General features: G+C 71.1%; 43 protein-coding genes, 1 pseudogene and 1 riboswitch (2 of these 45 cut by a window edge). Of the genes and pseudogenes, 22 read left to right on the top strand and 22 right to left on the bottom strand.

Annotated elements, in window-relative coordinates:
• The 8 genes from QSK32_RS29555 to cobF all read left to right on the top strand — a co-directional run.
• Window positions 1-782: the 3' portion of a putative bifunctional diguanylate cyclase/phosphodiesterase gene (locus tag QSK32_RS29555; protein ID WP_285473780.1), read on the top strand. Its footprint begins 1,972 nt before the window's first position; 782 of the gene's 2,754 nt are visible here — the last part of the coding sequence; its start codon lies beyond the left edge, outside the window; it ends in the stop codon at window positions 780-782.
• Window positions 783-1,261: 479 nt separating this feature from the next.
• Window positions 1,262-2,281 carry an ABC transporter permease gene (locus tag QSK32_RS29550; protein ID WP_245673968.1) on the top strand — a complete coding sequence of 340 codons (1,020 nt, stop codon included), beginning with the start codon at window positions 1,262-1,264 and terminating at the stop codon, window positions 2,279-2,281.
• Window positions 2,282-2,313: 32 nt separating this feature from the next.
• Window positions 2,314-4,056, top strand: coding sequence for an ABC transporter substrate-binding protein (locus QSK32_RS29545; protein ID WP_285473779.1), 1,743 nt, complete (start codon window positions 2,314-2,316; stop codon window positions 4,054-4,056).
• A 75-nt stretch (window positions 4,057-4,131) separates the two neighbouring features.
• On the top strand, window positions 4,132-5,112 hold the full coding sequence (locus tag QSK32_RS29540) for an ABC transporter permease (RefSeq protein ID WP_045742853.1): 981 nt from the start codon (window positions 4,132-4,134) through the stop codon (window positions 5,110-5,112).
• Window positions 5,113-5,143: 31 nt separating this feature from the next.
• Window positions 5,144-6,166, top strand: a complete 1,023-nt coding sequence (locus tag QSK32_RS29535; RefSeq protein WP_045742852.1) for an ABC transporter ATP-binding protein — start codon at window positions 5,144-5,146, stop codon at window positions 6,164-6,166.
• A gap of 10 nt (window positions 6,167-6,176) precedes the next feature.
• Entirely contained in the window at window positions 6,177-7,283 is a 1,107-nt protein-coding gene (locus tag QSK32_RS29530) for an ABC transporter ATP-binding protein (RefSeq protein ID WP_285473778.1), read from the top strand.
• A gap of 13 nt (window positions 7,284-7,296) precedes the next feature.
• Window positions 7,297-7,932 carry a carbohydrate-binding protein gene (locus QSK32_RS29525; RefSeq protein ID WP_285473777.1) on the top strand — a complete coding sequence of 212 codons (636 nt, stop codon included), beginning with the start codon at window positions 7,297-7,299 and terminating at the stop codon, window positions 7,930-7,932.
• A 150-nt stretch (window positions 7,933-8,082) separates the two neighbouring features.
• The gene (gene cobF / locus QSK32_RS29520) at window positions 8,083-8,838 is read left to right on the top strand and encodes a precorrin-6A synthase (deacetylating) (RefSeq protein WP_285473776.1); all 756 of its coding nucleotides are present in this window, start codon (window positions 8,083-8,085) and stop codon (window positions 8,836-8,838) included.
• Between the two features lie 266 nt (window positions 8,839-9,104).
• Here cobF and QSK32_RS29515 read toward each other — a convergent pair whose 3' ends face one another.
• Window positions 9,105-10,064, bottom strand: a complete 960-nt coding sequence (locus tag QSK32_RS29515; protein WP_045742848.1) for an alpha/beta hydrolase — start codon at window positions 10,062-10,064, stop codon at window positions 9,105-9,107.
• Window positions 10,065-10,156: 92 nt separating this feature from the next.
• On the opposite strand from QSK32_RS29515, the gene QSK32_RS29510 reads away from it, so the two are divergent.
• Window positions 10,157-10,603: a MarR family winged helix-turn-helix transcriptional regulator gene (locus tag QSK32_RS29510; protein WP_045742847.1), complete on the top strand. Its 447-nt coding sequence runs from the start codon at window positions 10,157-10,159 to the stop codon at window positions 10,601-10,603.
• A gap of 261 nt (window positions 10,604-10,864) precedes the next feature.
• Here QSK32_RS29510 and QSK32_RS29505 read toward each other — a convergent pair whose 3' ends face one another.
• Both QSK32_RS29505 and cobN read right to left on the bottom strand, forming a co-directional pair.
• Window positions 10,865-11,380, bottom strand: a complete 516-nt coding sequence (locus tag QSK32_RS29505) for a GNAT family N-acetyltransferase (RefSeq protein WP_285473775.1) — start codon at window positions 11,378-11,380, stop codon at window positions 10,865-10,867.
• A 40-nt stretch (window positions 11,381-11,420) separates the two neighbouring features.
• Entirely contained in the window at window positions 11,421-14,960 is a 3,540-nt protein-coding gene (gene cobN / locus QSK32_RS29500; protein WP_285473774.1) for a cobaltochelatase subunit CobN, read from the bottom strand.
• A 52-nt stretch (window positions 14,961-15,012) separates the two neighbouring features.
• Window positions 15,013-15,084: riboswitch (cobalamin riboswitch) on the bottom strand.
• 129 nt (window positions 15,085-15,213) lie between these two features.
• On the opposite strand from cobN, the gene QSK32_RS29495 reads away from it, so the two are divergent.
• From QSK32_RS29495 to QSK32_RS29480, 4 genes are all read left to right on the top strand, one after another.
• Window positions 15,214-16,398, top strand: coding sequence for a ferredoxin-like domain-containing protein (locus tag QSK32_RS29495; RefSeq protein WP_285473773.1), 1,185 nt, complete (start codon window positions 15,214-15,216; stop codon window positions 16,396-16,398).
• On the top strand, window positions 16,398-17,015 hold the full coding sequence (locus QSK32_RS29490; protein ID WP_285473772.1) for a precorrin-8X methylmutase: 618 nt from the start codon (window positions 16,398-16,400) through the stop codon (window positions 17,013-17,015). Before QSK32_RS29495 ends, QSK32_RS29490 begins: the two co-directional genes overlap by 1 nt.
• 4 nt (window positions 17,016-17,019) lie before the next feature.
• Complete coding sequence (locus tag QSK32_RS29485) at window positions 17,020-18,549, top strand: precorrin-2 C(20)-methyltransferase (RefSeq protein WP_045742877.1); 1,530 nt, start codon at window positions 17,020-17,022, stop codon at window positions 18,547-18,549.
• 130 nt (window positions 18,550-18,679) lie between these two features.
• A complete protein-coding gene (locus tag QSK32_RS29480) occupies window positions 18,680-20,263 on the top strand; it encodes a cellulase family glycosylhydrolase (protein ID WP_285473771.1) in 1,584 nt (527 codons plus the stop codon).
• On the opposite strand, the gene QSK32_RS29475 is transcribed toward QSK32_RS29480, so the two are convergent.
• From QSK32_RS29475 to QSK32_RS29405, 15 genes are all read right to left on the bottom strand, one after another.
• The gene (locus QSK32_RS29475; protein ID WP_045742842.1) at window positions 20,203-21,405 is read right to left on the bottom strand and encodes a glycosyltransferase; all 1,203 of its coding nucleotides are present in this window, start codon (window positions 21,403-21,405) and stop codon (window positions 20,203-20,205) included. The two genes, QSK32_RS29480 and QSK32_RS29475, sit on opposite strands and share 61 nt — an antisense overlap.
• Window positions 21,383-22,609, bottom strand: a complete 1,227-nt coding sequence (locus tag QSK32_RS29470; RefSeq protein WP_285473770.1) for a glycosyltransferase family 4 protein — start codon at window positions 22,607-22,609, stop codon at window positions 21,383-21,385. Before QSK32_RS29470 ends, QSK32_RS29475 begins: the two co-directional genes overlap by 23 nt.
• Window positions 22,606-23,904 (bottom strand): lipopolysaccharide biosynthesis protein, encoded by a 1,299-nt coding sequence (locus QSK32_RS29465; RefSeq protein WP_285473769.1) that lies wholly within the window; start codon window positions 23,902-23,904, stop codon window positions 22,606-22,608. Before QSK32_RS29465 ends, QSK32_RS29470 begins: the two co-directional genes overlap by 4 nt.
• Window positions 23,898-24,776, bottom strand: coding sequence for a hypothetical protein (locus tag QSK32_RS29460; protein WP_285473768.1), 879 nt, complete (start codon window positions 24,774-24,776; stop codon window positions 23,898-23,900). Before QSK32_RS29460 ends, QSK32_RS29465 begins: the two co-directional genes overlap by 7 nt.
• The gene (locus QSK32_RS29455) at window positions 24,773-26,695 is read right to left on the bottom strand and encodes a hypothetical protein (RefSeq protein WP_285473767.1); all 1,923 of its coding nucleotides are present in this window, start codon (window positions 26,693-26,695) and stop codon (window positions 24,773-24,775) included. The genes QSK32_RS29460 and QSK32_RS29455 overlap by 4 nt, the downstream gene beginning before the upstream one ends.
• Window positions 26,692-27,804 (bottom strand): glycosyltransferase family 4 protein, encoded by a 1,113-nt coding sequence (locus QSK32_RS29450; RefSeq protein WP_285473766.1) that lies wholly within the window; start codon window positions 27,802-27,804, stop codon window positions 26,692-26,694. Before QSK32_RS29450 ends, QSK32_RS29455 begins: the two co-directional genes overlap by 4 nt.
• Window positions 27,801-28,655: a glycosyltransferase family 2 protein gene (locus QSK32_RS29445; protein ID WP_052720501.1), complete on the bottom strand. Its 855-nt coding sequence runs from the start codon at window positions 28,653-28,655 to the stop codon at window positions 27,801-27,803. The genes QSK32_RS29450 and QSK32_RS29445 overlap by 4 nt, the downstream gene beginning before the upstream one ends.
• A 120-nt stretch (window positions 28,656-28,775) precedes the next feature.
• Complete coding sequence (locus tag QSK32_RS29440) at window positions 28,776-29,552, bottom strand: L-type lectin-domain containing protein (protein WP_045742836.1); 777 nt, start codon at window positions 29,550-29,552, stop codon at window positions 28,776-28,778.
• 82 nt (window positions 29,553-29,634) lie between these two features.
• Window positions 29,635-30,747, bottom strand: a complete 1,113-nt coding sequence (locus tag QSK32_RS29435) for an aromatic ring-hydroxylating oxygenase subunit alpha (protein ID WP_045742835.1) — start codon at window positions 30,745-30,747, stop codon at window positions 29,635-29,637.
• Window positions 30,748-30,749: 2 nt separating this feature from the next.
• Window positions 30,750-31,892, bottom strand: a complete 1,143-nt coding sequence (gene solA, locus QSK32_RS29430; RefSeq protein WP_285473765.1) for an N-methyl-L-tryptophan oxidase — start codon at window positions 31,890-31,892, stop codon at window positions 30,750-30,752.
• A gap of 18 nt (window positions 31,893-31,910) precedes the next feature.
• Window positions 31,911-34,250, bottom strand: a complete 2,340-nt coding sequence (locus QSK32_RS29425; protein ID WP_285473764.1) for a GcvT family protein — start codon at window positions 34,248-34,250, stop codon at window positions 31,911-31,913.
• Window positions 34,251-34,253: 3 nt separating this feature from the next.
• On the bottom strand, window positions 34,254-35,186 hold the full coding sequence (locus QSK32_RS29420; RefSeq protein ID WP_245673967.1) for an ABC transporter substrate-binding protein: 933 nt from the start codon (window positions 35,184-35,186) through the stop codon (window positions 34,254-34,256).
• A gap of 17 nt (window positions 35,187-35,203) precedes the next feature.
• Complete coding sequence (locus QSK32_RS29415; protein ID WP_285473763.1) at window positions 35,204-37,126, bottom strand: ABC transporter permease; 1,923 nt, start codon at window positions 37,124-37,126, stop codon at window positions 35,204-35,206.
• Window positions 37,123-38,148, bottom strand: coding sequence for a quaternary amine ABC transporter ATP-binding protein (locus QSK32_RS29410; RefSeq protein WP_045742831.1), 1,026 nt, complete (start codon window positions 38,146-38,148; stop codon window positions 37,123-37,125). Before QSK32_RS29410 ends, QSK32_RS29415 begins: the two co-directional genes overlap by 4 nt.
• Complete coding sequence (locus QSK32_RS29405; RefSeq protein WP_285473762.1) at window positions 38,145-39,641, bottom strand: GMC family oxidoreductase; 1,497 nt, start codon at window positions 39,639-39,641, stop codon at window positions 38,145-38,147. Before QSK32_RS29405 ends, QSK32_RS29410 begins: the two co-directional genes overlap by 4 nt.
• Window positions 39,642-40,401: 760 nt before the next feature.
• On the opposite strand from QSK32_RS29405, the pseudogene QSK32_RS29400 reads away from it, so the two are divergent.
• The 3 genes and pseudogenes from QSK32_RS29400 to QSK32_RS29390 form a co-directional block, all read left to right on the top strand.
• Window positions 40,402-40,944 (top strand): annotated as a pseudogene (locus QSK32_RS29400) (Pecanex-like protein 1); the annotation flags it as partial.
• Window positions 40,945-41,934: 990 nt separating this feature from the next.
• Window positions 41,935-42,774: a siderophore-interacting protein gene (locus QSK32_RS29395; protein ID WP_285473761.1), complete on the top strand. Its 840-nt coding sequence runs from the start codon at window positions 41,935-41,937 to the stop codon at window positions 42,772-42,774.
• 84 nt (window positions 42,775-42,858) lie between these two features.
• The gene (locus QSK32_RS29390) at window positions 42,859-44,067 is read left to right on the top strand and encodes a CynX/NimT family MFS transporter (protein ID WP_285473760.1); all 1,209 of its coding nucleotides are present in this window, start codon (window positions 42,859-42,861) and stop codon (window positions 44,065-44,067) included.
• A 662-nt stretch (window positions 44,068-44,729) separates the two neighbouring features.
• On the opposite strand, the gene QSK32_RS29385 is transcribed toward QSK32_RS29390, so the two are convergent.
• Complete coding sequence (locus QSK32_RS29385) at window positions 44,730-48,845, bottom strand: AAA family ATPase (protein ID WP_285473759.1); 4,116 nt, start codon at window positions 48,843-48,845, stop codon at window positions 44,730-44,732.
• 150 nt (window positions 48,846-48,995) lie between these two features.
• On the opposite strand from QSK32_RS29385, the gene QSK32_RS29380 reads away from it, so the two are divergent.
• Window positions 48,996-50,468, top strand: a complete 1,473-nt coding sequence (locus tag QSK32_RS29380; protein WP_285473758.1) for a glycosyltransferase family 39 protein — start codon at window positions 48,996-48,998, stop codon at window positions 50,466-50,468.
• Here the strand turns inward: QSK32_RS29380 and QSK32_RS29375 are convergent.
• Window positions 50,452-51,108 (bottom strand): 4'-phosphopantetheinyl transferase family protein, encoded by a 657-nt coding sequence (locus QSK32_RS29375; protein ID WP_285473757.1) that lies wholly within the window; start codon window positions 51,106-51,108, stop codon window positions 50,452-50,454. The two genes, QSK32_RS29380 and QSK32_RS29375, sit on opposite strands and share 17 nt — an antisense overlap.
• A gap of 53 nt (window positions 51,109-51,161) precedes the next feature.
• On the opposite strand from QSK32_RS29375, the gene QSK32_RS29370 reads away from it, so the two are divergent.
• From QSK32_RS29370 to QSK32_RS29355, 4 genes are all read left to right on the top strand, one after another.
• Window positions 51,162-53,597, top strand: coding sequence for a glycogen/starch/alpha-glucan phosphorylase (locus QSK32_RS29370; protein ID WP_045742824.1), 2,436 nt, complete (start codon window positions 51,162-51,164; stop codon window positions 53,595-53,597).
• Between the two features lie 158 nt (window positions 53,598-53,755).
• Window positions 53,756-54,256, top strand: coding sequence for a SigE family RNA polymerase sigma factor (locus QSK32_RS29365; protein ID WP_285473756.1), 501 nt, complete (start codon window positions 53,756-53,758; stop codon window positions 54,254-54,256).
• Window positions 54,253-55,062 carry a hypothetical protein gene (locus QSK32_RS29360; protein ID WP_157411051.1) on the top strand — a complete coding sequence of 270 codons (810 nt, stop codon included), beginning with the start codon at window positions 54,253-54,255 and terminating at the stop codon, window positions 55,060-55,062. Before QSK32_RS29365 ends, QSK32_RS29360 begins: the two co-directional genes overlap by 4 nt.
• A 46-nt stretch (window positions 55,063-55,108) precedes the next feature.
• Window positions 55,109-55,468, top strand: coding sequence for a hypothetical protein (locus QSK32_RS29355; RefSeq protein ID WP_285473755.1), 360 nt, complete (start codon window positions 55,109-55,111; stop codon window positions 55,466-55,468).
• Window positions 55,469-55,494: 26 nt separating this feature from the next.
• On the opposite strand, the gene QSK32_RS29350 is transcribed toward QSK32_RS29355, so the two are convergent.
• Window positions 55,495-56,382 (bottom strand): LacI family DNA-binding transcriptional regulator, encoded by an 888-nt coding sequence (locus tag QSK32_RS29350; RefSeq protein WP_285473754.1) that lies wholly within the window; start codon window positions 56,380-56,382, stop codon window positions 55,495-55,497.
• 70 nt (window positions 56,383-56,452) lie between these two features.
• On the opposite strand from QSK32_RS29350, the gene QSK32_RS29345 reads away from it, so the two are divergent.
• Window positions 56,453-57,463, top strand: a complete 1,011-nt coding sequence (locus QSK32_RS29345) for a zinc-dependent alcohol dehydrogenase (protein ID WP_045742873.1) — start codon at window positions 56,453-56,455, stop codon at window positions 57,461-57,463.
• Window positions 57,464-57,469: 6 nt separating this feature from the next.
• Here QSK32_RS29345 and QSK32_RS29340 read toward each other — a convergent pair whose 3' ends face one another.
• On the bottom strand, window positions 57,470-57,671 hold the end of the coding sequence (locus QSK32_RS29340; RefSeq protein WP_045742820.1) for an RICIN domain-containing protein. The gene runs 1,328 nt beyond the window's last position; the window shows 202 of its 1,530 coding nt (coding positions 1,329-1,530); its start codon lies off the right edge, out of view — the gene reads right to left on this strand; its stop codon occupies window positions 57,470-57,472.

Raw genomic sequence — 57,671 nt, 5'->3', positions numbered from 1 at the left:
AGCTGGAGAACGATCTGCGGGGTGCGCTGGAGCGCAGTGAGCTGAAGCTGCACTACCAGCCCACCATCGACCTGGACACCAACGAGGTGATCGGCTTCGAGGCGCTGGTCCGCTGGCCGCACCCGGTCCGCGGCATGATCAACCCGCTGGACTTCATCCCGATCGCGGAGGCGACCGGCCTGATCGTGCCGCTCGGAAACTGGGTGTTGCGTGAGGCGTGCCGGCAGGCCGTCGAGTGGAGCGACGCGGCCGGCGGCCGTCCGCTGAAGATGTCGGTGAACGTGTCGGTCCGTCAGTTCGACCAGCCGGACTACGCGGAGAGCGTCGCCGCGGTGCTGGCGGAGACGGGGATGCCCGCCGCGCTGCTCTGCCTGGAGATGACCGAGAGCGTGCTGATGAGCGACACCGAGGCGAACCTGGAGACCCTGGTCCAGCTGAAGGCGCTGGGGCTGACGCTGGCGATCGACGACTTCGGCACCGGGTACTCGTCGCTGGCGTACCTGCGGCGCTTCCCGGTGGACACGTTGAAGATCGACCGGTCGTTCGTGGAGCGGCTCGGCGTGATCGCCGACGACACCGCGCTGACCGACACGATCGTCCGGCTGGGCAAGAGCCTCGGCATGGCGACCGTGGCCGAGGGCATCGAGGAGTTCGGCCAGCTGGCGGCGCTGCGGCAGATGGGCTGCGGGTTCGCGCAGGGGTACTACTTCTCCCGGCCGGTGCCGGCGACCGAGGCCGGCCGGCTCTTCCTGGAGGGTGCGGACATCACGCAGACCGCCTGACCCTTCCGGTCCGGTACCGATCACGAACCGTCCCGCCCCGCAACCGCCGGGGCAGGGCGGTTCGTGTGCTTTCCGCGTACCCGGAAAAGGGGTCGGTTTTGGTGTCCGGGAAACCCGACTCAACTGTTAACAAACTCGAATCGTCCAGTTAAAAATTGCCTGCCGACCATTCCGACACAATTTTGAAAGAATGTTGTTACGTCGCGGTAGCCTGCGATGCCTAGAGCGACTTACCGGACAGATGCTTACATAAGCTACACCTAGATAGGCGTTTTGCCGGAATTTCATGCCCTTTGCGCAAGATTTTTCCGGGAGAGCTATGACCCGAACGGTATGCCCGCAGGCAGTCTCCGTTATTAATTCGATGCGTCAAGTCATTTCCCGCGACTCGGTTCGCGACTACCTTTCCGAATCGCGAGATCGAAAAGCCTCACAGCCACGGCGCGTGCGAGGTATGTCGTGACGGAGGTACTTGGCGCGTGGACACTTCAACTGAGGGGCTGGCCCCACCGGCCCCACCGGCATCGAACGCCGTGGCCGTCGCGCCGGGCGCCCCGAAACCGGCCGGGCAGCGGGGCAAGTCGCCGACCGCGATCGCCTTCGCCCGGCTGCGCCGCGACCGGGTGGCGATGGTCAGCCTCGGGATCTTCCTGTTCTTCGTGCTGATCGCGATCTTCGCGCCACTGCTCGCCAAGCTGGAGGGCCAGTCCCCCACCGAGCTGCACATCGACCTGATCGACCGGAACGGGTACCCGATCATCGGCGTCACCGGTGACCACTGGTTCGGCATCGAGCCACGGCTCGGCCGTGACCTGTTCGCCCGCTGGGTCTACGGCGCCCGGCCCTCGCTGATCGTGGCCGGCCTGGTCACCCTGCTCACCACGATCATCGGCGTCACCATCGGCCTGATCGCCGGGTTCGTCGGCGGCTGGACCGACCGGATCCTGTCCTGGGTCATCGACTTCGTGCTCAGCCTGCCCTACCTGCTGTTCGCCATCGCGGTGCCGGCCGTGCTGCTGACCGTCTTCGTCGGCAACGCCGAGGGCGCCGACGCCACCCAGGTCGCCGAGATCCGGTTCGTCTCGCTGATCCTGGTGCTCTCCTTCTTCGGCTGGGCCGGCCTGGCCCGCCTGATCCGCGGCGAGGTGCTCTCGCTGCGGGAACGCGAGTTCATCCAGGCCGCCCGGGTGCTCGGCGTGCCGACCCGTCAGGTGCTCTTCAAGGAGCTGCTGCCCAACCTGGTCGGCCCGATCATCGTCTCGGCGTCGATCGCCCTGCCCAGCTACATCGTCACCGAGGCCGGTCTGACCTTCCTCGGCGTCGGCCTGGTCGAACCCACACCGTCGTGGGGTTACACCATCTCCACCGCCGTGACGTTCTACCGGGCCCACCCCATCTTCCTGTGGGTCCCGGTCATCGGCATCACCGTCCTGGTCCTGGCCCTCAGCCTGCTCGGCGATGCCATCCGGGACGCGTTCGACCCCCGAACCAGGCGCTGAACCGCTTTTCAGAAAGCACAGAAAGAGGAGAAATGGCGAGCCGTTTGACAATGGCCGCGGCGGTGGCCGCTGCCCTGACGCTGGGGGTCGCGGGCTGCAGCAGCCCGTCGTCCAACAACAGCGCCGACAAGAACGAGGACACCGGCACGATCAGCACGCAGACCGCGGCGATCGACGCCACCGCCAAGGGCCCGGCGCCCGAGGTGGCCGGTGCCAAGAAGGGCGGTGTGCTGACGGTCTACTCCCAGTCGACGCCGAACACGATCGACCCGACCGACATCTACTACACCGACTCGAACGAGATCAGCAAGCTGCTGTTCCGCACCGCGACCCAGTTCGCGATCCGCGACGGCAAGCCGGTGCTGGTCCCGGACCTGACCGACGTCGGCACGGTCTCCGCCGACAAGCTGACCTGGACCTTCAAGTTCGTCACCGGGCAGAAGTACGAGGACGGCTCCGAGATCAAGATCGAGGATCTCTCGTACGCGATCAAGCGCTCGTTCGCGAAGGACCTCTACGCCAACGGCCCGGCGTACCAGCTCGCCTACTTCAAGGACGGCGACACCTACAAGGGACCGTACGCCGGTGGTGACACCTACGCCGGCGTCGAGACCCAGGGCGCCGACACCCTGGTCATCCACCTGGCCAAGGCGTTCCCCGACCTGCCGTTCTACATGTCGTTCCCGATGTTCACGCCGATCCCCAAGGCGAAGGACACCAAGGCCGACTACAAGAACAAGCCCATCTCCACCGGTCCGTACAAGATCGAGTCGTACACCCCGGGCACCCAGCTCAAGCTGGTCAAGAACGAGAACTGGGACGCCGCCACCGACCCGGTGCGCCACCAGTACGTCGACGGCTGGGACTTCAAGTGGGCCGGCGACGACGTCAAGACCCAGCAGCAGGTCCTCAACAGCAACGGGCCGGACGCCAACGCGATCAACTACGCCGACGTGGACGCGTCGCTGATCCCGCAGCTCACCGGCGAGAAGAGCAGCCAGTTCGTCCAGGGTGAGTCGCCCTGCACGTACACCTGGCAGCTGGACTCCACCCAGATCCCGCTCGAGGTCCGCAAGGCCATCGCCAAGGCCTGGCCGTACGACCAGACCTGGAAGGCGGCCGGCGTCAACGACTACATCGGTGAGGCGGCCAGCACCTTCATGCCGCCGAGCGTCCCCGGCTACCAGAAGTACACCCCGGTCGAGGACCTGACCGGTCTCGGCAACGGCGACCCGGCCGCGGCCAAGAAGCTGCTCGAGGCGGCCGGCAAGGTCGGCTTCGAGGTCAGCTGGTACTACGACAACACCAAGCCGATCCCGCAGCAGGTCTCCCAGGTCCGCGCGGACGCGCTGACCGCGGCCGGCTTCACCGTCAAGGCGATCGGCGTCCCCACCGCCGAGCTGCGCACCAAGATCTCCGACTACGACGCCCCGGTCAACATCGCCCAGGGCCCGCGCGGCTGGTGCTCCGACTGGCCGTCCGGCGGCAGCTGGATCCCCGTCCTCTTCAAGTCCAGCGCCGTCGCCGACGGCACCAGCATGGGCGAGCTGAAGGACCCGGCGCTGGACGCGAAGATCGACGCGGTCGCCAACCTGGCCGTCGAGGAGTCCACGTCGAAGTGGGCCGCCCTCGACGAGGAGATCATGAAGCAGTACGTCGCGATCCCGTTCTACTACACCAAGTTCGGCATCGTGATCGGCACCAACGTCGGCGGCACCCAGGCCGACCCCACCATGGGCATGCCGCTCTTCACCGACATGTTCCTCAAGGGCTGACGCTCTGATCCACGGCGGCCCGGCCCTGCCCCGGGCCGGGCCGCCGCTCTTGATTTCATCCTCGGAGGATCTGCGGTGCTGCTCTACATCCTGCGCCGGCTGGCCAGTGCGATCTCGGTCGTGATCGTGACCCTCGTCGCCAGCTTCGCGCTCTTCTTCCTCGCGCCGACCGACCCGGCCGGTGTGATCTGCGGCAACCGCTGCACCGCGGAACGCCTGGAAGCGATCAACGAAAGCCTCGATCTGGACCAGCCCGCGCTCACCCAGATCGGCCTCTACATGAAGGGCATCGTCGTCGGACGGGACTACGTCACCGCCGGCGGCGTGGTCACCGAATGTTCGGCGCCGTGCCTCGGCTACTCGTACACGCTCGGCCAGCCGGTCACCAAGATGCTGGCCCAGGCCCTGCCGGTGACCATGTCGATCGTCTTCGGCGGTGCGATCGTCTACTTCTTCGTCGGCGTGATCACCGGGACGCTGGCCGCCAAACACCGCGGCAGCCCCCTCGACAAGATCACCGTCGGCGGCAGCCTGCTGATCAACTCGGTGCCGTACTTCGTGGTGGCGCTGCTCGTCGCCCTCTACGCGACCGTGCTGCCGACCTCGGCCTACCACCCGTTCCTGGACAACCCGGTGCTCTGGGCGAGCGGACTCCTCGCCGCCTGGCTCACCCTCGGGCTCACCAACGCCGCCAGCTACACCCGGTACTCGCGAGCCTCGATGATCGAGACCCTCGGGCAGGACTACATCCGGACCGCCCGCTCCAAAGGCATCAGCGAGCGCCGGATCGTCTACCGGCACGGCGTCCGCGCCGCCCTCACCCCGGTGATCACCATCCTCGGCCTGGACATCGCGTTCCAGCTGACCAACGCCCTGTTCACCGAGAGCATCTTCGGGCTGCCCGGCATCGGGCTGCTCACCCTGCGGGCCTTCGCCCAGTACGACCTGCCGGTCCTGATGGGCGGCGTGCTGCTCGGCTCGGTCGTGCTGGTCCTGATGAACCTCGTGGTGGACGTCGTCTACACGTTCCTCGACCCGCGGGTCCGGCTCGGATGACCTTCCCTTCGCTCAGGAAAGCGGCACGATCATGACGCCCTATCTCGAGATCACCGACCTGCAGGTGGAGTTCCCCACCCAGGACGGCACGGTCCGCGCCGTCCAGGGACTCAGCTACGCCCTGCCGCTGGGCCGCACCCTGGCGATCGTCGGCGAATCCGGCTCCGGCAAGAGCGTCTCCAGCATGGCCGTGATGGGCCTGCACGACCCGCGGTCGACCCGGATCACCGGCTCGATCAAGGTCGGCGGCAAGGAGATCGTCGGCATGTCCGAGCGGAACCTGATGGCGTTCCGCGGCGCCGACGCCTCGATGATCTTCCAGGACCCGCAGTCGTCGCTGCACCCGTACTTCACCATCGGCGACCAGATCATGGAGTCGTACCGGGCGCACCACCGCGTCTCCCGCAAGACCGCCAAGGCGCGGGCGATCGAGATGCTCGACCGGGTCGGCATTCCCAACCCGGGACGCCGCGTCGACCAGTACCCGCACGAGTTCTCCGGCGGCATGCGGCAACGCGCGATGATCGCGATGGCCCTGGTGAACGACCCGAAACTGCTGATCGCGGACGAGCCGACCACCGCCCTGGACGTGACCGTGCAGGCGCAGATCCTGGACCTGATCGCCGACCTGCAACGCGACTTCGGATCGGCGGTCGTCTTCATCACCCACGACCTCGGGGTGGTCGCCGAGATCGCCGACGACGTGCTGGTCATGTACGCGGGCAACGCGGTCGAACACGGACCGGTCAAACAGATCCTGGGGACGCCGCTGCACCCGTACACCTGGGGGCTGCTCGAAAGCATCCCGGCGGTGTCCGGCACACCGGGGCCGCTGCACCCGATCCCCGGATCGCCGCCGAGCCTGCTCGCGGTGCCGAACGGATGCGCCTTCCACCCGAGATGCGAATTCCGGGACCGGGTGGCCGACGGCCTGTGCGGGGAGAAGCTGCCCGACCTGGTCGCGCGGACCGCGGACCCGGACCGGCTGTCCCGCTGCCACCTCACCGGACCCGACCGGATCTTCGAAACCGACATCCTGCCCCGGCTCCCTTAGGACCAGTGCCATGAGTACACCGCTGCTTGAACTCGACGACGTCACGATGCACTTCCGGATCAAGGGCGACGGGCTGTTCTCCCGGGGCACCAACAAGGTGCGGGCCGTCGACGGGGTCAGCCTGACCCTCCAGCCGGGCGAGACGCTGGGCCTGGTCGGCGAGTCCGGCTGCGGCAAATCCACCACCGCCCGCCTGATCACCCGGCTCCTCGAACCCACCTCCGGGAAGATCAATTTCGACGGTACGGACATCGCTCACCTGTCCGAACGGCAGCTCCGCCCGTTCCGCCGCCAGATCCAGCTGATCTTCCAGGATCCGTACTCGTCGCTGAACCCGCGGCACACGGTGGGCACGATCGTGGGCACCGCCCTGCGCACCCACGACATGGTCCCGAAGAGCGGCGAACTCAAACGGGTCCAGGAACTCCTCGAGATGGTGGGGTTGAACCCGGAGCACTACAACAGGTATCCGCACGAGTTCTCCGGCGGCCAGCGCCAGCGCATCGGCATCGCCCGCGCCCTGGCGGCCCGGCCGAAGGTGATCGTGGCGGACGAGCCGGTGTCCGCCCTGGACGTGTCGATCCAGGCCCAGGTGATGAACCTGCTGGAGAACCTGCGCTCGGAACTGGGCATCGCCTTCGTGTTCATCGCCCACGACCTGGGTGTGGTCCGGCACTTCTGCGACCGGGTGGCAGTGATGTACCTCGGTCGCGTCGTGGAGGAAGGCCCCCGCGACGCGCTGTACGAGCAGCCGCACCACCCGTACACGCAGGCACTCCTCTCGGCGGTCCCGGACATCGGCGTGGTCCGGGGCGTACCGCCGCGTGAACGGATCCGCCTGGTGGGCGACGTGCCGAGCCCGGTGAACCCGCCGTCGGGGTGCCGCTTCCGGACCCGCTGCTGGAAGGTGCAGGACATCTGCGCCACCGCAGAGCCCGAACTCGCCATCCCCGCACTGGTACGGCCCCCTGCCGTTCCGGAGTCCCCGGCGACCGCGGTCACGCCTGATGCGGTCTCCGCTTCCGTGCCGGAGCCCGTGGCAGCGATGTCGGGACAGCTCACGGCCTGTCATTTCGCCGCACCGCCGGTCGCGCCGGTGGTCGCCCAGCCGGCCTGATTACCCTTGGCGGGTGGACCCTCGTACTCCGACCGTCTACCGCACCCAGTCGTGGCGGACCCGGCGCCGGGCACTCATCGTGCTCGGCGTCGCCGTTGTCCTGCTGCTCGGATACCTGATCGGCCGCTGGCAGGACAGCGCGGCCGAGCCGGCGGCGGCGGTCCTTCCCCCAGCTCCCACCGCATCGTCTCCGGCCCCCGACCCCTCACCCACCGTCTCCCCCTCAGCGTCCCCGTCACCCGTCGCGGTCGAATATCCGCTGCTCCAGGCAGAGTCGGCCACCGAACTCAACGGCGTCGAGACCGAGGACACCCAGGACGAGGGCGGTGGCCGGAACGTCGGCTGGATCACCCGCAACGACTTCATGCGGTTCGACGACTTCGCCTTCGGCGAGGTCCCCGCCACGAAGGCCCGCATCCGGGTCGCCTCCGACACCGGCATCAGCGGCCGCATCGAGATCCGCCTCGACAGCCGCGACAACGCCCCGGTCGGCGAGATCTCGGTCAGCAACACCGGCGGCTGGCAGAACTGGCGAACCGACACCGCCGCCCTCACCGACGTGACCGGCACCCACACCGTCTTCATCACCTTCACCGCCCCCGACGACAGCGAATTCCTCAACGTCAACTGGATCCGGTTCGACCACTGACCTTCCCCTCGGCGGCACTGCCGCGAACGCGAGGGACTCCGGGGAGAGACAGCGAGGTGGGGCGGCCGCCTGCCGGGTCCGGGGCAAGAGGCAGTGGGGGTTGACAGGCTGGGTCGGGGCAGGGGGAAGACGTGAGGCAGACTGCTAGGCGTGCGGAAGATCTATGTAGTCGGCATCGGCGCGGGCGACCCGGACCATCTGACCCTGCAGGCGGCGAAGGCGATCGGGCGGACCGATGTGTTCTTCCTGCTCGACAAGGGCGAGACCAAGGCGAGCCTGGTGGAGCTGCGCGAGCGCCTGATCAAGGGGTATTCGCAGCCCCGGAAGCGGATCGTCGAGGGACGCGATCCGGATCGGGATCGGACGCCCGCCGACTACACCGGCACGGTTGCCGACTGGCGGCATCGGCGGTCGCTGGTGCTCGAGGAGCTCATCGCCGCGCACCTGAAGGACGGCGAGACCGGGTCGATCCTGGTGTGGGGGGATCCTTCGCTGTTCGACTCCACGATCGCGATCCTCGAGGAGATTCTGGAGCGCGGCGAGACCGTGTTCGAGTTCGAGGTGATTCCCGGCATCAGCAGTGTGTCCGCGCTCGCCGCCAAGCACCGGATCGGGCTGAACCGGGTGGGGCAGCCGTTCCAGGTGACCACCGGGCGGCGTCTCGCCGAGGGCTGGCCCGAGGGGGTGGACGACGTCGTCGTGATGCTGGACGCGCAGCATGCGTTCACCGGGCATCCGGAGGCCGACATCTACTGGGGCGCCTACGTGGGCACCTCCGACGAACTGCTGGCGTCGGGCCGGGTCGGCGACGTCGCGGACGAGATCGTCGAACGGCGTACGGCGGCCCGCGAGGAGCACGGTTGGATCATGGATACCTACCTGCTCCGTCGGCGTCCGACCCGGTAGACGATGTCTGCCGGGCCGGAAACCGCCAACGGAGAACAGCGGCGCGTGCCAGGACAGGACCTGTGGGCGCCCTGGGTGTGCTGGGACTGGCGGGACGGGAGACAGGCGGCCTGCGCGGGCTCCCACGGTGGACGGGGGTGCGGTCCGAGTGCTCCGGGCGTACACCCGGCAGGAGCGCGGGAAGCGCGCCTGCCCTGACCCCCAGCGGTCGACTCGGACCCTGGCCCCCAGCGGTCAGCTCGGAGAAGACCCCTCGGAACGAGGCGTCAGCTCTGCAGGGCCTTGCGCAGGGCCGTGACCGCCTGGGTGATCGCGGCCTCGGCGGCGTTGGTGCCCCGCAGGGCGTTGAGCATCACGAAGTCGTGGATGATGCCCTGGTAGCGGGTGGCGGTCACCGGGACACCGGCCTCGCGCAGGTTCGCGGCGTAGGCCTCGCCCTCGTCGCGGAGCACGTCGGCCTCGCCCGTGATGATCAGGGCGGGCGGCAGGTTCTCCAGCTGGGCGGTGGTGGCACGCAGCGGGGATGCGGTGATCTGGGCGCGTTCGGCCGGGTCGGTCGTGTACTGGTCCCAGAACCACTGCATGCCGTCGCGGCGCAGGAAGTATCCCTCCGCGAACTCGTGGTAGCTCGGGGTGTCGAACGCGGCGTCGGTGACCGGGTAGAACAGCAGCTGGAACGTGACCGGGACGTCGCCTCGTTCCTTCGCCATCAGGGTGAGGGCCGCGGCCATGTTGCCGCCGACCGAGTCGCCGGCCACGGCCAGGCGGGTGGCGTCGAGGCCTTTCGACGCGCCGTCGGTGACCACCCAGCGGGCGACCGCGTAGTTCTGTTCGATCGCGACCGGGTAGCGGTGCTCGGGTGACAGGTCGTACTCGGGGAAGACCACCGCGGCGTTCGCGCCGACGGCCAGTTCGCGGACCAGGCGGTCGTGGGTGTGGGCGTTGCCGAACACCCAGCCGGCGCCATGGATGTAGACGATCACGGGCAGCGTGCCGGTCGCGCCGGCGGGCTTGACGATGCGCGCCTTCACCGAGCCGGTCGGGCCGCCCTCCACGGTGATCCACTCTTCGTCGACAGCCGGCTTGTCGATCTCGCCGGACTGCACCTCGTCGACCGTCTTGCGACCCTCGGCCGGGCCCAGGTCGAACAGGTAGGGCGGGTTGGCGGTGGCGGCGGCGAACTCGGCGGCCGCGGTTTCCAGTACCACTCGCGGGGTAGTGCTCATGACGAACCTCCTGGTCAGACGGCTTACCCGGATAAAACTAGCTCACGATTAGATCGTGCACAAGTTAATCGACCAAGTGGTATGGTGCGGTCATGGAGGACCTGATCTGCTTCGCGCTGTACGCGGCCTCACGTTCGGTGACCGCGGTGTACCGGCCCCTGCTGGAACGGCTCCACCTGACGTACCCGCAATACCTGGTGATGACGGTGCTGTGGCAGCGCGGCGCCAGCCCGATCAAGGAGATCAGCGGGGCGCTGCAACTCGACTACGGCACGCTGACGCCGCTGCTCAAACGGCTGGAGACGCTCGGTTACGTGCGGCGCGAACGACGGCCGGACGACGAGCGCAGCGTCATCGTCACCCTGACCGCCGAGGGCGAGGCGCTGCGGGAGCAGGCCCGGGACGTGCCGATCGAGATCACGCAGGCGATGGGGCTGACCCCGGAGGCGACCGCCGTGCTGCGGGACACCCTGCGGCAGATCACCGAGAACACGGCCGCTTACACCGCGTCGCAGACCCGGTCGAACGGCTCCGCGTAGGCGAAACCGGCCGGTGAGTCCCGGCGAGACGTGTCACCCGGGCGATCTCCGCACCGCACACCACCCCACACAGCTGACGAGCAGTCCGCTCACGTCGGCGAACTGCTCGTCAGCAGACGAAAGGCGACAGGTCGCCGGGAGAACCGGAACCCGCTCAGGAAGCGGGGTAGAAGTTCTCGCAGGCTGACCGCCTTGGTGTAGAAGCTGTAGTCGGCCAGATCGTATACGGCGTCACGGGTGGGATCGGCACGGATCGAACCGTTACACGCGGCTGAACGGCTCCGCGTACGCGAAAGGTCCCCGCATCGAGGGTGACCAGGCCGCCAAGGTCCGGATCTGGAAATACGGCGCCCACTCGGCGACCGGCGGCGTCACCGCGACATCGGCGGCCGGGCGGAACCCGAACCGGCCGTAGTAGGCCGGATCGCCGAGCAGGATCACGGCGGGCTCGCCCAACGCGTCCGCCGCGCCGAGCACCGCGTGCACCAGCGCCTTGCCGACGCCGCGGCGCTGATGGTCCGGGTGGACGCTGAGCGGGCCGAGCCCGAGCGCCGGACGGCCGCCCAGCGATGCCCGGGTGCAGACCACGTGACCCGCCACCGCCGCGTCGATCTCGGCGACCAGGGAGAGCGCGGGAATCCAGCCGTCGGACGCCCGCAGCTCGGTGACCAGGGTCGCCTCGACCGGCACACCCGCCGCGCCCGCCTTGCGGAAGGCCGCGGCCGTCACGTCGTGGACGGCCGGGATGTCAGCGGGGATCTCGCGCCGGATGAGCATCGGGCCAGCCTCGCGCCCGACGCCCCTCCGGGCAAACGATTTACGCGGTGCCGTCCTCCAGGTCGCCCTCGGTCTCCAGGTAGATCTCCTGCAGCGCGGCCAGCGTCGCAGGCTCCGGCGAGTCCCACAGCTTGCGTTCGGCCGCCTCCAGCAGCCGCTCGCTGATGCCGTGCAGCGCCCACGGGTTCGACTGCTTCATGAACGCCTGGTTCTCGGCGTCCAGGACGTAGTTCGCGGCGAGTTGCTCGTACATCCAGTCGGTGACCACGCCGGCCGTCGCGTCGTACCCGAAGAGGTAGTCGACGGTCGCGGCCAGCTCGAAGGCGCCCTTGTAGCCGTGCCGGCGCATGGCGGCGATCCAGCGCGGGTTCACCACCCGGGCCCGGAAGATCCGCGCGGTCTCCTCGGTCAGGCTGCGGGTCCGTGCCTGGTCCGGGTTGGTGGAGTCGCCGATGTACGCCGCCGGCGCCTTCCCGGTCAGCGCGCGAACCGTGGCGATCATGCCGCCGTGGTACTGGAAGTAGTCGTCCGAGTCGGCGATGTCGTGTTCGCGGGTGTCGATGTTCTTCGCCGCGATGTCGATGCGCCGGTACGCGTTCTCCATGTCGTCGCGCGCCGGAACCCCGTCCAGTCCGCGCCCGTACGCGAAGCCGCCCCACACCGCGTACACCTCGGCCAGGTCGGCGTCGTCGCGCCAGTTCCGGCTGTCGATCAGGGGGAGGATGCCGGCACCGTACGCGCCCGGACGCGACCCGAAGATGCGGGTCGTGGCGCGCCGCCAGTCGCCGTGGGTGTCCTGGTCGCGCAGGGCGTGGTCGCGGACGAAGTTGTCCGGCTCGTCCAGGGCGGCGACCATCTGGAAGCCGTCGTCGAGCATCGCCACGACGTGCGGGAACGCGTCCCGGAAGAAGCCCGAGATGCGGACCGTGACGTCGATCCGGGGGCGGCCGAGCTCCTCGCGGGGGATCGGTTCGAGTCCGGTGACGCGGCGCGATGCCGGGTCCCAGACCGGCCGGACACCGATCAGGGCCAGGATCTCGGCGATGTCGTCGCCGGCGGTCCGCATGGCGCTGGTGCCCCAGGCGGAGAGGCCGACCGAGCGGGGCCAGTCGCCGTAGTCGTCGCGGTACCGCTTGAGCAGGGATTCGGCCATCGCCTGGCCGGTCTCCCAGGCGAGGCTGCTCGGGATGGCCTTCGGGTCGACGGAGTAGAAGTTGCGGCCGGTCGGCAGCACGTTGATCAGGCCGCGGAGCGGGGAGCCGCTGGGGCCGGCCGGGACGTAACCGCCGTCGAGGGCGTGCAGGACGTGGGTCAGTTCGTCGGTGGTCCGGGCCAGCCGCGGCACCACCTCGGACGCGGCAAACTCCAAAACTCGGATTACATCCGCATTATCCGACAAATCCGAAATGCCGGAAGTGGGCCACCCGCGGTCCTCCATCGCGGTCACCAGCGCCCGGGCCTGCTCCTCGACCGCGTCGGTCTCGGCCGTCGAGGCGTCCTCGGCCAGACCGAGAGCCTCCCGCAGACCGGGCAGCGCCGCGACCTTCCCGGCCCACATCTGCCGGGCCCGCAGCATCGCCAGGACCAGGTTGATCCGCGCCTCACCGGACGGCGCCGCACCGAGGATGTGCAGGCCGTCGCGGATCTGGACGTCCTTCACCTCGCACAGCCAACCGTCGATGTGCATGATGAAGTCGTCGAACTCCTCATCGTCGGGACGGTTGGACAGCCCCAGATCGTGGTCCATCTTGGCGGCCTGGATCAGCGTCCAGATCTGCGCCCGGATGGCCGGCAGCTTGGCCGGGTCCAGTGCGGCGATGTTCGCGTGCTCATCGAGCAGCTGCTCCAGACGGGCGATGTCGCCGTACGACTCGGCGCGGGCCATCGGCGGGATCAGGTGGTCGACGAGCGTCGCGTGCGCCCGGCGCTTGGCCTGGGTGCCCTCGCCCGGGTCGTTCACCAGGAACGGGTAGATCAGCGGCAGGTCGCCGAGCGCCGCGTCGGTGCCGTCGGAGGCGGACATGCCGACGTTCTTGCCCGGCAGCCACTCCAGGTTGCCGTGCTTGCCCACGTGCACCACCGCGTGCGCGCCGAACGAGTCGGCCACCCAGCGGTACGCCGCCAGGTAGTGGTGCGACGGCGGCAGGTCCGGGTCGTGGTAGATCGCGACCGGGTTGGCGCCGAATCCGCGGGGCGGCTGCACCATGACGACGATGTTCTCGTCCTGGAGAGCGGCGAGCACGATGTCGCCGTTGTCGGTGTAGAGCTCACCGGGCGGCGGCCCCCAGTGCTGGATCATGCTCTCCCGGAGATCGTCCGGGAGGGAGGAGAAGAACGAGGCGTAGGAATCGCCGGAGATGCGAACCTTGTTCTCGGCAAGATGATCTTCAGTCAGCCAGTCCGGATCCTGCCCACCGGCCGCGATCAGCGCGTGGATGAGCCCGTCGCCGTCGTAGGACGTGAAGTCCCCGACCCGGTAGCCACGGTCACGCATGGCCGCCAGCAGCGCGACGGTCGACGCCGGGGTGTCGAGGCCGACGGCGTTGCCGATCCGCGAGTGCTTGGTCGGGTAGGCCGAGAGCATCAGGACGATCTTGCGAGAAGCCGGCGGGATGTGCCGCAGCCGGGCGTGTGCCACGGCGATGCCCGCCACCCGCGCGGACCGCTCCGGGTCGGCGACGTAGACCGACAGGCCGTCCGGGTCGATCTCCTTGAACGAGAACGGCACCGTGATGATCCGGCCGTCGAACTCCGGGATCGCCACCTGGGTGGCCGCGTCCAGCGGCGACAGGCCGTCGTCGCTGGCCTCCCACGCCGCCCGCGAGCTGGTCAGGCACAGCCCCTGCAGGATCGGCACGTCCAGGTCGGCGAGCACGCCGACGTCCCACGCCTCGTCGTCACCGCCGGCGCTCACCGTCGCCGGCTTGGTGCCGCCGGCCGCCAGCACCGTCACCACCAGGGCGTCCGCCTTGCGCAGCTCGGCCAGCAGGTCCTCGGACGCGGTCCGCAGCGACGCCGTGTAGATCGGCAGCGCCCGCGCGCCCTTCGCCTCGATCGCCTGGCAGAGCGCCTCGACGAACGCGGTGTTCCCGGCCATGTGGTGGGCGCGGTAGTACAGAACAGCGACGGTGGCCTCTGCCGGAGCGGAGGACGACGGCCGCTCGAGGATCCCCCACTGCGGCGCGGAGACCGGCGAGGCGAACCCGTTGCCGGTCAGCAGCACCGTGTCGGAGAGGAAGTCGTGCAGCGCCGCCAGGTTGTCCCGGCCGCCCTCGGCGAGGTAGAGGTGCGCGTCGGCGGCGACACCGGCCGGGACCGAGGAGAGTTTCATCAGGTCGGCGTCCGGCGCCATCTCGCCACCGAGGACGACGACCGGCAGCGAACCGCCGAGCAGCTCGTCCAGGCCCTCCTCCCAGGCGCGACGGCCGCCGAGGATGCGGACCACGACCAGGTCGACACCGTCGAGCAGGGCGGGCAGGTCGTCGACCGAGGTCCGGGCCGGGTTGGCCAGCCGCCAGGCCGAGCCGCTGGCCCGGGCACTGAGCAGGTCGGTGTCGGATGTCGACAGCAGCAGAAACACGCGCGCTCCCCCTCGGGGTCCGCGCCCCGTGGTAGTCGGATCACGGCGACCGGAGTTCCTGGCTCCCGGGCGTGGACACCCGGTGACAGTGGCGGGACCGCGCCGGACTCGCACCGGCTTCCTCCGCGGCATCGCCGCTCGTGACCCTCCACCTTTCCGAACCGCGACACCCGGCGTCAAGGCGGGGTGCGCTTCGCGACCCTGCCGACCCGAGGATGCCTCATGATCGGCGCTCGCACGTAGGATCCGGGCCGTGGCCCGCCTGCTGAGAACGTCCGACACCGACGCCTGCCCCGGAGCGCTGCGGCTGCATCCCGCGGCCGACGGCCTGGTGGCGCGCGTCCGGCTGGTCGGCGGCATGCTCACCGGCGGCCGGCTGCGCGCACTGCGTGTGCTGGCGCAGGAGCTCGGCGACGGCTGCCTGGAGCTGACCTCACGGGCGAACCTGCAGATCAGAGGCCTGCAAGCGGAGGGCGCGGAGATCCTGGCGGCCCGCTTGCGCGATGCCGGGCTCCTCCCCTCCCTCACCCACGATCCGGTACGCAACATCGCGGCGCCGCCGCTGGCCGGACCGGGGCTCCGCGCTCTGGTGGCACGGCTGGACGACGCGATCCTGGCGGATCCGGGCCTGCCCCGCCTTCCCGGGAAGTTCCTTTTCGCGATCGGCGTCGTCCCGATCGCCTCGGACGTGGCAGCGGTTCCGGCGGGTGACCGGTTCGCGATCCGGTTCGCCGGCCACGACACCGGGCTGCGGGTCGCCGCGGACCGGGTGGTGTCCACGATGGTCGCCGCCGCGCACGCCTTCCTGGCCGAACGGGAGGCCCAGCGGGGTGACGGCCCGGCCGTGTGGCGCCTGCGGGAACTCGACGACGGGCCGGCCCGGGTCACCGGGCGACTCGGCCTGGTCACCGAGCCGGTGGCGGTGGCGGCGCCGGTCCCGGCCGTCGAGCCCGGCGGGCTTCTCGGCGTGCTGGAGCAGCCGGACGGCGGATACGCGGCCGGGGCGCTGGTGCCACTGGGCCGGCTCACGCCCGTACCCATGGAGGTCCTGGAAGCGGCCGATCAGCTGGTGGTGACCCCCTGGCGTGGGGTGATCGTGGCCGATCTGAGCCGGAGCGCGGCGGCCGCCTGGACCGAACGCCTGATCGCGGCCGGCCTGGCCACCGCGGCAGACTCACGCTGGGTCGGGGTGACCGCCTGCGCCGGGCTGCCGGGCTGTGCGAGGTCGCGGGCCGACGTGCGCGCCGACGCCGCGACCGCGAGCCGGTTCGTGGACGGCCTGCCGGTGCACTGGGTGGGTTGCGAACGGGGCTGCGGCAGCCCGATGGGACGGCATGTCCGCGTCGAGGCGACGACTGACGGTTACCGGGTGGATGACGCACCCGTGCGAGAAGAGCAGGAGCTGGGAGACTTGGTGGCGGCGGCGAGGACAGCGTGATGGAGTACGAACGCGACGGCGCGGAGATCTACCGGCGGTCGTTCGCGACCATCCGGGCCGAGGCCGACCTCGCCCGGTTCCCGCAGGACGTGGCCCGCGTGGTGGTCCGGATGATCCACGCCTGCGGCATGGTCGACCTGGTCGACGACGTGGACTACAGCCCGGGGCTGGCGGTGGCCGCCCGCAAGGCGCTGCTCGACGGTGCCCCGATCCTGTGCGACGCGGAGATGGTGGCGTCCGGGGTGACCCGCAAGCGCCTGCCGGCCGGCAACGCGGTGGTGTGCACGCTGCGCGACCCGTCGGTGCCCGGCATCGCCGAGCGGATCGGCAACACCCGCAGCGCGGCCGCGATGGATCTGTGGGGCGACCGGCTGGGCGGTGCGGTGGTGGCGATCGGCAACGCGCCGACCGCCCTGTTCCGGCTGTTGGAGATGATCGACGCGGGTGCGCCCCGGCCGGCCGCGGTGCTCGGCATCCCGGTCGGTTTCATCGGCGCGGCCGAGTCCAAAGAGGCTCTGGCGGCGTCGGGTCTGGAATATCTGATCGTGCGGGGACGGCGGGGTGGCAGCGCGATGACCGCGGCCGCGGTGAACGCTCTCGCCTCGGAAGCGGAATAGGTTGATGGTGGACACCCCTACCCCTGGAAAGCTGTACGGCGTCGGGCTCGGCCCCGGCGACCCCGACCTGGTCACCGTCAAGGCGGCCCGGCTGATCGGCGAGGCCGACGTGGTGGTCTACCACGCGGCCCGGCACGGGCGCAGCAACGCCCGCGCGATCGCCGCCGGTTACCTGCGTGAGGGGCAGATCGAGGAGCCCCTGATCTATCCGGTGACCACCGAGACCACCGATCACCCGGGTGGTTATCAGGGCGCGATCGACGAGTTCTACGCCGCGTCGGCGGCCCGGCTCGCCGCGCACCTGGACGCCGGCCGGACCGTGGTGGTGCTGGCCGAGGGCGACCCGTTCTTCTACGGGTCCTACATGCACATGCACAAGCGTCTGGCCGACCGCTACGACACCACGGTCGTCCCCGGCATCACGTCGGTCAGCGCCGCGTCGGCCGTCCTCGGGCGTCCGCTGATGGAACGCGACGAGGTGCTGACCGTGCTGCCCGGCACGCTCTCCCCCGACGAGTTGGCCGCCCGGCTGGCCGGCACCGACTCGGCCGCCGTGATGAAGCTGGGCCGTACCTTCCCCGGTGTCCGGGACGCCCTGGAACGGGCCGGCCGGCTCGACGACGCCTGGTACGTCGAACGCGCCACCACCGCCCAGGAGCGGACCGCTCCGCTGCGCGACGTGGACCCGGCCACCGTGCCGTACTTCTCGCTGGCGTTGCTGCCCAGCCCGGCGGCCTCGGGCAGCATGGTCAGCCTGGAGGACGCGGTCGTCGAGCGCGCGCCCGGCGAGGGCGGCGTGACCGTGGTCGGTCTCGGTCCCGGCGACCGGAGCTGGCTGACCCCGGAGGCGCAGCAGGCGCTGGCCGCCGCCGACGACCTGGTCGGCTACACCACCTACATCGACCGGGTGCCGCCGAACCCGCGGCAGCGCCGGCACGCCTCGGACAACCGGGTGGAGGCCGAGCGCGCCGCGTTCGCCCTGGATCTGGCGAAGCGGGGCCGCCGGGTGGCGGTCGTCTCGTCCGGTGACCCGGGGGTCTTCGCGATGGCCGCCGCGGTGCTCGAGGTGGCCGAGGACGAGCAGTGGAAGGACGTGCCGATCCGGGTGGTTCCGGGGCTGACCGCGGCGCAGGCCGTGGCGAGCCGGGCCGGCGCCCCGCTCGGGCACGACTTCTGCATCCTGTCGCTCTCCGACCGGCTCAAGCCGTGGTCGGCGATCGAGGCGCGCCTGGACGCGGCGGCCTCCGCCGACCTGGTCATCGCGATCTACAACCCGGCGTCGAAGACCCGCCGGGAGCAGCTGGTCCAGGCCCGGCAGTTGCTGCTGGCGCACCGGGCGCCGCAGACGCCGGTGGTGGTCGGCCGGGACGTCGGCGGACCGGACGAATCGGTGCGGATCACCACGTTGGGCGCACTCGACCCGGAGACCGTCGACATGCGGTGCCTACTGATCGTCGGATCGTCGCAGACCAAGGCGATGACCAGGGGCGACGGCACGACCGCGGTGTACACCCCGAGGCACTACCCAGGCTGAATTCCGGGAGCACTTTGCGCAACCGTGCGCAACCGATCCGCATCGAAGGGATCCTTTCGTCAGGGGCGCGGCGACCGATCGTTCAGGTAACGACCGCGAACGGCCCCGGACGAAAGGACCTCCTCACACCGTGAAGAACGCTCGCCACTTCGCCGCGGTCCTGGCTTCCGCCCTCGCCGCCGGTATCGGCCTGATGCCGTCCGCGGCGTACGCCGCCCCCACCCCGAAGCCGACACCGTCGAAAACCACGAAGCCGGCGACGAAACCGGCCGTAACCAAGCCGGCCGTAACCAAGCCGGCCGCAACAAAACCGGCCGCAACAAAACCGGTGGTGACCAAAACCGTCGGACCGACGCTGACCGGGCGGCTGAACGCCTCACTGGTCGCCAAGACGATCAACTACTACCCGTCGGACGCCGGCTGGTCCGCGATGTGGACCCGGTTCGACGCGGTCCGGATCGAGGCGGACCTGACCAAGGCCGCCACGCTGGGCGCCGACAACGTCCGGGTGATCATCTTCCCGCAGGCGTTCGGATATCCGGCCCCGAAGGCCGAGTACACGGAACGCCTGCGCAAGTTCGTCAGCATCGCCGGCGCGGCCGGGCTGACCGTCAAGTTCACCCTGTTCGACTGGTGGTCCGGTTATGCGGACGCGACCGGCAGCGCCGCCTGGGCGAAGGCCGTCATCGCGCCGTACGCGACCGACCCGCGGGTCCTCTCGGTCGAGCTGAAGAACGAGTTCGCCCCGAACGACACCGCCGGGGTGTCCTGGGTGAAGAAGCTGATCCCGTCGGTCCGGGCCGCCGCCCCCACCATGCCGCTGTCGATGTCGACCGACGGGCAGACCGGCGCGGCCGGACTGGGGAAGATCAAGTCCCTGCTGGCCGCCGCCCCGCTCGACTTCTACGACTTCCACTTCTACGGCAGCTCCGAGCGTTCCCTGGCGGAGATCCGGCGGGCGCAGGCCGCGGTCAGCCCGTCCCCGATCGTGATCGGCGAGACCGGCCTGAGCACCGAGACGTCGAGCGAGGGCGACCAGGCCGTCTACCTGGCCCGGGTGTTCCGGGCCGCCCAGGTGGCCGGGGTCCGCTCGGTCGCACCGTGGACCCTGTACGACTTCAACGACGGCGCGATCCCGGGCAACTCGGCGGTGTCGAAGATGCCCGCACAGTACAGGTTCGGCCTGTACCGACCGGACGACACCGCGAAGCCGGCCGCCGCCGTGGTGCAGAACGCGTGGGCCGGCCGGACGATCGACAACAGCATCCTGGACCTGGGCTTCGAGGCCGCCCCGGGCAACTCGCCGTGGCGGCCGTACCTGGCCGACGAGGGCGCCGCGATCCGGGTCAAGGGGGCGGCGCGGACCGGCACGTCGTCGGTGCGCTTCACGCGTACCGAACGGACCGCCACCACCATCCCGTCGGTACGCGTCTCGCCGATCACCCCGGTGCAGGCCGGCCAGTCCTGGCACGCCGAGGCGTGGGCCCGCGGCCAGAACGTCACCGGCTCCAACGAGATGGCGCTGAGCTGGTTCGACATCAACGACAAGTGGCTCGGCCAGAACTCGTCGAAGCAGGTCGCCAAGGGCACCAGCGGCTGGACGCGGCTGACCGTGGACGCGGTGGCCCCGGCCGGCGCCACCAGCGTGCAGCTTCACCTCAAGTCGGGCGACAACGACGGTTCGGTCTGGTACGACGACGTCGCCATCTCCTGACCGACGCCGATACGTGCCAGGAGCCGGGTGTAGGCGTCGACGGTCTGCCCCCACGACGACGGATCCACGTGCCGCCGGCCGATCAGTCCGGCGGCCCGGCCGATCCCGTCGGCGATCTCCGCGGGCTGCCCGGGCGGCACGAACACCGTCCCGCTGTACCGTCCGGCCGCCTCGGTCAGCCCGCCGACCGGGGTCACCACCACCGGCAGCCCGTGGCTCATCGCGATGTGCAGCGGCCCGCTCGCCGAACTCCGCCGGTACGGCAGCACCACGATGTCCGCCGCGGCGAAGTGCTCCTGCACCTCGGCGTCCGGCACGTAGCGGTTGACCAGGCGGATCCGGTCCCGGGCCGGCGAGGCCGCGATCATCTCGACGGGCAGGGTCCAGCCCTCCCAGGTCTCGCCGACGACGGTCAGGTGATGGTCCGGTCCGAGCCGCCCGAACGCCTCGATCAGGTCCTCGAGGCCCTTGTACGGCCGGATCGTCCCGAAGAACAGCAGACGGCGCGTCCCGTCCGGCGTCCGGCCGGCGGCGGGTGTGACGTGGTGGTCGAACGGTCCGTGCAGCGCCACCTCGGCCGGGGTCGCGCCCAGGTCGTACGCGACGCTCAGCTGCTCCCGGTCGAACTCGGAGTGCACGATCACCCCGTCGGTACGCTCCAGCAGCGGCCGGATCGCGGACCGGACGTAACGGGCCGCCCATCCGAGCCGGGCCTCGCCGGTGTCCTGCACCTCGTGGAACTCCACGATCACCGGGATGCCCAGCCGTCGCGCCGCCAGGACCAGCACCAGGTACGAGTGCAGCACCGCCCCCGTCCACCACTGCAGCACCAGCACGTCCGGCCGGAACTCGCGGAGGAACCGCACGGCGCGGGCCAGGCTGGGCGCCGCCCACCAGTCGATGCCGTCGAAGACGCGGACGCCGGACGCGTACCGCAGGTCGGCGAGGGCGTGGCCGACCCGGCCGCGCCCCGGGTAGAGCCGCGCCGGGAGCAGCCGGCGCATCAGGATCGCGCCCACCTCGTGCCGTTCGGCGAGGGCGTTGCTCAGCCGGCAGGTGTAGTAGCTGATCCCGGAGAGGAACCGCCAGCCCGACCCGACCACCAGGATGCGGGTCCGCTCAGCGGGTTGCGATGCAGGCACGGTAGACCTCCTCGATCTGGGGGACGACGCGGGCCGCGGTGAACTCCAGCCCGCGCCGGTGACCGGCGGCGCGCAGCCGTCCGGCGAGGTCGTGATCGGTGAGCACCCGCAGCAGTGCGTCGTGCAGGGCGCCGGCGTCACCGGGCGGTGCCAGCAGGCCGTCGACCTCGTCGCGGACCACGTCGAGCAGGCCACCGGAGGCGGACGCGACCAGCGGCGTGCCGGCCAGCATCGCCTCCACCGCGACCTGGCCCATCCCCTCCAGCAGGGAGGGCACCACACCCGCTGCCGCGCCGCGCCAGGCCGCCATCACCTCCGCGTGCGGCACGTCGCTGCGGATCAGCACGCCGGGCGGTTCCGGCGGGGTGTCCGGGCGCCGGGCGCCCAGGCAGACCAGCCGCGGCGGGTCGGCCATCGTGGCGCCGAGCCGGCGGTAGGCCTCGAACAGCACGTCGATGCCCTTGTGCGGGCCGAGCTGCCCGACGAACAGCAGGTAGCGGCCGTCCGGCAGCCAGAGCGGCCGGGGTGTGTCCCGGGCCAGGGTGTCCAGGCCGTCCGGCACCAGACTGGAGATCACCCGGACCGGCATCCCCGCCGGCAGCCGGGCCTGCCGGACACCGTCGGCGACCGCGGAGGAGATCGCGGTCAGCGCGGTGATGCCCCGGTGTCGCTGGGCGTGCAGGGCGGTGGTGAGCAGCAGCGACCGGGGGCGGCCGTACTGCTGGGCGGCGCACGTCAGGCAGCGGGACAACCCCGGTCCGGCGCACCGGGCGCCGTCGTAGGAGAACGTCTTGCGGACGCAGGTCAGGCTGAAGTCGTGCGCGGTGTGCACGTGCGGCAGACCGAACCGGCGGTGCAGCGGCAGATAGCTGTACATCAACCAGTCGTGGCTGTGCACCAGGTCGAACCGTTCGGCGCGCAGCACCCGGGCGATGGCGGCGGTGGTCAGCGGATCCGGTGCGGTCGGGTGGAACGGTTTGGCACGGTCGGCGTTCAGGCCGGGCAGCAGACGTCCGGCGACGCTGGGGACGCGCAGCACGCGTACCCCGTTGATCTCCTCGTCGTCCTCGGCCGCGGGGGTGGCCAGGGTGAGCACGGTGATCTCGTGTCCGCGCCGGACCATGGCCTCGCCGCTGGTGGCGATGCTGCGTTCCAGCCCTCCGATCACGGGGGTGTACAGGTTCGCGAGATGCAAGATCTTCATCGCTTGTCGCTCTTCCCTGTCGGGTACGCGTGAGCGCGCACTTCGTGTCCGCCGTGCAGGACGACGGCGGCCACCAGGACCGCCGCCGCGGACTGCCCCGCGAGCCAGGCGTAACCGGCGCCGGTCACGCCGTGAACCGGGAGCAGCAGCCACGCCAGGGCGAGGCACGAGACGGCCCGGACGGCGTTGAGCCGACGGCAGCGGCGGAAGTCGGACTCCGAGCGCCAGTGCGCGACGGCCAGGTTGACCACCGCGTCCGGGATCGCCGCCAGCACCAGCACGGTCAGCAGCGGTCCGCCGGTCGCCGCGTAGGAGTGGCTGAACAGGGCGAGCAGCCGGTCACCGGCGGCCAGCAGGACGGTGGCCGGGACCCCGACCACGGCCAGGACCACCAGCGCGGCCCGGGAGAGCGGCACCCGGGAGGCGTTGGCCCGCTCGGCGTAGAGGGCGGAAGCCACCGCCGGCGAGACCATGAACAGCATCGACGCGGTCATCCAGGCCAGGTAGAAGTGGCCGGTCGCGCCCGCGCCGAGACGGGCGGTGACCAGGACCGGGAGCAGGACCGCCGGGCCGGCCTGGGCCAGGTTGACGAGGTGGTGGCCGAGCAGCGCGGTTCGCAGGTGCGGCAGCTCCGACCGGGTTCCGGCGATCCGGATCCGGGCGCCGGGACACAGCCGGCCGGGGCCCACCGCGATGGTCACCGCGCTCACCAGCAGGGTCGGCAGGACCCAGGAGAACAGCACCGCCCCGGACGAGGCGGCCCCGGTGGCCAGCACGGCGGCCAGCGCGGTGAGTTTGCCGGCCGCCAGGGCCAGGTTGCGGGTCAGCATGCCGAGGCCGGAGCGGTGTGCCACGTACACGTTGTCGAGCAGGGTGGTGAGGGTGACCGCCACCGCGGCCGCGACCAGCGACGTGCCCTCCCCCGCGCCGCGCAGGAACCCGAAGGACGCCGTCAGGCCGGGGAGCACCAGCACGGTCGCGGTGGCCAGCGCCGCCGTGGCGGACGCGGCCACCAGCAGGCCGCTGCCGACGATCCGGGACCAGGCGTCCGGGCCGGCGCCCGGCAGCCGCTGGATGAACATGTGACCGGCGCCCAGGTTCGTCAGCATGCCGACCGCGGTGGCGGCCGAGATCAGCGCGGTGGCGGTGCCGATGTGGGCGGGGGTGACGCCGCGGGCGGCGAGCATCCAGTACCCGTAGCCCAGCGCGCCGTTGACCACCGTGGTCGCCATGATCAGCAGGCTGTTGCGGGCCAGCGAGTCGTCGCGGAGACGGCCGGCCGCCGCGGTCAGCATGCGATCCGCCGCTGGGCCCGGACGCCGGGCCGGGTCGCGGCGTAGAAGCCGGCGCTCGAGGTGCCCACGCTGACGCTGACCGGGCGCAGGCAGCCGTCCGCGGGCAGTTCCGGCACCCGGATGTCGAGGGTGCGGACCGTGTCGGCGCCGAAGGTCACCGGCTGGGCGGCCACGACCACTCCGCCCACCCGCAGGCGCACCATCGCGGTGGTCACCGGCAGGCCCGCGCTGGTCACCAGGACCGGTACGCGCAGGCCACCGGCCGGGACGATGAGCGGGTGCCCGACCCGCGACGCCCAGCCCTTCAGCGCCACGCTCAGGTAGCCCGGTTCGGCGGGCCGGGGTCCGGTCCGCAGGGCCCGCAGGGCCACGACCGCGACACCCAGGGCGAGGACCACCGGCAGGGTGACGGCCAGGCCGGTCCGGACCGGACCGGGCAGGATCCGCCGGTCCGGAGCCGTCGACGCCGGGCGGTCGACGGGATGCGGGCGCCGCTGTGCCGGGAGCCCGACCGGCGCGCCCGGCAGCGGCAGGACCGTCACCCGCTCGCGGACCAGGACGAAGACGCCGAGCAGGGCGGTCAGCACGGCCGCACCGAGCACCAGCGCAACCGCGCGGACCGGGAGACCGGACGCGTGCAGCAGCAGGGCGATCAGCGGCACGGTGACCAGGCCGGTCAGGGCGGCGAGCCCGGCGCGGACGGCCGGGAACGGGCTCGGGCCGGGCGCCCCGGGCAGGGCGCGCAGCCACAGTTCGCCGAGGGCGCCGAGAGCGACGGCGGTCAGCGGGAGCGCCGCCCAGGGCCGCCCGGTGGCCGGGATCAGGGCGGCGAGCGCGGTGCCGCCGAGCAGCAGCAGACGGAGAGTGGTCATCGGATGCCCCCGTGCGCCCGCTTGCCGAGGCGGGCGAAGTCGAACCGGTAGATGGCGACGTGCGGGCCGTCGTAGACCTTGATCAGCCAGGGCAGGGTGTCGAACTTGGCGAGCTGGGCCCGGGTGAATCCGGGCTTCCCGTCGTGCGGGATCGGCTCGTTCGTCTCGAAGTAGATCTTGATGTCCGGCACCTGCTCGGCCATCCGCCGGTCCACGACCAGGTACTCGAACCTCCAGCTGCGCAACTGCTCCAGCACGGCGGCCGGCACCGGGCGCCCGGGCGGGATGCGGTACAGGTCGTAGGCCGGGAAGGTGACCGAGCCGGTGGCCGGTTCCTGCTCGCCGTACGAGCCGAAGATCAGCCCGGTGTAGCGGTCCGCGACCAGCCGGGCACCGCGGCCCTGCGTGGTGCGCAGCCAGTTCGCGGCGGCGAGCACCTCCGGGGTGCTGGCCCGGGTGTCCGAGCCGAAGACCGGCGGTCCGGGGAACCGGTAGGACGGGTTCATCCCGGCCGCGGTGTTGCCGACCAGGACCACGGCGCAGGACGCCAGCAGCGCGGGGCCGGCCGTCCGGTGGAAGCGGTCCACCAGCGCCACGATCAGCGGGGCCGCCGCGACCGCCAGCCCCAGGTAGCTGAACGCCCAGGACCGGCGGGCGCCCTCCGCCCCGGACGGGGTGAGGATCAGCAGCGTCGCCGGGAAGTACAGCAGGCCGAGCAGCAGCATCGCCGCCACCGCGGCCCGGGTCAGCGGCTCGGCGACGTGCCGGGACCGCCACCAGAGCACCGCCGCGCCGGCCAGCGCGAGCAGGGCGAAACCGGGGGCGGCGAACGCGGCGTCCTGCTCCCACCAGGGCGCGACCGACTGGCTGAACAGGGTCCGGCCGCTCTGCCCGCCGCCGGCCACCCCGCCGAACTGGGTCAGCGCCCGTCCCAGGTAGGGATCGAGGTAGTCGTCGGTACGCGGCGACACGGCACTCATCCAGACCGCCACCACCGACGCCGTCACGGAGGTCAGCGCCCAGCCGGTCCGGGTCGCGGCGATCAGGGAGCGGTCGGCGAGACAGTGCAGACTCAGTGAGAGCGCCAGCAGGCCGAGGACACCGGTGAGCCAGATCGCGGTGAGGTGGTGGGTGGCGGTGACCGTGACGGCCAGCAGCAGGGTCAGCCCGGACCAGCCGAGACGCGACGGGATGTCACCGGCGCGGACCGCCCGGACCGCGGCGGTCAGCGCCCAGACCAGGATCGTGATCGCCAGCGACTCGTACCCCAGCTGGGTGTCGAAGAAGAGGAAAGAGCTGTTCAGGCTGTACGCGCATGCGGCCGCCGCGGCGACTCTCGGGTCCGGCCAGAGCTGAGCGGTGAGCGCGGCGACGCCGAGCACCAGCAGCACGTGGGCGACCAGCAGCACCAGCAGGGCGGCGTGCCAGACCCCGAGCCCGGTGAGCGAGGCGAGCGAGGCGACGGTCGCGTGCAGACCGGGATAGTCGCCGATCACCCGGACGATCGGGTTCTGCTCGAAGAGCCGGCCGTCGAGCAGGATGTCGTGGCTCTGTCCCCAGTGGGCGTACTCGTCGTGGAAGAGCGGGCCGGCCGGGTTGCGCAGCAGTTTGGGCAGGTAGGTGAAGCAGGCGTAGCCGATCAGGACGGCCAGTCGCAGCCGGGCGCCGGACGAACGGCGCACCGCCCAGAAGACCGCCGGCAGCGTGAACACCAGCATGCCCGTCCAGAACCAGGCGAATTCGCCGCCGCTGCCCCACTCCGCCAGCCGGTACGCGACGACGAGCGCGGCCGCCCCCGCCGATCCCGCCACGGTGAGCGTGACCGCGCAGGCCACCGCCTCGGCGCGGGCCCGCCGCGGGGAGGCGGCGGGCCCGTCGTTCTGCCGGCCGGTGAGGATCCCGGCCGTCGTGGCGCTCATCGGCCGACGGCCCCCGCTTCCGCCGTCCGGGCCGGCGGCGCCGGGCGGCCGGTCACCGCGGCGTACACGTCCCGGGTCGCGGCGACCACGTCGTCCCAGGTGGGCAGTTCGGCCGTGCCGGTGCGCGGTGTCCCGGCCGCGGCGGCGAGCGCGTCCGCCAGGAGCACCGCGTCGTCCGGGTCGGCGAACCGCAGCGACACCGCGGTCCCGGCCAGCCGGGCCACCTCGCGGTGGGCCGGGATCGGCGAGGCCACCGTGGGGATGCCCGCCGCCAGCGCCTCGGCCACGGTCATCCCGAACGCCTCGTGCGCCGAGGCGGAGACCACCGCGGACGCACCGTCCACGCGGGACGCGTACGCGTCGTCGTCCAGGCGCCCGTGGAACACCACCCGGCCGGACAGCCCGAGCCGGGCGGTCAGGGTGTTCCACGCGTCGCCGGCCGGCCCGGCGCCCACCACGTCGAGGCAGTACTCCGGCCCGAGGTGCAGCATCGCCCGGATCACCCGGTCGACCCGCTTGTAGTGCTCGAGGCGGCCGGCGCAGAGGATCCGCCGGGTCCGCCCGGTCACCGGCGGGGCGGGCGGCCGCGCGTCGGTGCCGTTCGGGATGACCACGGTCCGGCCTGCGGTGCCCGGGAAGTCCCGCAGCACCAGGTCACGTTCGGCGGCGGTGACGCAGACGACCGCCGCGGACCGGTCCATCACGGCCCGTCCGAACGGGCGGTAGAGCGGGTGCAGCGCGGCCCGGAACCGGGTGTGACCGGTGCCGTGGTAGTGCGGCGTGAAGACCAGTGGCACCCGGCCACCGCCCGCGGCGCAGAGCGACACGAGCGAGTGGTAGCTGTGCGCGTGCAGGACGTCGTACTCCTCGGCGTGGGCGCGCAGCCAGCGCCAGAGCGGGACCGAGAAGCGGTAGGCGCCGGCCGGGACGGTCAGCGGGAAGCGCCGGACGCGTACCCCGTCGATCGTCTCGACCGACCGCCCGGCGGCCTGGGTGATCACCTCGACCTCGTCGCCGGCCGCGGTAAGGCCGGTGACCAGGCGCCGCACGTGGGTCTCCACCCCGCCGATGTCCGGGTGGTAGGCGTTCGCGACGATCCCGACCCTCATGAGACCTGCCGTTCCACAGCCAGCGGCTCGGTCTCCACGGCGGCACGCCGGCGCAGCGCCAGGCGGGGACGCCATTCCCGGGCGATGGTGCGCAGCACCCGCAGGCCGTCGGTGAACGCGTTGAGGTTGCTGACCCCGTGGATCCGGGAGTGCTCGAAGCTGGGCACCTCGACGATGGTCAGCCGGGCGTGGGCGGCACGCAGGTTGAGCAGGGTCTCGATCTCGAAGCCGTCACCCCAGAGCCGCCCGTCCGCGGTGTCCGGCGCCGGGGAGGTGCTGTCCAGGTCGAACGCCTCCAGGTGCCGGGACCAGAAGGCGTTGTATCCGTAGCAGAGGTCGCTGTAGCGGGTGCCGTACAGCAGGTTGACCAGCATGCTGAGGCACTTGTTGCCGGCCCGGCGCAGGCGGGTGATGTCGGCGCTGCCGCCGCGCGGGCGGAAGCGGGACCCCTTGGCGAAGTCGGCGCCGGTGCGCAGGGCGTGCACGAAGCGCGGGATCTCGCGGGGGTCGGTCGACCCGTCCGCGTCGATCATGACGATGATGTCGCCGGTCGCGGCGGCGAATCCGCAGGCCAGGGCGTTGCCCTTGCCACGGCGGTTCTGCTGGACCACGACGATGTCCGGGCGCAGCCGCCGGGCGACCGCCACCGTCTCGTCGGTGGAACCCCCGTCGACGAGCAGGATCTCGTCCACTCGGGGCAGCCGTGCGAACACGTGCGGCAGGTTGCGGGCCTCGTTCAGCGCCGGTACGACGACGCTGACCTTGGGTTCTTTGCGGGACTGGGCCGGTGGCCCGGCGAGGGTCCGCCCGGCGCCGGTCTCGCCGGGAAGCACACGGTCGACCGTGGGCATGTCTGTCTCCGATCGGGCAGGGTGGGGTCGGCCCGGGCCGGGCCGGAGGCGAACAGGTGCGAGAGGCTTCGGGTGGTGCGGTGAGGCGGCCGGCGCCACCGTGGCGGCGCCGGCGCTCGCTCAGGCGGACGGGACGTCGATCGTCCAGCCGTAGACGTCCTGGCTCGAGGTGATGTCACCGGTGCTGCCGGTGAAACCGATCCAGGCGCTGGTCACGCCGGACTCCTTGGCCAGGTCGAGGGGCCGGTCGAAGGCCACCCGCTCGGTCGCGCCCTTGCTGCGGGCACGGACGTGCACCGTCAGGTGGGTGGTGGCCGCGTCGTAGCTCAGGCGGACCTGGAACGGCCGGCCGTACAGCGGGATCGGCGCGGGCACGGTCGCCAGGTGCCGGTCGGGGTTGCCGGCCCGGGTGACGGCCAGGTGTTCACCGGCCGGGTCGTTCTGCCCGTTGCGGTAGGTGTCGAACTCGATCGCCACGCTCTGGCGGATGCCGCGGTATCCGAGTCCGCCGCCCCAGCCGCCGAGCGCCCGCGGGCCGGTGCCCTGCACGACGAACGCGATGCCGTCGGCGCCGGGCTTGCCGTGCCGGTGCATGTTGACCACGAAGGTCGTGGTGAAGGACCGCGTGAGGTCGATCTGCCGGGTCGACCAGGCGGAGCCGGCCTGCCGGAAGCTGCCGCTGGTCAGTCGCAGGAACCGGTTCCGGCCGTCTCGGTCCGCGACGACCTGTGCGGTGCCGTTGAGCGAGAGGTCGTCCAGGTGTCCGCCGCTGAGCGGGGTGACGGTGCGGTCCTGGCCGGGGGCGGCGAGCGCCGGGGGCGCCACGGCCGCCAGGGCGAGCAGGGCGGCGGCCAGGAAGCCGCCCCGCACCACTCTGGTTTTGCGAAGAGATCGCACTACATGCTCCGTTTCGGTCGTTTTGCCCGACTAGACCTGGCTTAAGGTAGGGCAGACCACGGAGCCGTGTGGGCGAGATTTCCTAATTACCCCCGAGGGTTCTATCCCGCGCCCACTGGTGGAACGCGCCGATGTGATGCTCGCTGGGCACCAGCACCCCGCCGTCCGCGTACGCCCGGGACGACATCCCCGGCTGGCAGCGCTCGCACGCGTCGAAGTCCTGACGGTTGACCCGGTCGAAGAGCTCGACCGACGGCCCCAGATCCACACCGGAGGCGACCACGTCCGGCCGGAACAGCCAGTCGCACTCGACGACCGTCCGGTCGACCGCCATCGGGAACATCCGGTGCAGGATCACGTGGTCGGGCACCAGGTTGATGAAGACCTGCGGCTTGACGGTGATCGCGTAGTAGCGCCGGTCCTGCTCCGCGCTGATCGTGTCGATGCCGGCCAGGCCGCCACTACCGTCCACCGTGAAACCGGTGACGCCCGGCCCGAACTCGGCGCCGTGGCCGACGTAGTACTGCGCGGCGTACCCACCGGCGAACTCCGGGAGGACGTGCACCAGCTCGGGATGGATCGTCGAGCAGTGGTAGCACTCCATGAAGTTCTCGATGATCAGCTTCCAGTTGGCCCGGACGTCGTAGCGGATCCGCCGGCCGACGACCAGGTCGTCCACGCCGTACCGCTCGATCGACGCCACGTCGCCGAGACGCTCGACGCAGGCGCCCACCACGTCCTCCTCGAAGGACGGCGGCTCGGCGGCCAGACAGACCCAGACGTAACCGAGCCACTCCCGGACGTGCACCGGGCGCAGGCCGTACTCGACCCGGTCGATGTCCGGCATCTTCACCAGGTTCGGCGCGGCCACCAACTTGCCGTCCAGGTCGTACGACCACGCGTGGTACATGCAGCGGAACGTCCGCTTGACCGCGCCGGCATCGTCGGCACACAGCTGCGCGCCCCGATGCCGGCACACGTTCAGGAAGGCCCGCGCGTCGCCGTCCCGATTCCTGGTGACCAGTACGCTCTCCCGCCCCACTGTCGTGGTGCGGAACTGACCCGGGGCGGCGATGTCCGCCCCCCGGATCACGCAGAACCACATCTGCTCGAAGATCTGCTCCTGCTCTCGGGCGAAGAGAGCGGGATCGGTGTAGAAGTGACCGGGAAGAGTCGGGACGAGCGAACTGACCATGGCTACTCCATGAGCCGGCGGGGATGGAACAGGTCGATCGGGTGGGACGTCGCTCCGGTGGTGGCGAGATCGGCCAGGATCTCCCCGACGACCGGGACGAATTTGAAACCGTGCCCGGAGAAACCGCAGGCCACGGTGACGGCCTCGTGGGCCGGGTGCCGGCTGATCACGAAGTGCTCGTCGGGGGTGGTGCTGTACATACAGGGCTCGCCGCGCAGCCAGGAACCGGGCAGATCGGGCAGGATCCGGCCGGCGCCGGCCGCCATCTCGGCGATCTCCTCCGGGTGCACCTCGGTGTCCAGCCCCTCCGGCGTGGTGTCGGAGCCCCGCCGGAAGAACGCGATCTTGGCACCGCCGTCCGGGCCGTCGATCGCCGGGAACCCGTACATCTGGCTACCCTCGGCCGGCTCCCAGATGTAGATCGGGTGCGACTCCGGCCGGAACGCGTCCACCCCGCCGCGCGGCTGGAACCAGTGCTGCACCTGCCGCTCGATCCGGATCGGCACACCCAGGTCGGCCAGCAGGCCCGGCGCCCACGGTCCGGGACTGATCACCAGCTGGCCGGCCGTGTACTCCCCCGCCGCGGTCCGCACCCGGACACCGCCGCCGGTGGTCGGCTCCCAGGACTCCATCGGCTCGTCGAAGTGCAGGTCGGCGCCGTGCTTCGCGGCCAGGTCGAGCTGCGCCACCACGGTCCGCTCCGGACGGACGAAACCGGCCTTGGCCTCGTAGAGCGCCACCTCGTCGTCGTGCGGCGCCATGGTCGGGAAGCGGCGCCGCAGCTCGGCGGCGTCGAGCATCTCGTGCTCCAGGCCCCACCGCCGGGCGCTCTCCAGGGCACCGGAGACGGTCCTCGACTCCGGCCGGCCCACCATCACGCCGCCGGTCAGGGTGATCACGTCGCGGCCGGACTCCGCCGCAAGCGCGTCGAACAGCTCGTACGACCGGAGCAGCAGCGGAACATACTCGGAGCCCTCGAAGTAGGACTGCCGGGTGATCCGGGAGCCGCCGTGGCTCGCCCCCCGCGAGTGCCCCGGCCCGAACCGTTCCAGCCCCAGAACCCGGTGCCCCCGGGCGGCGAGGTGGTGCACGGCGGCACTGCCCATGCCCCCGAGTCCGACAACGATCACATCGTAAGCAGGCACAACAGGCTCCTGTCCAGGCTAACGCCGGAGGCGTTCGTGTTTCGGGTCGAACAGCGGCTCGGCCGCCACCGTGGCGAGCAGCCGCCGATCGAAGTATCCGATCTCCACCTGTGTCCCGGGGACGGCGAGTGCCGACGGGAGCCACGCGTACGCGATCACCGACTCGACCGTGTGCCCGTACGCCGCACTGGTCACGTGACCGACGGCGAAGCCGCCCGCGTAGACCGGCTCGGACCCCATCGGCACGTCCCCGGTGTCCGCCACCAGCAGGCAGGTCAGTCGACGGTCCGGCGCGGTGGCCGGCCGCTTGTCGGGGCTGACCGCGAACCCGAGGCCGGCCTGGAACGGGTCGTCCTCGGTCGTCATGTCGACGCCCCAGGCCCGGTAGCCCTTCTCCAGCCGCAGACTGGTGAACGCCGCCCGGCCCGCGGCGATCAGGCCGTACTCCTGGCCGGCCGCCCAGAGCGTGTCCCAGAGCCGCAGGCCGTACTCCGCCTCGGTGTAGATCTCCCAGCCCAGCTCGCCGACGTAGGAGAGCCGCAACATGGTGACCGGCACCATGCCCAGATAGCCGCGGCGCACCTGGAAGTACTTGAAGGCGTCCGGGGAGACGTCGATGTCGGTCAGCGGGGCGACCAGTTCCCGGGCCGCCGGACCCCAGAGGCCGAGTCCACAGGTGCCGCCGGTGACGTCGCGGACCACCACGCCGGGCGGCGCGGCCCGCAGCAGGCGGTCCAGGTCGAGCGGGCCGTTGACGCCGACCTGGAAACGGTCCTCGGCGAGCCGGGCCACGGTGACGTCACTGGCCACGCCGCCGGCCGGGTCGAGCAGCAGGGTGTAGACCACCGAACCCACCGGGCGGTCGACGTCGCTGCTGGTCAGCGCGTTGAGGAAGCCGACCGGGCCGATCACCTCGAGCCGGGTCAGCGGGCTCATGTCGTAGAGCGCCACCCGGCGACGGGTCAGCCGGGCCTCGGTCTCGGCGATCGGCGACCAGTGCCGGCCGGACCACTCGTCGCGGGGCCGGGCCTCGTCGGAAGGCGGGTTGGACGCGTACCAGAGGGGTCGTTCCCACCCGGCGGCCTCGCCGAAGACCGCGCCCAGCTCGGCCTGCCGGGGGTGGAACGGGCTGACCCGCAGGTTGCGCACCGCCGGCGGGTCCAGCGGGTGCACGATGTCGTAGACCTCGGCGAAGTTGCGGATCGCCCGTTTGCGGACGTATCCCGGGGCCAGTTGCGCCGCATCGAACCGGTTGAGGTCGCATTCGTGCAGGTCGAGCGAGGAGCGGCCGTCGACCATCCACTCGGCCAGGGCCATCGCGGCGCCGGCCGAGTGGGTCACCCAGATCGCCTCGGCGGTCCAGAACCCGCGGAGGTCCCGGGATTCGCCGATCAGCGGAAAGCCGTCGGCGGTGAACGAGAAGACGCCGTTGAACGCCTCCTCGAGGGTCTTGCCGCGCAGCGCCGGGATCAGCTCGATCGCCGCCGACCAGGACTGTTTGAAGGTCTCCGGGGTGTACGGCAGCTTCGACGGGTGCGCGTCGCCGGGCAGCTCGTCGAGGCTGACGGGCATGGGTTCGTGCAGGTAGGAGCCGATGCCGAGGCGGTCGCCGTGTGCCCGGAAGTAGAGGTCGCGGTCCTGGTGGCGGACGATCGGGAGTCCGTCGGCGACGCCGGCGACGCCGGTGGTCCGGACGTACTGGTGGGCCATCGGCAGCAGCGGCACCGGCACTCCGGCCAGTGCGCCGATCGCCGGTCCCCAGAAGCCGGCACAGCTCACCACGATGTCGGCGTCATAAAGTTGATCATCAGTCCGGACGCCGCTGACGCGGCCTCTCCGCGAGACGATCTCAATCACTCGACTGTTTCCGATGAATCGGGCACCGCGCTCGCCGGCCCGCGAAGCCTGCACTTCGCACGCCTTGATCGCCAGCGCCAAGCCGTCGGTCGGCACGTGCAATCCACCCAGAAGACGTGATTTATCCAGCAGAGGGAACATTGCGGCACATTCCGCCGGGTCCACCAACGAGGACGAGATCTCCCATGACTGGCCATATCCGAAACGCCGGTGCAACTCGGCCAGACGCTCGGGCGTCGTCGCCACCTCCAGGCTGCCCACCGTGGAGAAGCACCCCAGCGAGGAGTACTTCTCCACGGTGTAACGGGCCATCCGGGCCAGAGTCCGTGACGGGTTGGTCTGGAAGACCAGCCCCGGCGCATGCGAGCTGGAACCACCGGTGACGAAGAGGGGCCCCTGTTCGAGCACGGTGACGTCGGTCCAGCCACGTCCCGTCAGCTCGTCGGCGAGCGCACAGCCCACGATGCCGGCGCCGATGATCACGACCTTCGGTCCGGGCATCGCTCAGCTCCCGGCCGGGATCCAGGACTTCCAGGTGGCCTCGTGCTCGGACGCCCACTTCTCGGCGGCCTGCTCGGCGCTCATGCCCTGGTTGGTGAGGTAGTCGGAGACCAGGTTCTGGTCGTCGTTGGTCCAGGTGAAGTTCTTGACGAACTCGTAGGCGGCACCACCGGTGTCGGCGAACTTCTTGCTGACCACCTTGTCCAGCACGTAGTCCGGGTAGTCACAGGCCACCTTCTTCGGGTCCGCGTCACAACCCTCGGTGTACGCCGGGAGCTTCACCCGCGCGTACTTCTCCTTGGCGAACAGCCACTGCGGCTCGTAGAAGTAGAAGAGCAGCGGCTTCTTCTGCGCGGTCGCCTGCTGGGCTGCCTTGATCAGCGCGGCCTCGCTGCCGGAGTAGACCACCTTGTAGTTCAGCTTCAGGTTCTCCACCAGGGCGGCGTCGTTGGTGACGAACGACGGATCACCGTCGAGGAGCTGCCCCTGGGCGCCGGACTCGGAGGTCTTGAACAGGTCGGCGTACTTGTTGAGGTTGGCTCCGTCGGTGATGTCCGGGTACTGCTCGACCATCCACTGCGGGACGTACCAGCCGATCACGCCGGTGTTGCCGGTCGGCCCGGCGTCCACGGCGACCTTCTTGTCCTCGATGTACGTCTTCTTCAGATCCGGATGGCCCCAGTTCTCCACGATCGCGTCGACCTCGCCGGTCTCGAAGCCCTGCCAGGCGATCTCCTCCTTGAGGTTCTTCGTCTCGACGGTGTAGCCGAGCTCCTTCTCCAGGAGGTACTCGATCACCGCGGCGTTCGCCTCGTACCCCACCCACGGGTTGATCGCCAGGTTGACCGTGCCCTTGCTCTCCCCGCTCGGCGCCGACCCGGCGTCGGAGGTGGCACCGCCGCAGCCGGACAGGACCAGGCCGAGTACGGCGGTCATCGGGATTATCCGCAACTTCATTGTCGAGAGCCCTTCGTCGAACGATGAAACCCTTGGGTGAGGCGGTCCAGCAGGACACCGAGCAGCACGATCGCGAAGCCCGCGGCCAGGCCCCGGCCGAAGTCCTCACGCTGGGAGAACCCGGCGACCACGTCGTATCCGAGCGCACCCGCGCCGACCAGGCCGCCGACCACGACCATCGCGAGGACCATGACGATCCCCTGATTGGCGGCGAGCAGCAGACCGCCGCGGGCCATCGGCAGCTGCACCTTCCAGAGCAACTGGCGCGGGGTGGAGCCGGCCGAGAGCGCGGCCTCCACCACCGTGGCGGGCACGTCGCGGACCCCGCGTTCGACCAGCCGGACCACCGGCGGGACCGCGAAGATGACCGCCGCGACGATCGCGGTGAACCGGCTCGCGCCGAACAGTGCGACCGCCGGCAGCAGGTAGACGAAGGAGGGCATGGTCTGCGCGGCGTCCAGCAGCGGACGGGTCAGCACGGCCAGCCGGTCGTGCCGGGCGCAGAGCACCCCGGCCCAGACCCCGATCAGCATGGTCAGCACGGTGGCGACCAGGACGGTGGCCAGCGTCTGCATGGCGTGCTGCCAGAGGCCGAGACCGTTCACCCCGGCGACGGAGGCGGCCGCGATCAGCGCCGACCGCCAGTCCGCCATCAGCAGCCCGGCGACCAGCACGAGCACCGTGAACAGCCACCAGGGCGTGGTGGTCAGGGTGGTCTCGAGCGGGTTGAGCAGAATCGCGCTGACCGTGTTCTTGAGCCACTCGGTCACGTCGTACCAGTGCAGCTCGACCCATCCGGTGAGCTCGTTGACCGGCGCCGCGAAGGAGAACCGCGGCACGGCGTCGCCGATCGGCAGCGCGGCGACCACGGCCGCCGCGCCGAGCACCGGGACCGCCACCCGCCAGGAGTGCGGCCTGCGCCGGGACGCCGCGGTGGTCACCCGGTCCAGCACCACCGCCATGATCACGATGGCCAGGCCGGCGTCGAAGGCCGCGCCGACGTTCACCCGCTCCAGCGCCCGGATGATGTTCTGGCCCAGCCCCGGCGCGTCGATCAGCGCGGTCACCACGGCCATCGAGAGCGCCATCATGACCGTCTGGTTGACCGCGAGGACCAGCGTCGGCCGGGCCATCGGCAGCCGCACCCCGGTCAGCAGCTGCAGCCGGGTGGCGCCCTGCGCGGTCGCCGCCTCCACCGCGGTCGGCGCGACACCGGCGATGCCGAGTTCGGTGATCCGGATGGTCACCGGCACCGCGTAGATCAGAGTGGCGATCACGGCGGCCGGCGAGCCGATCAGGAACAGCAGCGTCATCGGCGCCAGATAGGCGAAGGTCGGCAGGATCTGCATCACGTCGAGCACCGGTCGCAGCGCCGCGCCGACCCAGCGGACCCGGGCCGCCAGCACACCGAGCGGCACGCCGAGCACCACCGCGATCAGCACCGCGGACAGGGTCAGCGCCAGCGTCTCCACGCTCTCGACCCAGAGGCCGAGCACGGCGAAGGCCACAAAACCGGTCACCGCCAGCAGCCCGGCCCGCCACCCGGCGACCACCAGCGCCAGCGCCCCGGCCACGGCGACCAGGCCGGCGAACCCGAGACCGGTCAACCCCGCGCTCACCGCGTCGACGAGCAGGCGCACGCCGAGGCGGATGTAGTTCACGCCGTACAGGAAGAGGGGGTTGACGTCCCGGTTCGCGTCGACCCAGTCCCGGACCCCGTCGAAGAAGCGGAAAGCCGCGGCGTCCGAGGAATCCGCGGCCGCCGTCGTGCGGAAGCTGAGGAGGGCCACCACGCTCACGACCACCAGGACCGCGATACGGGTACGCCCGGAGCGCAGTCCCGCCGCGCCCCAGCGACCTGGGTGTCCCGCCCCGTCCTCCGCCGCGCCGGTCTCCCGGCCGGCGGTCGTCACCGTCACGCCGGAACCTGCCGGCGATGCCCGAGCAGGGCCGGCAGCAACTGTTCCGCATCCACCACACCGACCCGCACGTCCCCGTCGACCACCGGCACCGGGCGATCCGCGCGCAGCACCCGGGCCACCGCGTCACGGATCACGGTGTCCTGCGGCAGCGGGGTGTCCTCGAGCTCCTCACCCTCGGCCGCGTCCCGGGTGATCCAGCGCAGGGTCAGCACGTCGGCGCGCGGCACGTCCCGCACGAAGTCGGCCACGTAGTCGTCGGCCGGCGCCCCGACCAGCTCCTCCGGCGTGCCGACCTGCACCAGCTCGCCGTCGCGCAGCACCGCGATCCGGTCGCCCAGGGTCAGTGCCTCGGCCAGGTCGTGGGTGATGAAGACCATCGTCTTGCCGACCTCGGCGTGCAGCCGCCGCACCTCGGCCTGCATGTCCCGGCGGATCAGCGGGTCGAGCGCGCTGAACGGCTCGTCGAAGAGCAGCACCTCGGGATCGGTCGCCAGGGCGCGGGCCAGGCCGACCCGCTGCTGCATGCCGCCGGACAGTTGCTCCGGCAACTGGCGCTCGTGCCCGGTGAGCCCGACCAGCTCCAGCACCTCCGCGGCCCGCGCGTGCCGTTGCGCCCGGCCGGCGCCCTGGATCTCCAGCCCGTAGGCGACGTTGTCCAGGACCTGGCGGTGCGGCAGCAGGCCGAAATGCTGGAAGACCATCGCCACCCGGTGCCGGCGCAGCTCCCGCAGACGCTTGGCGGACATCGCCCGCACCGCCTCGCCGTCGATGCGCACCTCGCCGGCGGTCGGCTCGATCAGCCGGGTCAGGCAGCGCACCAGCGTGGACTTGCCGCTGCCGGAGAGCCCCATCACGACGAAGACCTCGTTGGCCGCCACCTGGAAACTCACGTCCCGGACCGCGACCAGGCAGCCGAGCCGGTCGCGCAGCTCGGCGCGGGGCAACGCGGCCAACGGCGAACCGGGCACCCGTTCGGCCCGCGGGCCGAACACCTTCCAGAGCCGCTCGACCTCGATCATCGGTCGCCCGCCAGGGACGCGGCGACCAGGTCGGCGGCCTTCTCGCCGATCATGAAGACGGTGACCATCGGGTTCACCGTGGGCATCACCGGGAAGACCGAGGCGTCCGCGATCCGGACGTTGTCGAAGCCCTTCAGCCGCAGCTCCGGGTCGACCACGGCACCGGGGTCGCCGGCCGCGCCCATCCGGCAGGTGCCGGCCGGGTGATAGACGGTGTGGTGGGCGGCCCGGCCGTACGCGGAGAGTTCCTCGTCGGTACGCAGATGCGGCCCCGGCGCGATCTCCCGCTTGATCCAGGAGGCGAACGGCTCGGTGGCGGCCACCTCGCGGGCCAGGCGCAACCCGTCCACGATGGTCCGCTCGTCGTAGCCCTCCGGATCGGTGAAGTACCCGAAGTCGAGCAGCGGCTTGGTGCCCGGATCGGCGTCCGCCAGCCGGAGCCGCCCGGAACTACGCGGCCGCGGGATGTTCGGGGTCATGCCGAAGCCCCATTCCGGCACGTCGTAGCCGAGACGCGCGGTGTTGACCGTGAACGGGATCTGGTAGAGGTGGAACATCAGGTCGGGCCGGGTGGCACCGGGCTCCCGCCGGACGAACAGGCCGGCGTCCGAGTCCATCGCGGACATCGGCGGGATCGGCCGGCTCGCCTCCCAGAGGATCAGCGACTCCGGGTGGTCCAGCAGGTGATCGCCGACGCCGGGCAGGTCCGCCCGCACCTCGATGCCGAGTTCCTCCAGGTCGGCGGCGGGACCGATGCCGGAGAGCAGCAGCAGGCGCGGGGTGTCGATCGCGCCGGCGCTCAGGACGTACTCGTGACGGGCCCGGATCAGTCTCGTGCCGTCGGCGTCCCGGACGGTCACGCCGCGATCCGGGTCGAGGTGGTACGCCCACGTCTCGGTGAGGATCGTCAGGTTGGGCCGGTCCAGGTGCGGATGCAGGTACGACACCGACGCGGACGAGCGGACACCGGTGTCCGGGTCGTAGCCGACCGCGAAGAATCCGGCGCCGTCCACGAACGGCGCGGCGTTGAAGTCCTCGATCACCGGTACGCCCAGCGCGGTGTGGCACGCCGCCACGAAGTCCTCGGTCAGCGGGTTGCGATCCTTCTCCCCGACCGGGGTGATCGCGACCGCCAGCCGCTCCCAGTAGGGCAGCATCGCGTCGTACGACCAGCCGGTCGCGCCGGCCGCCACCCAGTCGGCGAAGTCCTCCGCCGGCGGCAAGAAACTGATCATGGTGTTGTGCGACGAACAACCACCCAGGACTCGCGCGCGGGAGTGTCTGATATGCGAATTCCCACGCGGTTGTTCGACGGTCGGATAGTCGTAGTCGTACGGCGACTCCAGCAGGTTCAACCAGTTCCGCAGTAGCAGCACGTTGTCGTCGCCGACGTCGGACGGTCCACCCTCGACCAGGCAGACCCGTACCCCGGGATCGGCGGAGAGGCGCGCGGCGACCACCGATCCGGCAGTGCCACCACCGACCACCACCACATCGAACTCGATCGTTTCCAGTTTGCGCCACCTTCCATCGGGAGGCCGTGGCCGCGCTGTGGGAACAGGATCTTCAGCTCAGTGGTAGGGGTCAATGGCCCTGAGTTTCTTTTACCTCTTCGCAACAACCCCGGCATACCACACCGGCCGCGACCCCTCATCACAGAGAGTCACATCGACGCCTCCTGCAGTGAGCGGATTCCGGCGCCGACATCCCCCTCAGGCTCCGATCAAGGCATGGACCACCGACGATCGGAATGAGATTTTTCACCTTTCCGGGGGAACATTCTTCCGGACGCCCGGCAGTGCGATAGACGTTCTTCGTGACGTCAATGTGACGCGCCGTTCCCGCTCCGGCCGGGAGTCCGGCACCCTCCGGGGGTGGTCTTGCGGCCGTCCTGCTCAGCCCGGTGCATGCTGCTCGCGGTGAACCCTGGACATCATCCGTTCGGATGATGCCGGGGGTTCGATGGCAGAACCATATTTTTTCTTTAAGTCCGCCGTAGGAAACCATCAAATCACGTCCCGGAATTGCTTTCTGTGAGCAGGGCTCCTAACGTCTGGTCGTCGGCGCCGGATCGGCCGCCGGCAGTCCGGTAATCGGCGAAAAGAAGGTCACGTCATGCGAAGCTCGGGTCAGCGACGTACCCGGCTGCTCGCCGTCGGCGCAGTGGTCGCCGCGGCCGGTGGTGTCATCGGATTCACCCAGATCGCCTCCGCTGACACACAGGACGGCACCAGCGGGGCCGGCAAGATCGTGGGTAACAACCTGCAGATCCTCACCGACACCTGCGTCGACAGCCAGCTCGAGCCGCACGACGGCTTCCAGAAGGGCAACCGGTGCGTCTCCACCGAGTTCGGTGAGGTCGGCGCGGCGGCGAACAACCCCACGCTGCTGATCACCGAAGCGCCGACCCAGGTCCAGGCCAACACCGCCTTCACGCTGAAGATCAGCACCCGCAACCTGATCCGGGATCGCTTCCTCGCGGCCGGCCAGGGTGGGTACTACGTGGAGAGCTCGGTCCTGCAGAACGGTCTCGTTCGCGGCCACTTCCACACCGCGTGCCGGATGCTGGACAGCACCGACGCCGCGCCCGCCCCCGAGCCGGTCCCGGCGTTCTTCGTCGCGACCGAGGACAACGGCGGCTCGGCCACCCCGGACACGGTCACCATCCAGGTGCCGGGCCTGCCCACCGACGGCGAGGCGCAGTGCTCCTCCTGGGCCGGTGACGGCTCGCACCGCATCCCGATGATGGAACGCGCCAACCAGACGCCCGCCCTCGACTCGGTGCGCATCACCGTCGGCGGCAACGGCGGCGACAACGGTGGTGGCGGGAACAACAACGGCGGTGGCAACAACGGGGGCGGGAACAACAACGGGGGCGGCAACAACGGCGGTGGCAACAACAACGGCGGTGGGAACAACAACGGCGGCAACAACAACGGGGGCGGTGGGAACAACAACGGCGGCAACAACAACGGGGGCGGTGGGAACAACAACGGCGGTGGCAACAACGGGGGGAACAACACCAACACCGGCGGCGTGAAGCCGACCACCCCGGCCGCGACCATCACCCCGAAGACCACGTTCGAGGCCACCCCGAAGACCACGGTCACCAAGACCAAGGAGGCCGACGCCTCCGGTTCGAACGCCGACGACGAGGACGAGGAGACCACCTCGGGGTCGACCAAGTCGACCACCAAGGCGACCACCAAGCCGTCCGACTCCGAGTCCGACTCGGACTCCGACTCGTCCGACTCCTCGAACGAGGAGAGCGAGACCACGACGAAGAGCACCCCGAAGAAGACCACCGCGCCGACCGAGGACCCCACCCCGGACAGCACGGACGAGGCGGGCACTCTCGACTCGGGCAGCGACTACGACGGCGCCCCGGATGCGGACCAGCCGAACACCGACACGATCGCCGAGCCGCCGGCCACCAGCGCCGAGACCGGCCCGCTCAGCCTGATCAGCAACAACATCGCCTGGTTCGGTGGCGGTGCGGTGCTCCTGCTGATCGCCCTGATCTCCCTGGCCTTCATGCGGAACAACCGTCCCCGCAACAACTGGCGCTGACCCCCGCGGCGCCGATCGTCGAGGCGGGTAGAACCTCTCACGAGGTCCTGCCCGCCTTTTCGCGTTCACGATCCACTACCCTGAGTTACCGCGTTCACCCGATCAGGGCGCCTATCGGGGACAACTTTCCCTGAACGCAGAGGCGGGGCGGTCACTCACAGAAAATAAGGGTAGCCTCACCTACTGAGATCTCTCCACCGGCAGTGAGGTGCAGTCATGGCGAACAGACCGGCGCGACCGGCCATCGAGGGCGTGGTCACCCGAGTCGAGCAGCTGACCCCGCACATGGTGCGTGTGGTGGTCGGCGGTGACGCCCTGGCCGGCTTCCCGGCCGGCGAGTTCACCGATCATTACATCAAAGTGTTCTTCCCGCAGGACGGCGTGGCATATCCGGAGCCCTTCGACATGGGCCTGATCCGGGAGAGCCTGCCGCGCGAGCAGTGGCCCGTCACCCGGACCTACACGGTGCGCAAGTGGCTGCCCGAGGTCCAGGAACTCTGGGTCGACTTCGTGGTGCACGGCGACTCCGGCATCGCCGGACCGTGGGCCGCCAACGCGAAACCCGGCGACAAGATGCGGTTCCTCGGCCCCGGCGGCGCCTACCGGCCCGAGCCCGACGCCGACTGGCACCTGCTGGCCGGCGACGAGAGCGCGCTGCCGGCCATCGCCGCGTCCCTCGAGGGCGCGCCGGCGGGCGCCAAGATCCGGGCCTTCATCGAGATCGACGGGCCGGACGAGGAGCAGAAACTCGAGACCCTCGCCGACGCGGAGATCACCTGGCTGCACCGCGGCACCCGCCCGGTCGGCGAGCTGCTCTGCGACGCCGTCCGCGGCTACGAGTTCCCGGCCGGCCGCGTCCTCGCGTTCGTGCACGGCGAGGCCAACGCCGTCCGCGACCTGCGCCGCCACCTGCGCCGGGAACGTGGCCTGACGATGGACCAGCTGTCCATCTCCGGCTACTGGCGGCGCGGCATGAACGAGGACGGCTGGCAGTCCAGCAAGCGCGACTTCAACGAGCAGACCGAGCGTGAGCAGGAGACTCCCGCGCCCGTCTGACCCCATCGGTAAGTGGCGCCCGGGCCGTGTGACCGTACACACCCGGGCGCGCATCGGACCTCACGGCGGGTCCATGATGAGGCCGTGGCGACGCAGAGTGAACAGACGGTGCAACCGAGGACGGGACGACGGTCGGGGCCGCTCTTCGCGCTGATCGCACTCCTGCTGGCAGCGCTCAACCTGCGACTCGCGGTCACCAGCGTCGGACCGGTGCTCACCGAAATCCGCGACGGCCTCGGCATGAGCACGACGATGGCGGGGCTGCTCACGTCCGTACCCGTGCTGTGTTTCGCCTCGATCGGCCTGGCCGCGCCCCGCCTGGCCCAGCGCTTCGGCGCCGCGCCGGTGATCCTCGGGGGCATGGCACTGCTCGCCGGCGGCCTGGCGATCCGCCCCTTCACCGGCGGACCGATCCTGTTCCTGCTGTTCAGCGCCATCGCGATGGCCGGTATCGCACTGGCCAACGTGCTGCTGCCGTCGATCGTCAAGGACCGTTTCCCCGACCGGATCGGCACGATCACCGGCCTCTACTCGGTGGCGCTGAACATCGGCGCCACCACGGCGGCCGCCGCGACCGTGCCGCTGACCGGCGCGTTCGGCGACGACTGGCGGCTCGGGCTGGCCTGCTGGGCGCTGGCCGCGCTGGTGGCACTGCCGCCGTGGGCGCTGATGGCACGCGACCACCGGGCCGCCGCGCAGGCCACGCCCGCCCCCGCGCCGGACCCGGTACGCATCAGCCGGCACCCGGTCGCATGGGCCCTCGGCGTGTACTTCGGCATGCAGTCCACCTCCGCCTACGTGATCATCGGCTGGCTTCCGCAGATCTACCGGGACGCGGGCATCTCCGCCGAGATGGCCGGCATCCTCTTCGCGACGACCTCGTTCCTCGGCGTGCCGCTGTCGTTCGTGCTCTCCGCGCTGATCAGCCGGTTCCGTTCGCAGAGCCTGATCGCCCTCGTCCTCGGCCTGTTCGGCATCGCCGGCTGGCTCGGCCTGATGATCTCGCCGACCGCCGCGCCGTGGGTCTGGGCGGTCATGCTGGGCGTGGTCAACACCGCGTTCCCGCTGGTCCTGACGATGATCGCGCTGCGCGGCAAGAACCCGGGAACGGTCGTGCGACTATCCGCCTTCGCCCAGGGTGTGGGCTATCTGTTCGCGATCCCGGGACCGCTGGTGATCGGCGCCCTGCACGACGCCACCGACGGGTGGCGGGTGCCGCTCGGCCTGATGGCCCTCCTGATGGTTCCGCAGATCATCGCCGGCATGGTGGCCGGCCGCGACCGCCAGATCTGATCCGCCCGCCCCCACCGCCACCGTCGACGGCCGACCCCCCTCAGCCGTCGTCCACGGCTCCCCAACAGGCCGACCACAGCCCTGACGCACGGCCGAACCAACCCAGCCGTCGCCCACGGCTGCGAGGGCGGCCCAAAACAGCCCTCACGCACGGCCGACCGACCCCAGCCGTCGCCCACGGCTCCCCAACAGGCCGACCACAGCCCTCACGCACGGCCGAACCAACCCAGCCGTCGCCCACGGCTGCGAGAGCGGCCGGGAACAGCCGTGGGCGACGGCTGGGCACCTTGCGGGAGCGACGATCCCGGGAGCGCGGGCGGAGTGTGCGGAGACGGGAAAGCGCCCCGGCCGGGGGAGCGACCGGGGCGCGAAGTCAGTGGGGGTGCGACCCGGTGCGCCGGACCGAGGAAGTGCCGGCGCACCGGGTAGCGTCCCATCCAGCAGGAGGACCATCGCCTCGAAGACTCCCGCCGAGCAAGGTTAGGCTAACCTAACATCCAGCGGGGATCAACGGCGGACCTCAGCGGGTGGGCACGGCGGGCCCGCGCCGGACACGCGGGACGCGGCCCAACCGGATCAGCAGCACGACGCCGGCTACGCAGGACACGGCCGAACGGGATCAGCAGCCCGACGCCGGCTACGCAGGACACGACCGAATCGGATCAGCGGCACGGGGCTGCCGGGTCGCGGGACTCGTTGCGGCTCAACGGGATCTCGACGGCGCAGAGACGGCGGACCGCCACCGCCTCGTCCAGCGGCCACATGCCCACCGTCGCGTCCGCACCGGCGCTCGCCAGCATCGAACCGTCCGGCGAGAAGTCGAAACTGACCACCGACGCCTGATGCCCGGTCAGGACTGCCCGGATCTGCCACGTGCCGGTGTCCCAGAGCCGGATCACCCCGTTGACGTCGGTCGACGCGAGGGTCCGGCCGTCCGGCGAGAACGCGACCCGGTCGATCTGGTCCAGTTGCTCCTTCGAACGCCACACCACCCGGTTGTCGGCGGTGGCCCGGACCTCGACGACCCGGCCGGTGCCGGCCGCCGCGTACGTCCGCCCGTCCGGCGCCGTCGCCATGTCGAGAGCCTGGTAGTCGCCGATCCCCTGCGGTTCGCCCTCCTCGGCCAGGTCGGGTGTGCGCAGCGTACGCAGCACCATCTCCTTGGTCCCCCCGGATCCGCTGTCCGCCGCGTCGACGACGGTGTCCAGGACCCGCAGGCGGGTGCCGTCCAGGGAGAACCCGATCGCGTACGCGGTGTGCAGATGGTCGCCGAGAACGATCCGTCCCCGGAGTTCACCGGTGAAGTCGTAGACGGCGACCACCCCCGGCACCTTGTCGTCCACCTCCGCCAGGCCGCCACCGGTCGACACCGCCACCAGCGTCCGGTCCGGGGAGACCACCAGGTCCTTCGGATCGCCGTCGAGGCGGACCGTGGCGCGGCGCCGCCCGTCCGGGCCGAAGAAGGTCAGAGCCTTGTCGGGGCGGGTTGCCACCACCACCGTCGCGTCCGCGCCGAACCCGATGCCCTGCGGCACCCCGGCGAGCGGAACCCGGACGGTCTCCTCCCGGCTCCGGGCGTCCCAGATCCGCAGCTTCCGGTCCTCACCCCCTCCGGCCACCAGGGTGCCGTCCGGTGAGAACGCGACGTCGTACACCGCCTCGTCGGCGGGCATCCAGTTGGACGAGAGGCGGAAGACCACCGTCGGTTCCTCGGGACCGGTGATCACCACGTACGGCGCGGACGCCGACGCCGCGGCCGCCCGGTAGTTGGTCAGCCCAGTGTTCAGCGAACCGGTCGCCTCGCTGGTCAGCGACCACAGCGCCGAGGTCCGCTCGCCCGCCGGCGCCACCACCAGCTCGCTGCGGGTGACCGCGACCGGCCCGGGCTGGTGGATCTTCCCGTCGTCCGGGGTTACGCTGCGCAGCCGCTTGCCGGCCGGGACGGACCACTGCTGGATCTGCCCGTTCGTGCTGTTGGTGACCAGCGTGCCGTCCGGCGCGAAGCTCAGGTAGAGCCCGGCATCGGGCAGCTCGGCGACCCGGGCGCCGTCGCCGATGCGCCACACCCGGACGCCGTACACGGTGTCGGACTCGGCGAGATACCTGCCGTCCGGGCTGACCGCCAGGAACATCGCCGGCTTCGTGCCGATCGCCAGCGAGCGGGTCAACCTACCGGTCACGGCGTCCCAGACACCCACCCGGTAACGCCCGCCGGCCGGCTCGGCCAGGTCGCCGACCACCCGGCTGGTGCCCGGGACCCAGGCGAACGGGCCGATGCCCTCCAGGGTGCGGTGGGCCCGGCCGGTGGCGACGTCCCAGATCTGCCCGCCGCCCGGGATCGCCAGCGTGCCGGACGCCAGGTAGCGGCCGTCGGACGAGAACGCCAGCGTGTGGACCGGCTTGCCGGACTCGAGCCGCAACGGCGGTCCGGCCGGGCTCAGCGTCGCGGTGTCCCACAGCTGGACGGTGCCGTCGACGTGGCCGACGGCGATCCGGGCGCCGTCCGCGCTGATCGCCACCGCCCCGCCGCCGGGACCGGTGCCCAGACGGCCGACCAACGGGAGCATCTGCGCGGACAGCACGGCGCTGCGGGCCTCCACGGTGTGTCCCTCGCTCCAGGCCTCCAGCGCGCTGCGGATCGCCGCCGCGTCGTCCTCGTACAGCGCGGCGAGCGACTCGGTGCCGTGCAGCCGGGACGCCGTCCAGCGGGTGGTCTCCTCGGCGCCGCGCCGCTGGTCCAGGGCGATCAGGCCGCCACCGACGGCGAGCAGCAGCGCCACCGCGAGACCGGCCACCAGCCGCCACAGCCGCCGGGTCGCCTGCCGGCGCGCCAGCTCGGCCTTCTCCGCGGCCGCCCACCCGGCCTCGAGATACTCCCCCACCACCGGGGGTACGCCGGCGCCGGCCGGCACCCGCTCGCGGGCCGCCAGCAGGCGGGAGCCGCGGGGCAGCAGGTCCGGGTCGCGGCCGGAGGCGTCCCAGTCCCGGGCCGCCTCCACCACCTGACGGCGCAGCACCAGGTCCTCGCGGGCGTCGGCGAGCCAGCCGGCCAGCCGGGGCCAGCTGGTCAGCAGCGCCTCGTGGCTGATCTCCACGGTGTCCGCGCCGACCGTCACCAGGCGGGCCTTGACCAGCCGGCGCAGCACCCGGGAGTCGGTGGCGGCCCGCTCGCCGCGACGGCGTACCACGGTGCCGTCGGCGGAGACGGTGACCAGGGCGAGCAGGGCGTCCCGCAGACGGTCCCGGTCGTCGGCCGGCATCTCCAGGTAGATGTGTTCGGCGCTCTCCGCGACGGCGTACCGGATCCCGCCGGTGGATCGGTACGCCCCGACCGTCAGGCGCAGGCCCTCCCGGCGGTCCCAGGTGGCGCGCAGGGCGTGGGCGAGCAGCGGCAGCGCGCCCGGCTCGTACCCGTCACGGCCGTCGACCCCGAGGTCGCGCAGCAGCAGGTCGGGCAGTCCGGGTTCGACGGCGAGGCCGGCCTGTTCCGCGGGTTCGACGACGGCACGGCGGACCGCCTCGGCGTCGAGTGGGCCGAGCACCACGTGACCGGCGGCCAGGATCCGGGCCAGGGGCGGCAGTTCGACGCAGGCGGGGTAGAAGTCCGACCGGACCGCGATCACCACCAGGGCCGGGGCGGCGTCGGCGAGCGCCGTGGCGTACGCGAGACGTTCCTGCGGGTCGGGGCACTGGGTGAAGAGTTCCTCGAACTGGTCCGCGATGATCACCGGCCGGTGGCCCGCCGCGGTCGCCGCCGCGGCCAGCTCACCGACCGAGGACGCGTCGGAGGAGGCGAGCGCCTGCAGGCGGGTCACGAGACTGCTCAGCGGGCGTACCCCCGGGGTGGTCGGGATCCACGCCCAGGCCGACGCCCCCTCGCCCAGCGCTCCCCCCGCGAGGCCGGGCAGCAGACCCGCCTGCAGCAGCGACGACTTACCCGCCCCGGAGACCCCGGTGAGGACCAGCGGCGGACCGCCGACCGCCTGTTCGGCGAGGCGGCCCAGCAGTTCGGCGACCTGCGCCTCCCGGCCGCGGAACCAGGGTGAGTCCTCCGGTTGGAAGGCGACCAGGCCGGGGTACGGCGGGATCGTCCCACCCGGCACCTCGGCCGGTGTCCCGGTGTCCGCCGGGAGTTGTTCCCGGGTGACCGCGACTAGGTGCCGCCGGACGTCGTCGAGCTGTTCGTGCAGGCGCAGGCTCTGCACCGCGAGCTGCTGGCGGAGGCCGTCGACGCCCTGCCGCACGTCGGCGAGCATCCAGCGCAGCTCGTCGACACCGAGGCCCAGTTCGCGGAAGGCGGCCTCGAGGACCGCGCGCAGGTCCTCGTCGGTGAGTGCGGCCTCGGCGATGGCGGTGCCGATCGCGTCCACCTCGCGCAGCACCCGGGAGATCTCCTCGTGCAACGCGCGGCCCTGTTCGTCGGCGGCGGCGAGCCGCGGCAGCAGGTCGGCGGCGATCGCCTCACGGAGACGTTCGTCACTCGGCGGCACACCGTCGTCGCGTTCGTCGCGGAGTCGTTTCGCGGCTCCGGCGACCGTGTCGGCGAGGAAGTTGCTGCCCACCCCACCCAGTTGATCGAGGCCGGCCGCGACGGTGTCGCCGGTGCCGAGCGCGGCCCCGGCGACGGGAGCGACCGCGGACGCGGTGAGCAGGGCGAGGATCGCGTAGGGGCTGGCGCTGCGCAGTCCGGACGTGGTGCGCCGGCCGGCCGCGCGAATCCAGGCGCGCACGCCGTCGCGGGCTCGTTCGGCCGCGGGATCGTTCTCCGGTTCGCGCACGGCAGCCGTCCTTCGTGGACATCGATACGCTTCGGGGTCTCATGATGACACTCGTCGTCCATCCGTGGAGCCCCCCGAGACAAGGCGGCACGCAGCTCGTACGCTGTGGCCGTGGTCGATGCGCTGAGTGAGGTAGCGGATACACAACGTATGGAAATCGGTCGCCGGCCGATCGTCTGGTGGCCCGTCGGCCTGATCGCCGCGGCCGCGACGCTGCTCCTGCTGACCACCGCCCACCGGTACGACTACCACCGCGACGAGCTCTACTTCCGGATGCTCGCCCGCGACCCGCAGTGGGGCTACCTCGACCAGCCGCCCTTCACCCCGATGCTCGCCCGCCTCGGCATCGAGGCGTTCGGCGACACCGACTGGGCGATCCGGGTACCGCCCGCGATCCTGCTCGGACTCGTCGCCGTGCTCGCCGCCGCGGTGGCCCGCGAACTCAACGGCGGTGCGGTCGCCCAGTCCCTCGCCGCGGCCGGCGTCTTCGGCGTCTTCCCGCTCTCCGCCGCGCACGTCACCTCGACCGCCGTCACCGACCTGCTGGTCTGGCTCGGCGTGCTGCTGTGCGCGATCCGCGCGCTGCTGTGGGGACGGGAACGGGCCTGGCTGGGCGCCGGTCTGGTGGCCGGGCTGGGGCTCTACAACAAGCACCTGGTGGTGCTGCTGCTCCTCTGTCTGGCCGGCGGCATCCTGATCGCCGGACCGCGCCGGGTGCTCACCTCACGATGGCTGTGGGCCGGGGCGGGACTGGCCGTGCTCGTCGGCCTGCCGAACCTGATCTACCAGATCGTCGAGGGCTTCCCGCAGGTGACGATGGCCGCCGCGCTCGCCGACGAGCGGGGCGGCGACAACCGCACGCTGATGCTGCCGCTGCAGTTCGCGCTGATGATCCTGCCGCCGGTCTGGATCGCCGGCATCGTCGCCCTGGTACGCGACCCCCGGCTCCGGCAGATCCGGGCGCTCGCGGTGGCGTACCCGCTGATGTTGATCCTGCTGCTGGTGATGGCCGGAGCGCCCTATTACTCGATGGGTCTGCTCCATGCCCTGTTCGCGATCGGCACGGTGCCCACCGAACGGTGGATCACCGGGCACATCGGACGCCAGGCCGTGCTCGCCGCCGGCACCGGCCTCTCGATCGCGATCGGCGTCGCGGGCGCCCTGCCGGTGATCCCGGCCGACCGGCTGAGTGCCACGCCGGTGCCCGCGCTCAACCAGACGGTCGCCGACCAGATCGGCTGGCGGGAGTACGTCTGGCAGGTCGCCGCGGTCTACACCGCGCTGCCACCGGCCTACCGGAGGAGAACGATTCTGTACGCCGGGAACTACGGCGAGGCCGGCGCGCTCGACCGGTACGGGCCGCGGCTGCGCCTGCCACCGGTCTACAGCGGACACAACGAGTTGTGGCGGCTCGGACCGCCCCCGGAGGGCAGGAACGTGGTGATCGCGGTCTTGCAGGCGCCCCCGGCCCGCGCGATCGAGCTGTTCCAGAGCTGCCGGGTCGCCTTCCAGCTGAGCAACGCGTTCGGCGTCGAGAACGAGGAGACCGGCACCCGGGTGTACGTGTGCGAGACGACCGAATCGTGGGCGAGCATCTGGCCCCGGACTAGGCACTACGGCTGACCGCGGTCACCACCAGGCCGTTGCCGATCACGTATCTGCCGTGGAACTCCGCGATCGGCGCCTCGATCAGGATGCGGGCCGTGAAGGTCCGCTCCACCGGGTCGATCACCAGGGTGGCGTCCTGGAAGCCCAGCCAGGTGCGGGCCAGCGGGTACCACGCCTTGTAGACCGACTCCTTGGCACTGAACAGCAGACGGTCCCAGTGCACACCGGGCTCGGCCTTCGCCAGCTCGGCCAGGTGCTCGAGATCGCCGGGCGCGGTCACCACGTCGACCACCCGGTGCGGCAGCGGGCCGTGCGGCTCGGCGTCGATGCCCAGGCCGGCCACGTCGGCGATCCGCGCGACCGCTGCGGCCCGGTATCCGGTGCAGTGCGTGATGCTGCCGGCCAGACCCTCCGGCCAGAGCGGCTCACGCTTCGGGCCGGGCCGGATCGCGACCGGCGGATGTCCGAGAATGCCCAGCGCTTCACGGGCGCAGCGGCGGGCCGTCACGAACTCCCGGCGGCGTCCCGGAGCGGCCTTCTCGACGAGATCCTCCTCGCCCGGGAAACAGGGCTCGGACTCGTCGTCCACGTACGCCTCGGCGATGGACACCTGGGGCGGCAGTAACGAGGCGAGCACGGTGAGAGAGTCTGCCACGCGGAACCGCGAACGTCAGCCACCGGTAACGTGATCGCGGCAGAATGGGCCACATGGATCTTCGTGGCATCAGCCCTCGCCGGCTGGGAACGACTGTTGAGGACTTCCAACAGGATCTCGCCAACAATCTCTTCTACCGGCGGGGCACCACCGTCGAGTCGGCGAGCGCCCGGGACGCGTACGAGGTCCTGTCCCTGACCGTTCGTGACCGGCTGGCCGAACGCCGGGCCCGAACCGCCGCCGCCCACTACGCCAGCAACCCGAGATGGGTCTACTACCTCTCCGCCGAATACCTGTTCGGCGGCCAGCTGGAACAGAACCTGCTCTACTCCGGCACCGGCGAGATCGCCGCCGAGGCGCTCAAGGCCCTCGGCTACACCCTTGAGGAGCTGGAGGACCTGGACATCGAGCCGGGCCTGGGCAACGGCGGCCTGGGCCGTCTGGCGGCCTGCCTGGTGGACTCGATGGCCACCCGGGACATCCCGGCGGTGGGCTACGGCATCCGCTACGACTTCGGCATCTTCAAACAGTCCCTCGCGGACGGCAGCCAGCACGAGCGGCCGGACGACTGGGCCTTCCAGGGCAACCCGTGGGAGTTCCCGGCCCCCGACGACCGGCAGACCGTCGGGTTCTACGGCCACACCGAGCCGGTGCCCGGTTCGGCCACCCGCAAGCGCTGGGTGCCCGGTGAGGTGGTCCTCGGCGAGCCCAGCCACATGCTGGTCCCCGGCCACGGCACCGAGACGGTCAACATCGTCCGGCTGTGGCGGGCCCGGGGCAGCGAGGCCTCCTTCGACCTGAGCCGCTTCTCCGCCGGCCAGTACGCCGAGGCGGTCCAGGAGATGGTCCGCGCCGAGAACATCAGCAAGGTGCTCTACCCGGACGACAGCACCGAACTGGGCCGGGAACTGCGGCTCAAGCAGCAGTACTTCCTGGTCTCCTGCTCGCTGCGGGACATCGTGCGCCGGTTCCGGCTGCGCAACTCGGACTGGGACGAGTTCGCCGACAAGACCGTCATCCAGTTGAACGACACGCACCCGACGGTCGCCATCCCCGAGCTGATGCGGCTGCTCGTCGACGAGTACGACGTGGAGTGGGAGAAGGCCTGGTCGATCACGCGGCGGACGTTCGCGTACACCTGCCACACCCTGCTGCCGGAGGCGCTGGAGACCTGGCCGGTGGACCTGTTCCAGCGTCTGCTCCCCCGCCACCTGGAGATCATCTATTTGATCAACATGCACTTCCTGCGCGAGGTCGAGCAGCGGTTCCCCGGCGACACCGACCGCCTCCGCCGGATGTCGATCATCCAGGAGGGCGGCGAGCGCCGGGTCCGGATGGCACACCTGGCGGTGGTCGGCACCGAGGCCGTCAACGGCGTCGCCGAACTGCACTCCAAGCTGCTGCGCGAGACCGTGCTGCAGGACTTCGCCGACCTGTGGCCGGTGAAGTTCCAGAACGTCACCAACGGCGTCTCGCCCCGCCGCTTCATCAAGATCGCGAACCCGGGCCTGTCCGACCTGATCACCGAGAGCCTCGGCGACGACGGCTGGCTGCACGACCTGGAACGCCTCGCCGAACTGGAGTCGTTCGCCGACGACGCGTCGTTCCTGCGGCGCTGGCGGGCGATCAAGCGGGCCAACAAGGTGGCCCTGGGCGCCGGCGACCCGGACTCGCTCACCGACGTGATGATCAAGCGGTTCCACGAGTACAAGCGGCAGCAGCTCAAACTGCTGCACGTGATCACCCAGTACCAGCGGATCCGGGAGAACCCGGCCGGCGACTGGGTGCCGCGCACGGTGCTCTTCGCGGGCAAGGCGGCACCCGCCTACCACGCCGCCAAGAACATCATCCGGCTGATCAACGCGGTCGGCGCCACCATCGCGGCGGACCCGGTCGTCTCCCCGTACCTCACGGTGGTCTTCGCGGAGAACTACAACGTCACCCTCGCCGAACGGATCATCCCGGCCGCCGACCTCAGCGAGCAGATCTCGCTGGCCGGCAAGGAGGCGTCCGGCACCGGCAACATGAAGCTGGCCCTCAACGGCGCGCTCACCATCGGCACCCTCGACGGCGCCAACATCGAGATCCGGGCCCGGGTCGGCGCGGACAACTTCTTCCTCTTCGGCCTGGACGCGTTCCAGGCGACCGACAGGCAGCGGGCCGGGTACCGGCCGTGGTCGTACTACGAGCGGGACCCCGAGTTGAAGGCGGCGGTCGACGCCATCAACTCCGGGACGTTCGGCGGGGTCGGGCACGAGGTGGCCAGCTCGCTGCTCGGCCACGACGAGTACCTGACGTTCGCGGACTACCGGGCGTACGTCGACTGCCAGGACGAGGTGGAGAAGGCCTGGCGTGACCAGGACCGGTGGACCCGCATGTCGGTCCTGAACTGCGCCCGCAGCGGCTTCTTCTCCTCCGACCGGACCGTCGCCGACTACGCCGCCCGGATCTGGCGGGTCTCCGCGGTCCCGGTCCCGCCGCTGACCTGATCTCTCCGGGGTACGCCCGGAGCACGGTCACCGCTGCTCCGGGCGGATCTGGGATTCACGTCTCACGCCTCTTGCCGCGGAACCGCCGGTATCTCTACCGTCGTCCGGTCCGGTCGTTCGCGTCGCCCGGTTCGGCCGTTCGCTGAGGGGGTGACATCGTGCGTGACGATGCGTTCCACGCGTACTTCGAGCGGCATCACGCCTCCCTGTCCCGCCTGGCGTACCTGATGACCGGCGAATCGGACGTCGCCGACGACCTGGCCGCCGACGCCCTCACCGAGATCTGGCGGCACTGGGACCGGGTCACCGCCGCCGACGACCCGGCCGCGTACGGGCACGGTGTGGTGATGAACCTGGCCCGCAACTGGGTACGCCGCCGCAGCCGGGAACGCCTGCTCACCCTGGAGGCGTTCCGCCGGGGCCGGGACACCGACGTGCCCGCGGTGCTGGACGTCCGGGGCGCCCTCCGCCGGCTGCCGGAACGCCGCCGCGCCTGTGTCGTCCTGCGCTACGCCTTCGACATGCCGGAACGCGAGGTCGCCGGGATCCTCGGCATCTCGGTCGGCGCGGTCAAGAGCGCCACCTCGCGCGGCGCGAAACAGTTGGCCGACATACTCGGTGACAGTGCCCGGTTCGACGGATGGGAGGCGGCACGGTGAGGCTCTCCGACGACGAGCTGCGGGCGGCCCTGCGCGCCGAGGCCGACGGTCACCAGCCCGACCGGTCCGCCATGCTGCAGCGGATCACCGCGGCCGCGATGACCGACCCGGCCCGCACCACCGCGTCACACCGCCACACGCCGAGACGCAGTCCCCGGATGCGCCTCGCCGCCGTGGGTGCCGCGGTGGCCGCTCTGTTCGCCGGGGGTGGCGTCGCCAACTGGGCCCTGGCCGGCAACAACGACCGGCCGGACGCGACGCCGGTTGTCACATCGTCACCGGCGGCGTCACCCGATCCGACCGCGACCACCGGGTCGCCGTCGGCGTCACCGTCGCCGTCGCGTTCGTCTGCCCGTCCGACGGGGACGCGCTCCCCGGAACCGACCGCCACCGCCTCGCCCACGCCTCCTGCCTCCCTGGTGAGCGACGGGCCGCTGTGGTCGGACGGCTCGGTCGACCCGGACAGCGGTGACACGCAGGGCGCCAGCGTCGTGACCCTCAAGACGGCTGCCGCGCTGACCGGCCTGCAGGTGGACATCCGGGTGGCCCGGACCGAGGGTCTGGTGTCGCGGGGCGGCACGAAGCACGCGCCCGGTGGCAGCGTCACGGTGGCGGTGATCGAGGAGTCCGACGCCTTGGTCTACCGGTTCACGCTGTCGTCGGCGGACACGTTGCCGGTTGGCGAATACACATTTACCGCGAAATACACGTACGCATCGGGCGGGCGGGACGCGGGTGGCGACACCTATGCGGCGACCGCCACCGCCGACGGCTCACCCCGGCACGTGTCCGGCGACTTCTTCTGAGCTGCGCGTGGTCCGGCAGAGGTGCGCGGCGTGCGGGGATCTCGCCGTGGTGACACCTGCCCAGACCGTGGTCACGGACCGGATCGCGTGGGCGATCGAGACCTCCTGCCCCCGGTGCGGCGCCGTCGAGGAGCAGTGCGGCTGGGACGAGATGCCCGACCCCTGGCGCGAGGTGCTCCTCGCCGAGGAGGGCCGGTCCCGGCTGCGCGCCGATCGTGAGCGGAACCGGCCGGTGAAGGTACGCCTGCTGGCCGTCCTCCGGAGACAGGGCGCCACGATCCCCGAGGCGCTCGGCACCTACGACGCGCTCACCGGCGAGGGCGTCACCGGCACATCGGCCGAGATGACGCTGCTGGCGACACGACTGTCGAACGCGGGCGCGATCGTGACACTTGCCTTGGCGTGACTTTTCCGCGTACCGGATGAACTGTTTCAGGTTGAAGCGCGCCGGACGATCTCGGCCGGCGCGGGGGAGGCGTCACCGACGGGCAGGTCGAGGACGGTGCGCGCCATGCGGCGGCCGTAGGAGCGGGCGTCGATCCGGACCGAGGTGAGGGCCGGGCGCCACAGCGCACCGTGGGCCGTGTCGTCGAAACCGATCACTGCCAGGTCGGCGGGGGCGTACCAGCCCAGGTCGGTCATCGCGGCGAGGACGGCCAGGGCAAGGTCGTCCCAGACGGCGGCGATCGCCGTGAAACCGTCCTCCCGCAACGCGTGCAGACGGTCCGTGACCAGGGGCGAGTCGGCCACCAGGAACGGCGGTGACGGCAGCCCGGCCGCGACGGCCGCGTTGCGGATGTGACCGGCCATCAGCGCGAAGAACGGGTCGAGTGACGCCGGCACCGCCATGGCGACTCGCGAGTGTCCGCGTTCGATCAGGTGGCTGATCTGGGTGGTGGTGTGCGCCGCCATCCCGTCGATCCAGCCGCCGTCGGCGACCTCGCGGTCGGGGCTGCGGTAGACGCCCTGCAGATCGATGACGGCGCGTGGGGAGACCGCGGCGACGGCGGCCCGGGACGACGGGCCGTCGGAGTAGGACACGAGCAGCCCGAAGCCGGCTGCGGCGAGCTCGTCGTCGAGGCCGGTGATGAAGCCGTCCAGGCTGTTACCGCGGGGCAGACCGCCGGCCTCGAGGACGACGATCCGGGAGTTGCCCTCGCGGAGCGCGCGGGCGATGGAGTGGGGGATGTAGCCGAGGTCGGCGGCGGCCCGGCGGACCCGTTCGCGGGTGGCCTCCGGGATGGTCTGGCCGGCCTTGTCGTTGAGGACGAAGCTGACCGTCGCCGCGGAGACCCCGCTGGCCTGGGCGACGTCTCGCATCGTCGCTCGCCGTGGGCCCGTCACGCGAGCTACTCTACCTCTCAACTTAATCGAATTAGTGGAGGCCTCGATGAAATCGGTACAGGTGACCGGACCCGGACAGACCGGCGTGGTGGAGATCGACAAGCCGGTGGCCGGCCCGGCGGACGTGCTGGTGCGGATCCGGGCGTGCGGCATCTGCGGGTCGGACGGGCTGTACATCTCGGTCGGCGGCATCCCGCCGCGCCAGGGCGCCACCCCGCTGGGCCACGAGCCCGCCGGTGAGGTGGTGGAGGTCGGCGCCGAGGTCGAGGGCGTCACGGTCGGCGACCACGTGGTGCTCAACCCGATGGCGTTCGACGACGGGATCGTCGGCAGCGGCGGCGCGCAGGGCGGACTCGCCGAGTTCGTGCTGGTCCGCGGCGCGCGGCTGGGCACGCACCTGGTCACCGTGCCGAAGCACATCCCGTTCGAGGTGGCCGCGCTCAACGAGCCGATGGCGGTGGCCGGCCACGCGGTCAACCGGACGAACCCCAAGCCGGGCGACAAGGTGGTGGTGTTCGGCGCCGGCCCGGTGGGTCTCGGCGCCGCCATCGGGTACGAGTTGCGCGGCGCGCACGTGGTCGTCGTGGACATCGTCCCGAACCGCCTGGAGAAGGCGCTGAAGGTCGGCGCCCACGCCGTGATCAACTCGGCCGAGGAGGACGTCGTCCAGCGGCTCATCGAGATCCACGGCGAGGCGCCGCGCAGCTTCGTCCGGGGCGCCCGCCCGGACACCGACATCTACCTGGACGCGGCCGGTGCGCCCGTGGTCCTGGAGACGGCCCTGTCCGCGGTGAAGCACGGCGCGACGCTGGGCATCGTGGCGGTGCACAAGAAGCCGGTGCCGGTCGACTTCGGCAGCCTGCTGACCACCGAACTCACCGTGGTGCTGTCGATGGGCTACCCGACCGAGATCTTCGAAGTCACCAAGGACATCGTCGAGCACTGGCAGCGGTACGAGCTGCTGATCAGCGACCGGATCCCGTTCGACGAGGCGCAGCGGGCGCTGACGCTGGGCTCCACCCCGGGTGCCGCCGAGAAGGTCGTGGTCACCTTCTGAGCGTCGTCAGCTGGGACAGAACTTGCTGTCCGGCGTGGGCACCGGGCCCGACGTCGGCTTGTTGCAGTCCGGGTCGCGGAGGTCGACGATCGGGCTGGGCTTGTTGATGTTGGCGGGAGCGTTCCACTTCTGCAGTTCGGAACTGCTGCAGGTGACCACCTTGACCTTGCTGGTGCCGTCGCTGTGGAAGCCGGCCGAGTAGGTGCCC

The organism is Actinoplanes sp. NBRC 101535 (assembly GCF_030269225.1).
In the GTDB taxonomy this organism is placed as follows: Bacteria; Actinomycetota; Actinomycetes; order Mycobacteriales; family Micromonosporaceae; genus Actinoplanes; species Actinoplanes rectilineatus.
Note: the sequence above shows the minus strand (reverse complement) of the source record. Positions and strands in the feature narration are given on the sequence as shown.

Coding starts and splice junctions, on each gene's coding strand:
- QSK32_RS29535 (WP_045742852.1), top strand. CDS start 5,144: ATGACGCCCTATCTCGAGATCACCGACCTGCAGGTGGAGTTCCCCACC.
- QSK32_RS29460 (WP_285473768.1), bottom strand. CDS start 24,776: ATGACCACTCTCCGTCTGCTGCTGCTCGGCGGCACCGCGCTCGCCGCC.
- QSK32_RS29410 (WP_045742831.1), bottom strand. CDS start 38,148: ATGATCGAGGTCGAGCGGCTCTGGAAGGTGTTCGGCCCGCGGGCCGAA.
- QSK32_RS29545 (WP_285473779.1), top strand. CDS start 2,314: ATGGCGAGCCGTTTGACAATGGCCGCGGCGGTGGCCGCTGCCCTGACG.
- QSK32_RS29530 (WP_285473778.1), top strand. CDS start 6,177: ATGAGTACACCGCTGCTTGAACTCGACGACGTCACGATGCACTTCCGG.
- QSK32_RS29420 (WP_245673967.1), bottom strand. CDS start 35,186: ATGACCGCCGTACTCGGCCTGGTCCTGTCCGGCTGCGGCGGTGCCACC.
- QSK32_RS29455 (WP_285473767.1), bottom strand. CDS start 26,695: ATGAGCGCCACGACGGCCGGGATCCTCACCGGCCGGCAGAACGACGGG.
- QSK32_RS29485 (WP_045742877.1), top strand. CDS start 17,020: ATGGTGGACACCCCTACCCCTGGAAAGCTGTACGGCGTCGGGCTCGGC.
- QSK32_RS29510 (WP_045742847.1), top strand. CDS start 10,157: ATGGAGGACCTGATCTGCTTCGCGCTGTACGCGGCCTCACGTTCGGTG.
- QSK32_RS29370 (WP_045742824.1), top strand. CDS start 51,162: ATGGATCTTCGTGGCATCAGCCCTCGCCGGCTGGGAACGACTGTTGAG.
- QSK32_RS29465 (WP_285473769.1), bottom strand. CDS start 23,904: ATGCTGACCGCGGCGGCCGGCCGTCTCCGCGACGACTCGCTGGCCCGC.
- QSK32_RS29505 (WP_285473775.1), bottom strand. CDS start 11,380: ATGCTCATCCGGCGCGAGATCCCCGCTGACATCCCGGCCGTCCACGAC.
- QSK32_RS29425 (WP_285473764.1), bottom strand. CDS start 34,250: ATGCCCGGACCGAAGGTCGTGATCATCGGCGCCGGCATCGTGGGCTGT.
- QSK32_RS29450 (WP_285473766.1), bottom strand. CDS start 27,804: ATGAGGGTCGGGATCGTCGCGAACGCCTACCACCCGGACATCGGCGGG.
- QSK32_RS29345 (WP_045742873.1), top strand. CDS start 56,453: ATGAAATCGGTACAGGTGACCGGACCCGGACAGACCGGCGTGGTGGAG.
- QSK32_RS29395 (WP_285473761.1), top strand. CDS start 41,935: ATGGCGAACAGACCGGCGCGACCGGCCATCGAGGGCGTGGTCACCCGA.
- QSK32_RS29435 (WP_045742835.1), bottom strand. CDS start 30,747: ATGGTCAGTTCGCTCGTCCCGACTCTTCCCGGTCACTTCTACACCGAT.
- QSK32_RS29350 (WP_285473754.1), bottom strand. CDS start 56,382: ATGCGAGACGTCGCCCAGGCCAGCGGGGTCTCCGCGGCGACGGTCAGC.
- QSK32_RS29515 (WP_045742848.1), bottom strand. CDS start 10,064: ATGAGCACTACCCCGCGAGTGGTACTGGAAACCGCGGCCGCCGAGTTC.
- QSK32_RS29470 (WP_285473770.1), bottom strand. CDS start 22,609: ATGAAGATCTTGCATCTCGCGAACCTGTACACCCCCGTGATCGGAGGG.
- QSK32_RS29490 (WP_285473772.1), top strand. CDS start 16,398: ATGGAGTACGAACGCGACGGCGCGGAGATCTACCGGCGGTCGTTCGCG.
- QSK32_RS29445 (WP_052720501.1), bottom strand. CDS start 28,655: ATGCCCACGGTCGACCGTGTGCTTCCCGGCGAGACCGGCGCCGGGCGG.
- QSK32_RS29380 (WP_285473758.1), top strand. CDS start 48,996: ATGGAAATCGGTCGCCGGCCGATCGTCTGGTGGCCCGTCGGCCTGATC.